General features: G+C 71.2%; 45 protein-coding genes (2 of these 45 only partly in view). 26 read left to right on the top strand and 19 right to left on the bottom strand.

Features of this window, described 5'->3' with window-relative positions:
- Window positions 1-404: the 5' portion of a VOC family protein gene (locus BLS95_RS11710; protein ID WP_090930923.1), read on the bottom strand. The gene continues 1 nt to the left of window position 1, outside the view; only the first 404 of its 405 coding nucleotides appear in the window; it begins with the start codon at window positions 402-404; the stop codon is cut by the window's left edge — 2 of its three bases fall inside, at window positions 1-2.
- Between the two features lie 270 nt (window positions 405-674).
- Between BLS95_RS11710 and BLS95_RS11705 the strand changes: the two genes are divergently transcribed.
- The 5 genes from BLS95_RS11705 (at window position 675) to BLS95_RS11685 (ending at window position 6,264) form a co-directional block, all read left to right on the top strand.
- Window positions 675-1,211 carry an NUDIX hydrolase gene (locus BLS95_RS11705; protein WP_090930922.1) on the top strand — a complete coding sequence of 179 codons (537 nt, stop codon included), beginning with the start codon at window positions 675-677 and terminating at the stop codon, window positions 1,209-1,211.
- Between the two features lie 216 nt (window positions 1,212-1,427).
- Window positions 1,428-2,822 (top strand): nucleotide sugar dehydrogenase, encoded by a 1,395-nt coding sequence (locus BLS95_RS11700; RefSeq protein ID WP_245764987.1) that lies wholly within the window; start codon window positions 1,428-1,430, stop codon window positions 2,820-2,822.
- On the top strand, window positions 2,819-3,799 hold the full coding sequence (locus BLS95_RS11695; protein ID WP_090930920.1) for an NAD-dependent epimerase/dehydratase family protein: 981 nt from the start codon (window positions 2,819-2,821) through the stop codon (window positions 3,797-3,799). The genes BLS95_RS11700 and BLS95_RS11695 overlap by 4 nt, the downstream gene beginning before the upstream one ends.
- Window positions 3,800-4,006: 207 nt before the next feature.
- Window positions 4,007-5,029 (top strand): alcohol dehydrogenase catalytic domain-containing protein, encoded by a 1,023-nt coding sequence (locus BLS95_RS11690; RefSeq protein WP_090930919.1) that lies wholly within the window; start codon window positions 4,007-4,009, stop codon window positions 5,027-5,029.
- 14 nt (window positions 5,030-5,043) lie between these two features.
- Window positions 5,044-6,264 carry a class I SAM-dependent methyltransferase gene (locus BLS95_RS11685; RefSeq protein WP_090930918.1) on the top strand — a complete coding sequence of 407 codons (1,221 nt, stop codon included), beginning with the start codon at window positions 5,044-5,046 and terminating at the stop codon, window positions 6,262-6,264.
- A gap of 66 nt (window positions 6,265-6,330) precedes the next feature.
- Here the strand turns inward: BLS95_RS11685 and BLS95_RS11680 are convergent, their stop codons facing one another.
- The 3 genes from BLS95_RS11680 to BLS95_RS11670 all read right to left on the bottom strand — a co-directional run bounded on the left by BLS95_RS11680 (window position 6,331) and on the right by BLS95_RS11670 (window position 10,146).
- Complete coding sequence (locus tag BLS95_RS11680) at window positions 6,331-7,506, bottom strand: DegT/DnrJ/EryC1/StrS aminotransferase family protein (protein ID WP_090930917.1); 1,176 nt, start codon at window positions 7,504-7,506, stop codon at window positions 6,331-6,333.
- Between the two features lie 70 nt (window positions 7,507-7,576).
- Window positions 7,577-9,175 (bottom strand): MFS transporter, encoded by a 1,599-nt coding sequence (locus BLS95_RS11675; RefSeq protein ID WP_090930916.1) that lies wholly within the window; start codon window positions 9,173-9,175, stop codon window positions 7,577-7,579.
- 260 nt (window positions 9,176-9,435) lie between these two features.
- Window positions 9,436-10,146, bottom strand: coding sequence for a DNA alkylation repair protein (locus tag BLS95_RS11670; protein WP_090931045.1), 711 nt, complete (start codon window positions 10,144-10,146; stop codon window positions 9,436-9,438).
- Window positions 10,147-10,384: 238 nt separating this feature from the next.
- Here BLS95_RS11670 and BLS95_RS11665 point away from each other — a divergent pair, with 238 nt between their 5' ends.
- From BLS95_RS11665 to BLS95_RS11655, 3 genes are read left to right on the top strand one after another with little or no spacing between them, the layout of a single operon-like run.
- Window positions 10,385-11,431: a methyltransferase gene (locus tag BLS95_RS11665; protein ID WP_090930915.1), complete on the top strand. Its 1,047-nt coding sequence runs from the start codon at window positions 10,385-10,387 to the stop codon at window positions 11,429-11,431.
- 10 nt (window positions 11,432-11,441) lie between these two features.
- A complete protein-coding gene (locus BLS95_RS11660) occupies window positions 11,442-16,745 on the top strand; it encodes a type I polyketide synthase (RefSeq protein ID WP_090930914.1) in 5,304 nt (1,767 codons plus the stop codon).
- Window positions 16,742-18,385: a (2,3-dihydroxybenzoyl)adenylate synthase gene (locus BLS95_RS11655; protein ID WP_090930913.1), complete on the top strand. Its 1,644-nt coding sequence runs from the start codon at window positions 16,742-16,744 to the stop codon at window positions 18,383-18,385. Before BLS95_RS11660 ends, BLS95_RS11655 begins: the two co-directional genes overlap by 4 nt.
- Here BLS95_RS11655 and BLS95_RS11650 read toward each other — a convergent pair.
- The 3 genes from BLS95_RS11650 to BLS95_RS11640 form a co-directional block, all read right to left on the bottom strand.
- A complete protein-coding gene (locus tag BLS95_RS11650) occupies window positions 18,372-19,238 on the bottom strand; it encodes an alpha/beta fold hydrolase (RefSeq protein WP_218135694.1) in 867 nt (288 codons plus the stop codon). The genes BLS95_RS11655 and BLS95_RS11650 overlap by 14 nt on opposite strands.
- A gap of 101 nt (window positions 19,239-19,339) precedes the next feature.
- A complete protein-coding gene (locus BLS95_RS11645) occupies window positions 19,340-20,746 on the bottom strand; it encodes a nucleotide disphospho-sugar-binding domain-containing protein (protein ID WP_090930912.1) in 1,407 nt (468 codons plus the stop codon).
- A 178-nt stretch (window positions 20,747-20,924) separates the two neighbouring features.
- Window positions 20,925-23,093, bottom strand: a complete 2,169-nt coding sequence (locus BLS95_RS11640) for a molybdopterin oxidoreductase family protein (RefSeq protein WP_090930911.1) — start codon at window positions 23,091-23,093, stop codon at window positions 20,925-20,927.
- Between the two features lie 233 nt (window positions 23,094-23,326).
- Between BLS95_RS11640 and BLS95_RS11635 the strand changes: the two genes are divergently transcribed.
- The 6 genes from BLS95_RS11635 to BLS95_RS11610 all read left to right on the top strand — a co-directional run bounded on the left by BLS95_RS11635 (window position 23,327) and on the right by BLS95_RS11610 (window position 31,758).
- Window positions 23,327-24,553 carry a cytochrome P450 gene (locus BLS95_RS11635; RefSeq protein ID WP_090930910.1) on the top strand — a complete coding sequence of 409 codons (1,227 nt, stop codon included), beginning with the start codon at window positions 23,327-23,329 and terminating at the stop codon, window positions 24,551-24,553.
- Between the two features lie 36 nt (window positions 24,554-24,589).
- Window positions 24,590-25,663, top strand: coding sequence for a glycoside hydrolase family 113 protein (locus tag BLS95_RS11630; RefSeq protein ID WP_090930909.1), 1,074 nt, complete (start codon window positions 24,590-24,592; stop codon window positions 25,661-25,663).
- 30 nt (window positions 25,664-25,693) lie between these two features.
- Window positions 25,694-26,941, top strand: coding sequence for a cytochrome P450 (locus tag BLS95_RS11625; protein WP_090930908.1), 1,248 nt, complete (start codon window positions 25,694-25,696; stop codon window positions 26,939-26,941).
- 47 nt (window positions 26,942-26,988) lie between these two features.
- A complete protein-coding gene (locus BLS95_RS11620; RefSeq protein WP_090930907.1) occupies window positions 26,989-28,347 on the top strand; it encodes an aminotransferase family protein in 1,359 nt (452 codons plus the stop codon).
- A 200-nt stretch (window positions 28,348-28,547) separates the two neighbouring features.
- A complete protein-coding gene (locus tag BLS95_RS11615; RefSeq protein WP_090930906.1) occupies window positions 28,548-30,296 on the top strand; it encodes a hypothetical protein in 1,749 nt (582 codons plus the stop codon).
- Complete coding sequence (locus BLS95_RS11610; RefSeq protein ID WP_218135693.1) at window positions 30,283-31,758, top strand: pyridoxal phosphate-dependent decarboxylase family protein; 1,476 nt, start codon at window positions 30,283-30,285, stop codon at window positions 31,756-31,758. The genes BLS95_RS11615 and BLS95_RS11610 overlap by 14 nt, the downstream gene beginning before the upstream one ends.
- Here the strand turns inward: BLS95_RS11610 and ovoA are convergent.
- Complete coding sequence (ovoA, locus tag BLS95_RS11605; RefSeq protein WP_090931042.1) at window positions 31,710-34,082, bottom strand: 5-histidylcysteine sulfoxide synthase; 2,373 nt, start codon at window positions 34,080-34,082, stop codon at window positions 31,710-31,712. The genes BLS95_RS11610 and ovoA overlap by 49 nt on opposite strands.
- 167 nt (window positions 34,083-34,249) lie before the next feature.
- Between ovoA and BLS95_RS11600 the strand changes: the two genes are divergently transcribed.
- The 4 genes from BLS95_RS11600 to BLS95_RS11585 all read left to right on the top strand — a co-directional run bounded on the left by BLS95_RS11600 (window position 34,250) and on the right by BLS95_RS11585 (window position 39,423).
- Window positions 34,250-35,428 carry an aminotransferase class V-fold PLP-dependent enzyme gene (locus BLS95_RS11600; protein WP_090930905.1) on the top strand — a complete coding sequence of 393 codons (1,179 nt, stop codon included), beginning with the start codon at window positions 34,250-34,252 and terminating at the stop codon, window positions 35,426-35,428.
- Window positions 35,429-35,567: 139 nt separating this feature from the next.
- A complete protein-coding gene (locus BLS95_RS11595) occupies window positions 35,568-36,842 on the top strand; it encodes an ATP-grasp domain-containing protein (protein ID WP_218135692.1) in 1,275 nt (424 codons plus the stop codon).
- Window positions 36,839-38,053 carry an ATP-grasp domain-containing protein gene (locus tag BLS95_RS11590; protein WP_090930904.1) on the top strand — a complete coding sequence of 405 codons (1,215 nt, stop codon included), beginning with the start codon at window positions 36,839-36,841 and terminating at the stop codon, window positions 38,051-38,053. The genes BLS95_RS11595 and BLS95_RS11590 overlap by 4 nt, the downstream gene beginning before the upstream one ends.
- Window positions 38,050-39,423: an MFS transporter gene (locus BLS95_RS11585; RefSeq protein WP_090930903.1), complete on the top strand. Its 1,374-nt coding sequence runs from the start codon at window positions 38,050-38,052 to the stop codon at window positions 39,421-39,423. The genes BLS95_RS11590 and BLS95_RS11585 overlap by 4 nt, the downstream gene beginning before the upstream one ends.
- Window positions 39,424-39,586: 163 nt before the next feature.
- On the opposite strand, the gene BLS95_RS11580 is transcribed toward BLS95_RS11585, so the two are convergent.
- Entirely contained in the window at window positions 39,587-40,168 is a 582-nt protein-coding gene (locus BLS95_RS11580) for a TIGR03086 family metal-binding protein (protein WP_176993135.1), read from the bottom strand.
- 261 nt (window positions 40,169-40,429) lie between these two features.
- On the opposite strand from BLS95_RS11580, the gene BLS95_RS11575 reads away from it, so the two are divergent.
- The gene (locus tag BLS95_RS11575; RefSeq protein WP_143043671.1) at window positions 40,430-40,687 is read left to right on the top strand and encodes a hypothetical protein; all 258 of its coding nucleotides are present in this window, start codon (window positions 40,430-40,432) and stop codon (window positions 40,685-40,687) included.
- Window positions 40,688-40,935: 248 nt separating this feature from the next.
- Entirely contained in the window at window positions 40,936-42,315 is a 1,380-nt protein-coding gene (locus BLS95_RS11570; RefSeq protein ID WP_090931040.1) for an FAD-dependent oxidoreductase, read from the top strand.
- 95 nt (window positions 42,316-42,410) lie between these two features.
- Here the strand turns inward: BLS95_RS11570 and BLS95_RS11565 are convergent, their stop codons facing one another.
- The gene (locus BLS95_RS11565) at window positions 42,411-43,232 is read right to left on the bottom strand and encodes a helix-turn-helix domain-containing protein (RefSeq protein WP_090930900.1); all 822 of its coding nucleotides are present in this window, start codon (window positions 43,230-43,232) and stop codon (window positions 42,411-42,413) included.
- A gap of 168 nt (window positions 43,233-43,400) precedes the next feature.
- Here BLS95_RS11565 and BLS95_RS11560 point away from each other — a divergent pair, with 168 nt between their 5' ends.
- Window positions 43,401-44,414, top strand: a complete 1,014-nt coding sequence (locus BLS95_RS11560) for a zinc-dependent alcohol dehydrogenase family protein (RefSeq protein ID WP_090930899.1) — start codon at window positions 43,401-43,403, stop codon at window positions 44,412-44,414.
- On the opposite strand, the gene BLS95_RS11555 is transcribed toward BLS95_RS11560, so the two are convergent.
- On the bottom strand, window positions 44,405-45,430 hold the full coding sequence (locus BLS95_RS11555; protein ID WP_090930898.1) for a glycosyltransferase family 2 protein: 1,026 nt from the start codon (window positions 45,428-45,430) through the stop codon (window positions 44,405-44,407). The genes BLS95_RS11560 and BLS95_RS11555 overlap by 10 nt on opposite strands.
- Window positions 45,427-46,419: an iron-containing redox enzyme family protein gene (locus BLS95_RS11550; protein ID WP_090930897.1), complete on the bottom strand. Its 993-nt coding sequence runs from the start codon at window positions 46,417-46,419 to the stop codon at window positions 45,427-45,429. The genes BLS95_RS11555 and BLS95_RS11550 overlap by 4 nt, the downstream gene beginning before the upstream one ends.
- A gap of 196 nt (window positions 46,420-46,615) precedes the next feature.
- Here BLS95_RS11550 and BLS95_RS11545 point away from each other — a divergent pair, with 196 nt between their 5' ends.
- From BLS95_RS11545 to BLS95_RS11525, 5 genes are all read left to right on the top strand, one after another.
- On the top strand, window positions 46,616-46,981 hold the full coding sequence (locus tag BLS95_RS11545) for a hypothetical protein (protein WP_090930896.1): 366 nt from the start codon (window positions 46,616-46,618) through the stop codon (window positions 46,979-46,981).
- Between the two features lie 123 nt (window positions 46,982-47,104).
- Entirely contained in the window at window positions 47,105-47,341 is a 237-nt protein-coding gene (locus BLS95_RS11540; RefSeq protein WP_090930895.1) for a hypothetical protein, read from the top strand.
- Between the two features lie 249 nt (window positions 47,342-47,590).
- Complete coding sequence (locus BLS95_RS11535) at window positions 47,591-49,030, top strand: amidase (protein WP_090930894.1); 1,440 nt, start codon at window positions 47,591-47,593, stop codon at window positions 49,028-49,030.
- 161 nt (window positions 49,031-49,191) lie between these two features.
- Window positions 49,192-50,862, top strand: coding sequence for a sodium:solute symporter family protein (locus tag BLS95_RS11530; protein ID WP_090930893.1), 1,671 nt, complete (start codon window positions 49,192-49,194; stop codon window positions 50,860-50,862).
- A 31-nt stretch (window positions 50,863-50,893) separates the two neighbouring features.
- A complete protein-coding gene (locus BLS95_RS11525; RefSeq protein ID WP_090930892.1) occupies window positions 50,894-51,193 on the top strand; it encodes a hypothetical protein in 300 nt (99 codons plus the stop codon).
- Window positions 51,194-51,277: 84 nt separating this feature from the next.
- Here BLS95_RS11525 and BLS95_RS11520 read toward each other — a convergent pair whose 3' ends face one another.
- From BLS95_RS11520 to mmsA, 7 genes are all read right to left on the bottom strand, one after another.
- Window positions 51,278-52,324: a ferritin-like domain-containing protein gene (locus BLS95_RS11520; RefSeq protein WP_090930891.1), complete on the bottom strand. Its 1,047-nt coding sequence runs from the start codon at window positions 52,322-52,324 to the stop codon at window positions 51,278-51,280.
- 126 nt (window positions 52,325-52,450) lie between these two features.
- A complete protein-coding gene (locus BLS95_RS11515) occupies window positions 52,451-52,753 on the bottom strand; it encodes a hypothetical protein (protein ID WP_090930890.1) in 303 nt (100 codons plus the stop codon).
- Between the two features lie 158 nt (window positions 52,754-52,911).
- Window positions 52,912-53,583, bottom strand: coding sequence for an HAD family hydrolase (locus tag BLS95_RS11510; protein ID WP_218135691.1), 672 nt, complete (start codon window positions 53,581-53,583; stop codon window positions 52,912-52,914).
- Entirely contained in the window at window positions 53,580-54,581 is a 1,002-nt protein-coding gene (locus BLS95_RS11505) for a pyridoxal-phosphate dependent enzyme (protein WP_090930888.1), read from the bottom strand. The genes BLS95_RS11510 and BLS95_RS11505 overlap by 4 nt, the downstream gene beginning before the upstream one ends.
- 97 nt (window positions 54,582-54,678) lie before the next feature.
- Window positions 54,679-55,806 carry a substrate-binding domain-containing protein gene (locus tag BLS95_RS11500; RefSeq protein WP_090930887.1) on the bottom strand — a complete coding sequence of 376 codons (1,128 nt, stop codon included), beginning with the start codon at window positions 55,804-55,806 and terminating at the stop codon, window positions 54,679-54,681.
- An 82-nt stretch (window positions 55,807-55,888) separates the two neighbouring features.
- Window positions 55,889-57,187: a multiple monosaccharide ABC transporter permease gene (mmsB, locus tag BLS95_RS11495; RefSeq protein ID WP_090930886.1), complete on the bottom strand. Its 1,299-nt coding sequence runs from the start codon at window positions 57,185-57,187 to the stop codon at window positions 55,889-55,891.
- Window positions 57,184-57,671, bottom strand: the 3' portion of a protein-coding gene (gene mmsA / locus BLS95_RS11490; protein WP_218135690.1) for a multiple monosaccharide ABC transporter ATP-binding protein. It continues 1,033 nt past the right edge of the window; 488 of the gene's 1,521 nt are visible here — the last part of the coding sequence; its start codon lies off the right edge, out of view — the gene reads right to left on this strand; the stop codon is at window positions 57,184-57,186. Before mmsA ends, mmsB begins: the two co-directional genes overlap by 4 nt.

Here is a 57,671-nt window from a genome sequence, read left to right as displayed (position 1 = left end):
CACTCCCCTTCGGCACGCTCCTGCAGAACCCAGCCGTTGCCGTCGGGGTCGTCGAAGAAGACGAAGGAGTTCCACCTGCCGCCCGGCCCGTCGACGAGATCGCTGCCCTCGTAGTGCCGGACCGGGCTGACCTCCACCTGCCGTTCCACCAGCTCGGCCCTGGCTGCCTCGATATCGGGTACGACGATCTGCAGGCCCCTCACCGTGCCCGGCGGCGGGCCGGCGATCCCCGTGTTCAGGTGGATCGAACAGGCCGAGCCCGGAGGCGTCAGCTGCACCAGGCGTACGTCCTCGCTCACCTGGGAGTCGAGGTCGACGCTGAAGCCGACCTGCTCGCTGTAGAACTTCTTCGCCCGCTCCACGTCCGTGACGGGAATAGGCACCACTTCCAGCTTCCATTCCATGGAAGGTCCTTTCGGGTCGGGTAACGGGTTGCGGGAACAACCTCCTCTCGGGTCGCGACCCACTCTGCCCGGCCCGGCCACGGCGGGCCACCGGAACGGGGGACAGTAAGCTGCCGCGGCTTTCCGATTCCTGCCGCCCGCACCGGTTCCTGGCAGCCACGTGACCGGCACATCCGTACAAACCGGTACACCGCACAATCCCCCGTAGCGCGCCGGCCCGGCGATCAACCACGATACGAGGCAACGCGTCCGACACATCGAGGGAGCACCATGCGGTGGACCGTCAACTCCGAGCGAACCCTGTACCACGACCGATGGGTGCACCTCCTCGCCGCCGACGTGAGCGCGGGCGAGGGCCGCCTGGACCACCGGGTGATCAGGAGCCGTGACGGCGCCTCCGCGCTGGCCCTCGACCGGGGCCGCGTCCTGATGATGTGGCGGCACCGCTTCATCACCGACAGCTGGGGATGGGAGCTGCCGGGCGGCGGGATCGAGACCGGTGAGGACCCGGCCGACGCCGCCGCCAGGGAGCTGGAGGAGGAGACCGGCTGGCGGGCCGCCGCGCCGCTGCTCCCGTTCATCCGCCTGCGTCCCTTGCCGGGGCTGTCCACCATCAGGCACCACGTGTTCCGGGTGGATTCGGCCACGTACGCCGGCCCGCCGGTGGACGGGTTCGAGGCCGAGCGCATCGCCTGGGTGCCGATCCGCGACCTGCACGACCTCATCGACCGGGGCGACGTCTCCGAGGGCACCACGCTGGCGGCCCTGCTCCGCCTCCTCACCGTCCCACCGCAGGAAGGCGCATGACAGCGCCGGCAGGCGCATGACAGGAAGCGGCCCTCCACCGGCAACTTTCTGAATCCGGCTCGTCTGGTTCGCGGCTCGCCGCGCCCCGCACAGTGGTCGTGAAAAGAGTCCAACGACCCGGGAAAGAGCCGATCAATGCAACCTTCAGCCGCCAGACTCCGCCCATTGCCGTCGTACTCGCCGCCGCGTTTCTTACCGGACCGGGAGAACCTCAAAGTGGCGGTCATCGGTTTCGGTTATGTCGGTTCGTGCATCGCGGCGACGCTGGCCGATCGCGGCTTCGACGTCGTCGGGGTGGACACCGACCCCAGGCTGATCGACGAGCTGCAAGCCGGGCACTGCCGGTTCCACGAGCACGGGCTGCCCGAGATGATCTTCCGCGGGATGGCGGCGGGACGGCTGCGCGTCACCACCGACGCGGCCGAGACCGCCGGCGCCGACGTCGTGCTGATCACGGTCGGCACCCCGATCCGCGACGACGGGTCCCTGGCCGACGACCAGCTGCGCGCCGCCTGCCAGGGGCTGAGCCGCCACATCCGCCGCGGCCAGCTGGTGGTGCTCAAGAGCACCGTGCCGCCGGGCACCACCCGTGACGTCGTGCTGCCGCTGCTGGAGTCCGGCGGCCTGACCGGTGGGGTCGATTTCGGGCTCGCCTTCACGCCTGAACGGCTCGCCGAGGGCACCGCCCTGCACGAGCTGCGTACGTTCCCGATCGTCGCGGGCGGCCTCGGCGAGGACAGCGCGCGGGACGCCGCGGCGTTCTGGCGGCGTGCCCTGGAGGTCCAGGTGATCCCGCTGGACTCGCTGGAGTCCGCCGAGATCGTCAAGCTCGCCGACAACTGGTGGATCGACCTCAACATCGCCCTGGCCAACGAGCTGGCCAAGTTCTGTGCCCTGTACGGCGTGGACGTCCTGGACGTCATCTCCGCCGCCAACACGATCCCGAAGGGCAAGGGCAAGGTCAACATCCTGCTGCCCAGCGTCGGCGTGGGCGGATCCTGCCTGACCAAGGACCCGTGGATGGTGTGGCGCTCCGCCCGCCGACGCGGCGTGGACATCCTGACCGCCTCGGCCGGCCGCGAGGTCAACGCGGGCATGCCCGAGTACACGGCGGAGCTGATCCTCAAGGAGCTGGCCCGCGCGGGCAAGGACCCGGCGTCCTCGAAGGTGGCCGTGCTCGGCCTGGCGTTCAAGAACAACACCGGTGACCTGCGGGCCACTCCGACGGTGGGCGTCGTGACGGCGCTGCGGCGGGCCGGCGTCGACGTACGCATCTTCGACCCGCTCGTGGACCCCGTACGCGCCGAGGACCTGTTCGGCACGAAGCCCGCCGAAACCCTGGCCGAAGCCACCCGCGGCGCCGACTGCGTCGCCCTCCTGGCCCTGCACCGGGAGTTCCAGGACATCGACTTCTCGATGCTGCCGGTCGCGGACACGTGCCTGGTGCTGGACGGCCGGGCCTACTACTCCAAGGAGAAGATCGACGAGTTGCGCCGGCTGGGCTACCGCTACCGGGGGATCGGCAGGGGGGACTCGCTGGCCGGTCTCGACCGCGACCTCGACCTCCGCGAGCTGCCGGTGGCCACGCGCCTCACGGAGGTGGCGGCATGAGCCGGGCGGTGGTCACGGGCGGGAGCGGCTTCGTCGGCAGCCACCTCGTGGAGCGGCTCATCGCCCGGGGCGACGAGGTCACCGTATTCGACGGCGCGCCGCCGTCGGAGCCGCTGGCCAGGGAGCACGCCAGGTTCGTCGAGGGCGACGTACGCGACCCGGCGAAGCTCGCCGAGGCCATCGGCGCGGGCGTGGACGTGGTCTACCACCTGGCCGCCGTGGTCGGCGTGGACCAGTATCTGGCCAGGCCGATGGACGTCATCGACATCAACTTCACGGGCACCAGGAACGTGCTGGAGCGAGCCCACCGTACCGGCTCCAAGGTCGTGCTGAGCAGCACCAGCGAGGTCTTCGGCAAGAACCCCGCCGTGCCGTGGCGCGAGGACAGCGACCGGGTGCTCGGCCCCACCTCGGCCGACCGCTGGTCCTACTCCTCCGGCAAGGCGCTGGCCGAGCACCTGACGTTCGCCTTCGCCCGCCAGCACGGGCTGGCGGCGACGATCGTGCGCTACTTCAACGTGTACGGCCCCCGCCAGCGCCCCGCCTACATCGTCAGCCGGTCGATCCACCGAGCGCTCAACCGGCGGCCCATGGTGGTGTACGACCGGGGCGTGCAGACACGCTGCTTCACCTTCGTCGACGACGCCATCGACGGCACCATCCTGGCCGGCACCCGTCCCGAGGCGGTCGGCGAGTCGTTCAACCTCGGCAGCATGGCGGAGACCACGGTGGGCGAGGTCGTCAGGCTGATCGCCGAGCTGACGGGGTCGGAGGTGGCCGACGTCCAGGTCGACACCGGGGAACGGCTCGGGTCCGCCTACGAGGACCTGTCCCGCCGCGTACCCGACAACGCCAAGGCCCGCCGGATGCTGGGCTGGGACTGCCCGACCGAGCTGCGCGACGGGCTGATCAAGACCGTCGAGTGGGCGCGCTCCAGCCCGTGGTGGCTCGACCTGCCCGACAGCGGCACCTCCTGACCGGGCCCGTGGCGGCGAGCAGCAGCGCATGCGTCCTGACCTGGCCTCCGACAGCGCAACCCAGGAGATGTGACGGCCACCGCGCCGATGTGAGGATGCAGATGCGGCAGGGTGGGGCGGCCTCGCCGTACACCGGTTCTCCGGCGTGCGGCAGGTGGGGGGCACCCGCGCCGCATCCGGATCCCCGCTTCGCGAAGGTGGTTGGGCATGCAGGCTGCTGTCATCCCGGAGGTCAACACCGCGTGGGAGCTGCGCGAAATCCCCACGCCCCGGCCCGGACCGGGGGAAGTGCTGATCAGGGTCCGCGCGTCCGGGATCTGCTACAACGACGTGCTGATCTCGCGGGGCATCATCCCGTTCCCCGCCTTCAGCCCCGCCGTCATCGGGCACGAACCGGCCGGCGAGGTCGTGGAGGTGGGCGCGGGCGTCACCGCGCGCCGGACCGGGGACCGGGTCGGCGTCACCTGGATCCAGGGGACCTGCGGCCGGTGCGACTACTGCGCGCTGGGACTGCCGGTCTCCGGCCAGGCGGCCTTCCGCTGCGCGGCACCCGCGATGACGGGTCTCACCGTGCCGGGCGGGCACGCCGAATACCTGGTGGCGCCCGCGGACGCCACGGTGCTGCTCCCCGACGGCCTGGACTTCGAGCTCGCCGCGCCGGTGCTGTGCGCCGGCTACACGGCCTGGTGCGCCTTCAGCAAGGGCGCCCCGCGACCTCACGAGCGGGTCGCCGTCCTCGGCGTCGGCGGGCTCGGGCATTTCGCGCTGCAGTTCTCGGCGGCCGCGGGATTCGAGACCGTGGCCATCACCCGCTCCCCCGACAAGCACGCGGTCGCGCGTGAACTCGGCGCCGACCTCGTCGTGGGCAGCGGGGAGGAGCTGCTCGCCGCCGGCGGCGCCGACGTGATCCTCGTGACGGGCCCCTCGTACGCCGCCGCCACCGACAGCCTGCGCGGGCTCCGCCTCGGCGGCCGGATCGTGCTGGCCGGGATCGACGGCCTGGAACCGTTCACGATCCCGCCGGACCTGGCCAGGCCGTTCTTCGCGCAGGGGCAGCAGGTGCTCGGCGCCACCCATGACGGTCCCGGCTTCCTGGAGCAGGCGCTGCGCGTCGTCGCCTCGGGGAAGGTGACGCCGAAGGTGGAGGTGTTCGCCAAGGAGCAGGTCGCCGACGCGCTGGACAAGGTGGCCAAGGGTGAGGTCCGGTTCAAGGCCGTCGTTACCTACTGATAGGCGGAAATGCCATGAGAACCGACTGCCGGGTTTGTGGCGGTGAGGTGCGGGAGTTCGTCGATCTGGGACGGCAGCCGACGGCCAACGGCTTCCTCACGCCGGAGGAGGCGGACCGGGAGTTCTTCTTCCGGCTCGCCGTCGGCGTGTGCGGGCGGTGCGCGATGGTGCAGCTGATCGAGGAGGTGCCGCAGGAGCTGCGCTACCACGGCGCCTACCGGTACCACGCCTCCGGGTCCGCCGGCCATCGGCAGCATTTCGAGCAGAACGCCCGGCGCTTCCTGGACACCGAGCTCACCGGCCCCGATCCGTTCGTCGTCGAGATCGGCTGCAACGACGGCGTGATGTTGTCGGCGATCGCCGAGGCGGGCGTGCGTCATCTGGGCGTCGAGCCGTCGACGAACGTGGCCGAGCTGGCCCGGGCCAAGGGCGTGAAGGTGCTGACCCGGTTCTTCGACGAGACCACCGCCGCCGCCGTCCGTGCCGAGCACGGCGCGGCCGACGTCGTCTTCGGCGCCAACACGATCTGCCACATCGCGCACATCGGCTCGGTGCTCCGCGGCGTGGACGAACTGCTGTCGCCCGGCGGCGTGTTCGTGTTCGAGGAGCCGTACCTGGGCACCATCGTCGAGCGGACCGCGTTCGACCAGATCTACGACGAGCACGTCTTCTACTTCAGCGTGGCCTCGGTGCGGGCGATGGCGGAGCGGTTCGGGTTCGAACTGGTCGACGCCGAGCACATCCCGCTGCACGGCGGCGAGATCCGCTACACGCTGGCCAGGGCGGGCGCCCGTGTCCCCGCGCCGGCCATCGCCTCGCTGCTCGCCGACGAGGCCGCGCGCGGGCTGTCGGAGCCGGAGACCCTCGACCGTTTCCGGCGGACGGTGGAGGGCGTCAAGGACGAGCTCCTCGCGCTGCTGCGCGGGCTCCGCGCGGACGGGCGGAGCGTGGTCGGGTACGGCGCGCCGGGCAAGGCCACGACGGTCACCAACTACTTCGGGATCGGGACGGACCTGGTGCCGTTCGTGGTCGACTCCACCCCGTCCAAGCAGGGGCTGCTCGTCCCAGGGTCGCACCTGCCGGTGCGGGCGCCACACGCGTTCAGCGACCCGTACCCGGACTACGCCCTGCTGTTCGCCTGGAACCACGCCGAGGAGATCATGGCCAAGGAGCAGGAGTTCCAGGCGGCCGGCGGCCGCTGGATCCTGTACGCGCCGGAGGTCCGCGTCATCTGACGCACCAGCACGCACACTTCAGGGTGCCCCTTCTGGGAGGGGCACCCTGAATCGTGCGTGCTGCGGTCACACCGCCTTCAGGGCCAGGATCCTCTCGCGCCTGCGCCCGCTCACGCGGTCGCGTACCGCCTCGATGACCCGATCGACGTCGGCGTCGGTCAGCGCCTGGTGCATCGGCAGCAGCAGCGTGGCGGCCGCCGCGGCCTCGGCGCCGGGCAGCACGGCCTCCGACCCGTACGCCGCCACCTGGTGCAGCAGCGGATAGCGGAAGGTGGAGTAGATGCCGCGCTCGTAGAGGTCACGGGCGACCTCGTCCCTGACGCCGCCCTCGAACTGCACCCAGTACATGTAGTACGACGACTCGTGCCCGGCCGGCAACGGCGGCGGGCACAGCAGGCCGTCGAGCCCGGCCAGGCCCTCGTCGTAGCGCCTGGCGATCTCGCGCCTGCGGGCGATGAACTCCGGCAGGCGGCTCAGCTGGACGTTGCCCACGGCCGCGAGCACGTCGTTGGTGACCGAGCGCCTGGAGAAGGAGGTGACCTCGAAGTCCCACCACCGGGTGCGGGCACGCAGCGCCTGGTCATATCCGCTCTTCTGCTCCATGCCCAGGTAGGCCAGCTTGGGCGCGCGGGCCGCCAGCTCCGGGTCGCGGACGTAGAGCATCCCGCCGTCCACGGTCACGACGATCTTGCCGTGGTCGAAACTCCACACCCCCATGTCCCCGAACGTCCCGCAGGGCCGGCCGTCCACGCGGGAGGCGATGGCGATGGCCGCGTCCTCGATCAGCAGGATCCCGCGCTCGGCGCACAGGTCGGCGATCGCCACGACGTCGCCCGGGTAGCCGCCGTAGTGCAGGATGAGCACCGCCTTCGTACGCGGCGTCAGCACGGCCTCGACGTGGGCGACGGTGGGGTTCAGCGTACGCGGGTCGACGTCGCAGAACACCGGCCGCGCGCCGCTCGCGGCGATGGCGTTGCCCGAGCCGACGAAGGCCACCGTCGGCAGGACCACCTCGTCGCCCAGGCCGACCCCGGCCAGCTCCATCGCGATGAACGTCGCCTCGGTGCAGGAGTTGGTGGACGTGACGTGCTGCCGGCCGACGCCGAGGTGGCGCGCGAACCCCGTCTCGAACTCGTCCGTCCGCGCGCCGCGGCCGATCCAGTTGCTCTCGAACACCTCCCGCACGGCCGCCAGTTCCCGCTCCCCGAGCGCGGGCTGGAAGACATTGATCATGTTGGCCATCGATCCTCCCTGGGACATGACACGGGTGGCCCGGCCGGACGGCCGGGCCACCACTCTCTGGGGGCAGGCGTCAGGAAGCCGGTGTCGGCTGCTCCTCCTGCACCGCCTGCGCCTTGGCCTGCGCCTGCGCGGCCTCCCTGGCAGCGCCCATCGGCGGAAGCTGCCGCAGCATGACGACGGCGAGCACCGCGAGCAGGGCGAAGGCGACCGTGCACACCGCGGCCGTGACGACCAGCCCGGAGGTGAAAGCCGCGCGGGCGGAGTCCACGAGCGCGCGCCCGACCGTGGCGGGCAGCGTCTGGGCGACGCTCAGCGCGCCGGCGACGGTCTCGCCGGCGACCTGCCCGGCCGGCGTGCCGGCGATCTCCGCGGGGACGGTGACGTCACCGCGGTAGGCGGCCATGCCGATGCTGCCCATGAGGGCGATGCCGAGCGCCACGCCGAGCTCGCCGCTGGTGGACTGCAGGGACGCGGCCGAGCCCGCCTTCTCGGGCGGCGCCGAAGGCACGACCAGCTGGCCGACCAGCGGGCCCACGGGGGCGACGCCGAAGTAGACGACGGCGAAGCCGAGCAGCAGGTACGACAGCCCGGAGGCGACGCTGAGCTGCGTCAGCAGGCCCATGCCGATCGCGGCGATGACCATGCCGCCCGCCAGCACGTACGCGGGACGGACCTTCTGCGCCACGCCCTGGCTCACACCGATACCGATGAGCAGGGCGAAGACCGGCACCAGGATCCACAGGCCGGTCTGCAGCGGGGTCAGGCCCTTGACCATCTGCAGGAACTGGGACATGTAGAACCCGCTGCCGCCTTGGACGCCGGCGATCAGCAGGCCCAGCAGCAGGGCGCCGCCCACCGCGCGAACCCGGAACAGGCTCAGGTCGAGCAGCGGATTGGCCAGCTTGCGCTGGCGCACCGCGAACACCACGCCGAAGAGCACGCCGGCCAGCGCGATGAGCACCGGCGTGACCTCCCAGCCGACCCTGGCGACCTCCTTGAACCCGTAGATGAACGGCAGGATCGCCGCCAGTGAGAGGACCACGCTGAACGGGTCCAGCCGGCCGGACTGCGGGTTCTTGGACTCCGGCAGCAGCGCCGGCCCCGTCACCAGCAGGAGCAGCATGATGGGCACGGCGATGAGGAACACCGAGCCCCACCAGAACCACTGCAGGAGCACGCCGCCGATGATCGGGCCGAGCGCGACGCCCAGGGTGAGGGCGGAGGACCACACCGCGATCGCGGCGCCCCGCTGCTTGGGGTCGTCGAACATGCCCGAGATGAGGGCCAGGGTGGACGGCATGATCGTCGCGCCCGCGATGCCGAGCACCGCCCGGTAGACGATCAGCATCTCGGCCGAGGGCGAGAAGGCCGCCAGGATCGACAGCACCCCGAACACGAACGCGCCGAGCAGCAGCACCCTGCGCCGGCCGATCCTGTCGCCCAGCGTGCCCATCGTGACCAGGAACCCGGCGATCAGGAATCCGTAGATGTCGCTGATCCACAGCTGTTGCGTCGCGCTCGCCCCGAGGTCGGTGGTCAGCTGCGGTAACGCCAGGAACAGTACGCTGATGTCCATCATCGTCAGGAGCGTGGGCAGCGTCAGCACCGCCACGCCGATCCACGCGCGCCGACCGGCTGGTGCGGTCGGGGTGGTACCTGTCACTTCCATGATCCTCCTCACGAGGGCCGCGGTTCAGCCGAGCGGCCCGAGGGACCTGACTAATCGGCCGCACCTCCCAGGGCTCCGGAAGATGCGGGTGCGACTCTTGGTGACGACGCCATACAGAGAGTCATCGTCTCAGTCAGGCGGGTGTCAGGGCATCTTCCAGAGTGCGATGTGAGCGGCTGCGGGGCCCTCGTCCCGCCCGGAGGCTGCCCGTTTCCGGGCAGGTGACAGGGACGGCCGATCGGCTACATCGGCTACTTCGGCTACTTCGCCTTGAGCGACCTGTAGTGCGCCCGCTGGTCCTTGTCGAGGTGCTCCATGGCGTCGCTCAGCAGGAGGCGGGGCGCCACGGCGGCGTAACGGTCGAGGTAGGCCAGCAGGCGCGCCCGGTCATGCTTGCCCGCCTCGCGCAGCATGCCGCCGACGACCTTCTGCACCAGGTCGTACTCGTCGTTCACGAGGAGCTCGGCCAGGCGGAAGAGGTCGTCGAGGTCGCCCTTGCGGATGAGGGTCAACGTGGCGAACACGGCGATGCGCCGCTCCCACCAGTGTTCGGAGCGGGCCAGCTCGTAGAGCACGTCGCGAGGCTTGTCGAGCAGGTAGCCGCCGATCACCTGATGGGCGCTGACGTCGACCAGGTCCCAGTCGTTGATCCGGTCGGTGCGCTTCAGGTACAGCTCGAAGAGCTCCTTCTTGCGGGCCTCGGTGGTCTGCCTCTTGAGGAACTGCTTGCCCATGATGCTGACCGCGCCCACGCGCACCTCGTGGACCTGGCTGTCCAGCAGCTTGTCTATCTCGCCGGGCGGCAGGTCGACGAATTCCTTGGCCAGGTCGAAGACGTCTCTCATGCGTACGTTGAAGAAGTCGTCCTCCGCGCCGGTCCTGAACTGCCGCTCGACGTTTTCCCGGGCGAACGGCGAGCCGAGGGCCCGCAGCCTTTCGATGAACCGCTCAGCGCTGAGATCCGCTGGCATGTCGGCACTCCTCACGGTGGCGTGATCCATCCGGGCCGGGACTGTCGTCAAGCTATCACCGTACTGAACGGGATCACCGATTCCTTGTCGCAAAATGCTCGCTCCGGCCGTGGCTTCGGCACTCGCTGTGTGCGGAGTTGCCCGCCAGCGCACTCCTGAAGGTGCGGGTGACCTCGCCCACCGCCAAATCTGAACAGGCGTCGTCAACCCCGCCTTCCAGCTGTGTGGAGGAGAATTCATGGCCACCAGTGGCAACGTCACCATCTCCGAGGGCGATTACCTGCGGATCATCATTCACGGCACGACCGCGTTCGAGCTGCTGCGCACTGGTCTGGAATTCGACCTCTTCGAACAACTGGAGACGGCGGGCGGAATGACCCTCGCCGAAGTGGCGGCGGCGATCGGCGTGAAGGAGCAGCCGGCCCGCGTCCTGCTCCTCGGCCTGACCTCCCTGCTGCTGCTGGAGAAGGAGGGCGACAAGTACGTCAACAGCCGCCTGGCGCGCCGCAAGCTGCTGCGCTCGGGGGAACGTTTCCTCGGCCCCCTCATCGACATCCAGGCCCGGGTCATCAACGCCAGCCTGGTGGACTTCGCCGAGTCCATGCGGCGCGACACCAACGTGGGCCTGCGGCACATCAGCGGCCCCGGCACGACCCTGTACCAGCGGCTCACCGCCCACCCCGAGCTGCAGAAGGTGTTCTACGACAACATGGGCGACGCCTCGAACCGCGCGTTCGCCCAGCTCCTCGACTTCTACGACTTCACGCACATCCGGCACGCCATCGACATCGGCGGCGGGGACGGCACCAACAGCATCGAACTGGCCCGGCGTTACCCGCGGCTGGAGGTGACGGTGTTCGACCAGGAGAGCGTGACCAGGCTGGCCGCCGACCGGATCAAGGACCCGGACCTGCGCAAGCGCGTGCACTTCCAGGCGGGCGATCTGCTCGCCGATCCGCTGCCCGAGGGGGCGGACGCGATCCTCTACTTCCACATCTTCGAGATCTGGTCGCAGGAGCGGAACACCGAGTTGCTGCGCAAGGCCTACGACGCGCTGCCGGAAGGGGGCGTGTGCCTGGTCTACAACTTCACCTCCAACGACGCCGGCACCGGCTCGATGAGCGCCGGGCTGGTCTCGCCGTACTTCCTCACCCTGGCCTCCGGGGAGGGCATGGCCTACTCGCCGGACGACATGGAGCGGGCCGTCCGCGACGCGGGCTTCGCCCGTGTGGAGCGTTACCAGGACCTGGGCTTCAGTCACGCGCTCGTCGTCGGTCACAAGTAGGGGGTCGCCGGTGAACTCCGCCGAACCGATTGCCATCGTCGGGGTGGCCTGCAGATTCGCCGGTGGCGTGGACTCGCCCGACAAGCTGTGGAGCCTCCTGCGCGCGGGCGGCGACACCATCGGCGAGCTTCCTGACGGCCGCTGGGACTGGTACGCCTCCCAGGGGCGGGGACACGCCGCCGTGGTGCGGGACGTGCCCAAGCGCGGCGCGTACCTCGACGACGTGCAGGGGTTCGACGCCGACTTCTTCGACGTCACCCCGCGCGAGGCCGCGCTCATGGACCCGCAGCAGCGGATCGTGCTCGAACTGGCCTGGGAGGCTCTGGAACACGCCGGTATCTCGCCACTGGGCCTCGGCGGCAGCGACGCCGGGGTGTTCATGGGGGTGGGCGCGGACGACTACGGCCGCAGGCAGCTGGAGAACCTCCCGGACATCGAGGCGTGGACGGGGATCGGCAGCGCCTACTGCGCGGTGGCCAACCGTGTCTCCTACCACCTGGACCTGCGCGGCCCGAGCATGGTGGTAGACACGGCCTGCTCGTCCTCGCTGGTCGCGACCCACCTGGCCGTGCAGGCGCTGCGGGCGGGAGAGTGCCCGCTGGCGCTGGTGGGCGGCGTGCACGTGATGGCCGCCCCCGGGCTTTCCGTCGTGCTCGACGCGGCGGGGGCCACGGCCCGCGACGGGCGCAGCAAGTCGTTCGACGCGGGCGCGGACGGCTACGGGCGCGGCGAGGGCGGCGGCGTGGTCGTGCTCAAACGGCTGTCGGACGCCCGGCGTGACGGCGACCGGGTGCTCGCGGTGATCCGGGGCAGCGGCGTGCACCAGGACGGCCGGACCAACGGCATCATGGCGCCCAACGGCGAGGCGCAGGCCCACCTGATGCGGCGGACGTACGAGGCCGCCGGGATCGACCCGGCCACGGTCTCCTACGTGGAGGCGCACGGCACCGGGACCCCGCTCGGCGACCTGCTCGAAGCCGGGGCGATGGCCTCGGTGTTCGGAGCCGGCCGCCCCACGGGACGGCCCTGCCTGATCGGATCGGTCAAGCCGAACATCGGTCACCTCGAAGCCGGCGCCGGCGTGGCCGGGGTGATCAAGGCGGTGCTGGCGCTGCACCACGGCGAGATCCCGCCGAACGTGGGCCTGCGCACCCCGAACCCCGCCATCGCGTGGGACACCTCCGGCCTGCGGGTCGTCACCGAGCCGACCCCCTGGCCGCGCGCCGGGGAGCCGCGGCGGGCGGGCGTGTCCGGGTACGGCTACGGCGGCACGATCGCGCACGTCATCCTGGAGGAGGCCGACCGGCCGGCCACGAGGACCGAAGGAGACCGCGGCCCCGCCCTGTACCCGCTGTCGGGCGCCTCCCTGGAGGCGGTCCAGCAGTACGCGGGCCGCCTGGCCGACCGCCTGGCCGACGACCCCGGGGTGAGCACGGCGGACGTCGGGCACACGCTGGCGCACCGGCGCGCCCACCTGCCGCACCGGGCCGCGGTGTTCGCGGCCGACCGCGAGCAGCTCGTCGCGCGGCTGCGCGAGCTCGCCGGGGCGGGCACGGAGTCGGCCACCGGACGGGTGCTGCCCGCCACCGGGCGCGGGCTGGTCTGGGTGTTCTCCGGGCACGGCTCGCAGTGGACCGGCATGGCCCGCGAACTGCTCGCGCGGGACGCGGTGTTCGCCGAGGTGATCGACCGGCTGGAGCCGATCTTCAACGCGGAGATGGGCCTGTCGCCCCGCGCGGCGATCCTCGACGACGAGCCGCAGCCGGTCGACGTCGTACAACCGATGATCTTCGCGCTCCAGGTCGGGCTCGGCGCGGTCTGGCGGGCCTGCGGCGTACGTCCCGACGCGGTCGTCGGCCACTCGGTCGGCGAGATCGCCGCCGCGGTCACCGCCGGCGCGCTCACCCTCGAACAGGGGGCGCGGCTGGTGTGCCGGCGCTCGGTGCTGTTACGCCAGGTGCTGGGCAAGGGCGCCATGTCCATGGTGAACCTGACCCCCGACGAGGCGGCCCGCCGGCTGGGCGACCGCCGCGACGTGGCCGTGGCGGTCGCCGCCGCGGCGCACTCGGCGGTGATCTCCGGCGACATCCCGGCCGTCGCCGAGGTCAGCAGGCAGTGGCAGGCCGAGGGGCTCACCGTCCGCCCGGTCGCCTCCGACGTGGCCTTCCACAGCCCGCACATGGACCCGCTGCTCGACGACCTGGCCACGGCCGCCGCCGACCTGCCGCCGCGCCCGCCCGCCATCCCGCTCTACTCCACGGCGCTGGCGGACCCCAGGTCCACCGCGCCGCGCGACGGCGCCTACTGGGCGGCCAACCTCGGCCGCCAGGTACGGTTCGCGCAGGCGGTGACGGCCGCCGCCGAGGACGGGTACCGGCTGTTTCTGGAGGTCTCCCCGCATCCCGTGGTGGAGCACTCGATCAACGAGACGCTGGACGCGCTCGGCATAGAGGACGCCTACGCCACGCACACCCTGCGCCGCAACCGGCCGGAGCGGGAGACGCTGCTCGCCAACCTGGGCTCCCTGTACTGCCACGGGCTCGACGTGGACTGGTCGGCGCTCTGGCCGGACGGCACGCTCGCCGACCTGCCGACGACGGCCTGGCGGCACCGGCCGTACTGGACCGAGGACCCGGCCAGCCGCTCGTTCCTCACCGGGCAGCACGACCCGGCCGGCCACACGGTGCTGGGCGGGCGGATCAACGTGTACGGCACGACCCCGGCGCACGCGTGGCTGACCTATCTCGACCACGACTCCCGCCCCTACCCCGGCCGCCACCCGGTGCGCGAGGTGGAGATCATCCCCGCCGCGGTCCTGCTCAACTCGTTCCTCGCCGCGGCCGCGGCCACCGGTCCCTGGCCGGACCTGACCGACGTGGCCCTGCGCGTGCCGGTCAGCCTCACCCAGCCCCGCTACCTGCAGGTCGTCGTGCAGGACGACACGGTCAGGCTCTCCTCCAGGATCGCCGACGACACGGCGAGCGACACCGTGGATCACACGGGCTGGCTCACGCACACCACGGCGGCGATCGAGGCGCACTCCGGCACCCGCGCGCCGCGCGCCTCCGGCCGCGCGGCGGCGGAGCGGGAGGCGGTCGAGGAGCTGCCCACCGGCTTCGTGATCGACCGGCTCGCCGAACTGGGGGTGGCCGCCATGGGCTTCCCGTGGGTGGTGGAGGACCTCAGACGCGGCCCTGGCAGCCTCGTCGCCACGGTCCGCGCCGACGGCGCCTCCGACAGCGCCCCCGGCAGCGCCCCCGACGGGGCTCCCGAAGGCGCGTCCGACAGCGCCTCCAACGAGGCTCCCGAAGGCGCGTCCGACGGCGCGTCTGACAGCGCGTCCGGCGATGCGCCCGCCACGTGGGCGGCCATCCTCGACGCGGCCCTGTCGACCGCTTCCGTGGTGTTCCCCGGGCCGCCGATCCTGCGCATGCCCGCGCACATCGACCGCGTCACCCTCTCCCCCGGCTCCCCGGCCCGCGCCCGCATCACGGCCCGGGTGACCGGCGAGAACGTCCTGGACGTGGAGATCACCGACCTGGACGGCGTGGTCCTGGGCCGGCTGGACGGCCTGCGGTACGGCGTGCTGGACGGCGATGCCGGAGCGGTCGCCAGCCCACGCCGCCTGGTGCACCAGATCGCCTGGCGCCCCCTGGAGCGCACCGGCACCGCCGAGGTGCCGAACCTGGTCGTCGTCGGCCCCGAGTCGGCGCTGCTCAGCAGGCTCACCGGAGGGTTCGGCCTGGCGGGCGTGCCCTACCGGACCGCCGCCCGGCCGGACGACCTGCCGGACGACGAGCTGACCGGTGACAGCACCGTCCTGGTCGTGCCCCCGCCCGGCCTGGCCGGCGACGTGGGCGAGAGCGCGGTCCGCGCTTCCTGGCTGCTGGCGCGGACCGCGCAGCGGCTGGCGGAGACCGGGCTGACCACCCCCGCCCGGCTGTGGTGCGTCACCGAGGGCGTACGCGAGGGCGCCGGCGAGACGGGGCTCGGGCAGGGGCCGCTGTGGGGCCTGGGGCGGATCATCGGCGGCGAGCACCCCGAGCTCTGGGGCGGCGTCGTCGATCTCGGGACGAGCCCGGCCGACGTGTTCGGGCTGCTCGACGTCCTGCGTTCCGTGCGCGGCGAGGACGTGGTCGCCGTCAGGAACGGCGAGGTGACGGTGCCCCGGCTGTGTCACGTGGACGGCGAGCCCGTCCGGCCGCCGGCGGCCTGCCGCCCGGAGGGAACCTACCTGATCACCGGCGGCCTCGGCGCCCTCGGCCTGGAGGTCGCGCACTGGCTGGCGGCCCGCGGCATGCGGCGGATCGTCCTGACCGGCCGTACGGCGCTGCCGTCCAGGGACCTCTGGGACGAGGTCACCGACCCGGAGACGCTGGCGCGGATCACCGCGATCAGGTCGCTGGAACGGCTCGGCGTCACCGTGGTCACCGTGGCGCTGGACATCGCCGACGCGGTGGCCGCGGCGAAGCTGCTCTCCCCCGCCGCGCTCGGCCTGCCCCCGATCCGGGGCGTCGTGCACGCCGCCGGCGTCCTGGACAACCGCATGCTGCGGAACCTGGACCAAGAGTCCCTGCGCACGGTGCTGCGGCCCAAGGTGGACGGCGCGCTGGTGCTGCACGAGCTGTTCCCGCCGGGCAGCGTGGACTTCTTCGTGCTGTTCTCCTCCTGCGGCCAGCTGCTCGGCCTGCCCGGTCAGGCCAGCTACGCCGCCGGCAACGCCTTCCTCGACGTGCTGGCCGCGCACCGGCGGGCCCTCGGCGACTCCGCCACGACCAGTTTCGGCTGGACCTCGTGGCGCGGGCTGGGCATGTCCACCTCCTCCGCGGCCATCGACATCGAACTGGCCGCGCGCGGCACGGCCGACGTCAGCCCCACCGAGGCGTTCGGCGCCTGGGAGCTGGCCGAGCGGTACGACCTGGACTACGCCGCCGTCCTGCGCACCATCCCGCTCGAACCGGGCGACAGCCGGCCGCCGCTGCTCAGCGAGCTGCCGGTGGCCGCGCCTGCCGAGGAGGCCGCGGGCGAGCCCTCGGCGACCCCGTGGGCCGGGCTGCGCGGGGACGAGCTGCACGCGGTCCTGGTCCAGGAGATCGGCCGCGAGGTCGCCGCCGTGACCAAGCTCTCCACCGGCGAGGTGAACCCGCGCAAACCCCTGGCCGAGATGGGACTCGACTCGGTCATGACCGGCCGGATCCGGCGTGTCCTGGAGCGCCGGTTCCGGCTGCAACTGCCCGCGACGCTGCTCTGGGACCGGCCCACCATCGACGCGGTCGCGTCCCTGCTGGTCGAACGGTTGGAGGAGGACACGTGACGAAGCTCGACGGCGTGGTGCCCTGGCCCTCCGATCTGGCTCACGCCTACCGGGCGGCCGGTTGCTGGCAGGGCCGGACCCTGGGGTCGTACCTGTGGGAGTGGGCCGAGGAGCGGGGAGACAGGATCGCGGTGATCGACGGCGATCACCGGCTGACCTATCTCGACCTGGCCGTGCGCGCCGACGTCCTGGCCGAGCGGCTCTCCGCGCTCGGCCTCGGCCGCGGCGACACCGTCCTGGTCCAGCTGCCCAACTGCTGGGAGTTCGTGGTGACCACCCTGGCCTGCTGGCGGCTCGGGGTGGTGCCGGTCATGATGTTGCCGCCGCACCGCGAGTACGAGCTGACCTCGATCGGGGCGCACGTACGAGCCGGCGCGCTGATCGTCCCCGGCCTCTGGCGGGGCTACGACCACCAGGAGCTCGCGCACCGCGTGCGCGAGACGTTGCCGCACCCCGCGCGGGTGCTGGTGGTGGGCGACGACGTACGGCCGGACAGCGTGGACGTGCGCGCCATGCTCCAGACGGACCGGGACGTGGAGGCCCGCCGCCACCGGCTGGACCGGCTCGCGCCCGCGCCCTCCGACGTGGCGGTGTTCCTGCTGTCCGGGGGGACCACCGGCGTGCCCAAGGTGATCGGCCGGACGCACGACGACTACCTCTACAACATCCGGCGGTGCGCCGCGGCCTGCGGTTTCGGCCACGACACCGTGTACCTCACGGTGCTGCCGGCCGGCCACAACTTCCCGCTGGCCAACCCCGGGATCCTCGGCGCGCTGTACTCCGGCGGCCGGGCGGTGCTGCTCCCCTCCCCCCGCCCCGACCTGGTGTTCGAGGCCATCGAGGAGGAAGGCGTCACCGCGACGTCGGCCGTGCCCGCCGTGGCGCTCAAGTGGATGGAGGCGGCCGCCACCAGCGGGCGCGACCTGTCCAGCCTGCGGCACGTCCACGTCGGCGGATCCATGCTGTCGCAGGAGGTCGCCGCCCGGATCGGGCCGGCGCTCGGCTGCCGGCTGCAGCAGGTCTACGGCATGGCCGAGGGCCTGATCTGCTACACCCCCGTGGACGCGCCGGACGAGGTGGCCCATGCGACGCAGGGCTCCCCCATCAGCCCGTTCGACGAGCTGCTGGTGGTCGGCCCGGACGACGTCCCGGTGCCGCCGGGGGAGGCCGGCGAGCTGCTCACCCGCGGCCCGTACACCCCGCGCGGCTACTACGGGGTGCCCGTCCAGAACAGCGTCTCGTTCACCCCCGACGGCTGGTACCGCACCGGTGACCTGGTGCGGATCACGCCCGAGGGCAACGTGGTGGTGTGCGGCCGGGTCAAGGACCAGATCAACAGGGGCGGCGAGAAGATCTCGGCCGGCGAGATCGAGATGCTGGTGCAGGAGCTGCCGCAGGTGGCCGAGGTCGCCGCGGTGGCGATGCCCGATCCGGAGCTCGGGGAGCGGGTGTGCGTGTTCGTCCGGCTGCGCCCGGGCCACGAGCTGACGCTGGCGGAGGCGGCGGCCGCTCTGACCGCGCGTGGCCTGGCCGCCTTCAAGATCCCCGAGCGGCTGGAGGTGCTGGACGACATCCCGCACACGCCGGTCGGCAAGCCGGACAAGAAGGCGCTGCAGAAGCTGCTGCTCAACCGTCTGTGACGCTCGCCCGGTCCTCGCGGGTGGCCAGCACCCCTTCGAGTTCGGCGGCGAACTCGAAGGGGTGCGTCACGTAGCCGACGTGCCCGCCGGGGAAGTGCACGATCTCCAGGCCGATCCGCTCCGACAGCACCGTGTTGGGGCGGTAGGGGAAGTGCTCGTGCCCGATGCTCCCGTTGCCCAGGACCAGCCGGTCCGACATCGTCCTCAGCAGCGGGATGTCTGGCAGGTACGCGGGGTAGGTCCGGATCTCGTGCTCGAACCAGAACACGTGGTTGCGCCGGATCCTGGCCAGCATCGCGGCGAGCTGGTCGGGAGGCAGCTCGACCTCCTTCGGCGGCCGGGTGGGGGCGTTCATGCCCATGGCCTCCAGGAAGACCGCCCGCGCCGCCTCCACTCCGGAGCCGCGGTAGGTCTCGTACAGGTCGGCGTAGAAGGCAAGCCACCGCCCGGAGTCGGGCAGCACGGAGGCCAGCGGCGGTTCGTGGCAGACGAGCGTACGGACCCGCTCCGGATAGCGCTCCAGCAGGGCGAGCGCGACGATGGCGCCCGAGCTGCTGCCGAACACGTGCGCCGGGGTCTCGGCGAGGTGGCCGAGCAGGCGGTGCGCGTCGTACGCGTCCAGCTCGATCCGCAGGTCGTCGTCCACCGGCCCGTTGACCGGGCTGCGGGAGAAGCCGCGCCGGTCGTAGGTGATGACCGTGTAGCGCTCGGCGAGCGCGTCAGCCATCGGGCCGAACGGCGTGGCGTCGCCGTTCCCGCTGGGGATGATCAGCAGGGCCGGGCCCGCCCCGCGCACCTCGTAGTAGAGCTTCGCGCCCGGCAGGGCGAGCCTGCCGCTCACCGGTGGATGCATCGGTCCTCCAGAATGCCTGCGGAATCGAGCGGAGCTCCTGGCAGCCGCGGGATCGCCAGGAGCTCGGGGTCCGATCGGCGCCGGTCACAGCGCCTGCGCGCTCAGCGGCGGCGGTGCTGCGCGGTCAGCCTCTCCAGGGAGGGCACGATGTCGGCGGGGCTGGGCAGGGACAACCATTCGTCGTAGACGGCCTGCGCGCCGAGCTGGTACGACGGGTCGCTCGTGACCTTCAGGATGAGCTCGCGGATCTCGTCGACCGACTGCGTCACGTGGTTCAGCCGGGCGCCGGCGCCCCGGCTGAGCACGTAGTCGGACGTCGGGGTCGCCTCCAGCTTCTTGTTCGGCAGCTCCCAGGTGGTGACCGTCTCGACGACGTCCTCGTTGACGCCGAACTCGAAGCCGACGCGGTAGGTGCCGTCCTCCATGGTGCGCGGGTCGACCTCGACCGGCTGCATCATCAGGGTCTCGCCGGTGTCGCAGACGATCTGCGGCACCTTGGCCGCGCAGGCCGCCGCGAAGGTGCCGATGCCGCCGTGGTGGATGATCGCCGAGCACGTGGGGAGCAGGTTGGTCAGGGTCACCCATTCGATGATCCGCACGTTGTCCGGGACGTCCTCGATGCCCTCCAACTGCAGGGTGTTCAGCGTGGCGATCACCTCGACGTCCAGGTCGGCCACCGCGTCGAGGATCTTCGGGGAGCGGCCCCAGTCACCCTTGATGAACCTGCGGGTGGACTCGCCGAGCGTGAGGGCCACCCGGGGGCGCTCCGGCTTCGCGTAGAGCCACTCGGGCAGCACGTCGACTCCGGTGAACGGCACGTACCGCATGGGCAGCTTGATGGTGCTGGTCGGCAGCCGCATGCCCGGCGGCATGGGGTCGAGCGACCACTGCCCGTGCAGCAGCTCGTAGTCGGCCTCCGTGCCGTACTGCTCGGCCAGCGGCCTGACCAGGTCGGCGTGCGGGTGCTCGGCCAGGCCCGCTGACACGAGGTCCTGCCTGCGCTCGGCCAGCCTGTCCATGCTCCAGGCCAGGTAGTCAGGGCCGAGCAGGAAGCGGGCGTGCGCTGCGCCGCTGGCCCGGGCCGCCACCGCTCCGCAGCCGAACGTGGGGTCCCAGATCACCAGGTCGGGCTGCCAGGCCCGGGCGAAGCCGACCAGCTCGGCGGCGTAGGGCAGGTCGACCCTGACGTAGTCCGAGATCGGGTTGAGCAGCCACTGGAAGTAGGCGATCCAGTGCTCGCGCTCCTCGTCGTCGAGCTTGAGCACGTCGGCGTAGCGCAGCACCTCCTCCGGCCGCGCCGGAGCCTTGGCGTCCGGCCGCATCCGCGCCTCGTCGATCGACGGGTCGCCCAGCGCCACCGGGGTCAGGCCGGCGACCTTGATCGAGTCGGTGAACCTGGCGTGGGACGCGACACGGACCTCGTGCCCCGCGCTCTGCAAGGCCCAGGCGGTCGGCACGATGGGCCAGAAGTGGGCGTGCGACGGGTAGACGGTGAACAGCACTCGCATAGGTCACCCCTTGGAAAGGATCATCCCTGTGTGGTCCGGTGATGCGATACCGGGGCCTCGAGAATTGTCAGCGAGCGGTCGACCGGGCACGTGTGACACTTCTCCGCTCCAGGCTCCCCCACGGAGGCCGGTGGCACATCTCGTGAAATGCCGTGCATGGCGGCGGGTGGCCGGCCGGTCAGGCGGGGGCGACCGTGATCGGGACGCCGTTGAAGACGGCGTTGCCCGACAGGGCGTCCACGAGCGACTCGTCGGTCAGGGCGTTGGCGTTGACCCCGGGGTGAGCGGCGGCCACCCGCTGGCTGCTGCCCTGGTGTCCCCAGCCGTGCGGCAGGCTGACCACGCCGGGCATGACCTGGTCCGTCGCCTCCACGGGCACCGTGAGCTCGCCCGCGGCCGAGCGGACGACCGCGGTCTCGCCCAGGCCCAGCCGGGCGACGTCGGCGGGGTTGACGTGCAGCACGCACCGGTTGCTGCCGCCGACCAGGCTCGGGGTGTTGTGCAGCCAGCTGTTGTTGGAGCGCAGCTGGCGGCGGCCGATCAGCAGGAACTCCGGCTGCGGCCCGGCGAAGCGCGCACGCAGCCGCTCCAGGTCCGCCACGATCTTGGGCGGGGTCAGCTCGACCCGGCCGGAGGGGGTGATGAGCAGTTCCTTCAGCCGCGGCTCCAGCGGCCCCAGGTCGATGCCGTGCGGGTTGGCGCGCAGCGTGGCCAGGGACAGGTCGTAGGGCCCGAGTTTGAGCATCGCGTCGAGCAGCAGCTCGGGACCGCTGTCGCCGTCCAGCCCGGCCCGCAGCTCGGCCACGTCCTGGCCGGCGTACGGGGAGTCCTGCGCCTCGGTGGCGCCCCGCAGGATCTGTTCGAGGATCATGTCGTCGAGCCCCGCCGGGTCGGCGTCCGGGCCCTGGCCCGCCAGGATGAGCGTGAGCCTGGCCAGGATCTCCGCCTCGGAGAGCTGCCCCGGCTCCAGCGGCAGGATCTGCGGCGAGAACCTGGTGTAGTTGCGCACGGTGACGATGAGCAGCAGGAAGTCGTAGTGCGGCATCTGCGTGATGCGCGGCGGCGGCAGGATGACGTCCGCGTGCTTCGTCGTCTCGTTCAGGTACGGGTCCACGCACACCATGAAGTCCAGCCCCGGCAGCGCCCGGTCCAGCCGCGGCCCGTTCGGCGCTGACAGCACCAGGTTGCCCGCGATCGACACCAGCGCCCTGACCTGGCCCGTCCCGGGGGTCTCGATCTCGTCGGCCAGTGTCGCGACGGGCACCTCGCCGAGGACCTCGGGCAGGCCGCGGACGCGGCTGTGCCAGCGCCCGGTGTCGAACGGCTGCCCGGTACGGAAGATCTCCAGTGCCGCAGTCCTGGTGAACATCACGCCGCCGGGCCGGTCGAAGTTGCCGGTCAGGATGTTGACCACGTCGACCAGCCACTGCGTCAGCGTGCCGAACTCGGCCGTCGAGGTGCCGATGCGCGTGTAGACGGCCGCCGTGGGCGCCGCCGCCAGCTCGCGGGCCAGGCGCGCGACCCGCTCCGCCGGGACCCCGCACACGCGCTCCACCTCGTCCGGGGTGAACTCGGCGGCCAGTTCGCGCAGCTCGTCCAGGCCGTTCACGTCCAGGTCGATCGCGGTGAGCTCCTCGGCGAGCAGCGTGTTGACGATGCCGAACAGCAGGTAGGCGTCGGTGCCCGGCCTGACGAACAGGTGCTCGTCGGCGAAGGCGGCCGTACGGGTGCGGCGCGGATCGACGACCACGACCTTGCCCCCGCGCTCGCGCAGCGCCTTGAGCCTGGCGGGGAAGTCGGGGGCGGCGCAGAGCGAGCCGTGCGACTCCAGCGGGTTGGCGCCGATGACCAGCAGGTAGTCGGTGCGGTCCACGTCGGGCACGGCGATGGCGAACGGGTCGCCGAACATGAAGCCCGTCGAGACATGCTTGGGCATCTGGTCGATCGTGCTGGCCGAGTAGGTGTTCTTGCTGCTCAGCGTCTGCGTGATCGCCTCGCGGTACATGAACCCGGCCATCGTGTGGTAGGTCGGGTTGCCGAAGTACACGGCGACCGCGTCCCTGCCGTAGGTCTCGGCCACCCTCGTGAGTCCCCGGTCCACCGCCTGGAAGGCCTCCTCCCAGGTGACCTCGCGCCAGCGCTCGCCCTCGCGGACCAGCGGGCGGCGCAGCCGGTCGGGGTCCTCGTCCAGCCGGCCCAGGCTCGCGCCCTTGGGGCAGATGTACCCCTTGGAGAAGGGGTCCTCCGCGTCCCCCTTCACCGAGGTCACGCGTCCCGCGTCGGACAGGGTGAGTCGCAGGCCGCAGACGGCGTCGCAGATCGGGCAGGTCCGGTACGCGGTTCTCATGATGCTCCCTGACGGTCGGCCTCAGAGCTCATCATGGCTTCGGGGCGTGACCGGCGGACCTTTGAGAGTGCGCTTGTGGGTCCGGCGTCGCGGGCGGGCGGAGCGCCCCCGCAATCGAGAAGATGCGCCGGGCGGCGGGCCGCAAGAGGATACCCGCAGGAGCACCCCGGACATCGGACGAACGGTGCCGTACTCCCATTCCCGAGCTCTCTTTCCGCAGTTAGGGGCCGTCCATGACCATCACACCGCCGCGCTCGGGTGAACTGCCGGAATTCCCCATCCCGCGTCCGTCGGAGTGCCCGTACCGGCCGTCGTCGGATCACGTCGACCTGCGCGACGAGGGGCCGATGACGAAGGTCAGGCTCTACAACGGTCGTACGCCGTGGCTGGTGACCGGTGCGGCGCAGGCGCGTGCCGTGCTCTCCGACTACCGCAGGGTGTCCATCCGCCCGTACCACGGGAACTACCCGCTGCTCAACGAGGAGTTCGAGAAGGTCGTCGACAGCGGGTACGCCGACGTGCTGTTCGGCGTGGACCCGCCGGAGCACACCAAGCAACGCCAGATGATCATGCCGCGGTTCTCCCTGCGTCAGACCGCCAAGCTGCGCGACGACATCCAGCGCATCGTGGACGAGAAGCTGGACGACATGATGCGCCAGGGGCCGCCGGCCGACCTGGTCACGCTGTTCGCCCAGCCGGTGCCGTCGATGGTGATGAGCCTGCTGCTCGGCGTGCCGTACGAGGAGAACGAGGAGTTCGAGACGCCGGCCCGCAAGCTGTTCGTGCCGGAGCTGGCCGAGGAGGCCACGGCGGAGCTGGGCGTCTACCTCGACGGGCTGATCCAGCGGAAAGAGGAGAACCCGGGCGCGGGCCTGACCGGGCTGATCGACGACCTGATCGTGGGCCAGCTGCACAAGGGCACGATCACCCGGGACGAGCTGGTCCACATCGCGATGGCGATGCTGGTCGCGGGCACCGACACCACCACGAACGTGATCTCGCTGGGCACGCTGGCGCTGCTGGACACCCCGGGCCAGTGGGAGGCACTGCGCGACGACCCCGATCTGGTCGGCGGCGCGGTGGAGGAGATCCTGCGCTACGTGTCCCTGGTGGAGGCGTTCGCCCGGGTCGCGACCGACGACATCGACCTCGACGGAGGCGAGATCAAGGCGGGCGAGGGCATTCTCATCAGCTGCGCCGGGGTCAACTTCGACCCGGCGCTGGTGTCCGACCCCGACGTCTTCGACATCCGCCGGCCGCCGCGCCCCAGCTTCTCCTTCAGCCACGGCATCCACCGGTGCCCGGGTGACAACCTGGCCCGGCTGGAGCTGGAGGTGTCGTTCCGGACGATGGCCGAGCGCATGCCCGGCCTGCGGCCCGCCGTACCCACGGAGCAGTTGCGGAGCAACAACAACGACGGAACCCTGCAGCGGCTCTTCGAGTTCCCGGTGGTCTGGTAGCGGGCCGCCCGCTCGTTTACGGAGAAAGGGAGCAGCATGCCACAGCTCTACGGTGTCGCCTACGACACCGGTACGAACTTCGCGACCGGTCAGGGTTCGCTGTCGCGCACGGCGTGGAGCACCGACGCCATGCTCTCGGAGATCAGCCTGATCAGCGACCAGCTCAACGCCAACTCGGTCACCGTCTACGGCAGTGACCTGGACCGGCTGGCCGCGACGGCCACCGCGGCGGTCGAGCGTGACCTGCACGTCTGGCTCCAGCCGCGGCTGGTGGACCGGCCGCAGCAGGAGATCCTGGACCACCTCGCCGAGGCCGCGCGCCTGGCCGAGTCGCTGCGCCGGCAGGGCGCCGACATCAACCTGACCGTCGGCGCGGCGCACCTGATCTTCACCCCGGACATCGCCCCGGGCGACGTGTACCACGAGCGCATGGCCAACGTGTACGCCGACGCCGAGCACCGCCTGCTCACCCCCACCGCGCGCGTGGACATGGCGGAGGCGACGCCCCGGCTCAACGAGTTCCTGGGCAAGGCCGCCTCGGTCGTCCGCGGCCTCTTCAACGACAAGATCAGCTACTCCGCCGCGCTGTTCGAGGACGTCGACTGGGAGCCGTTCGACTACGTCGGCCTGATGTACCAGTACCTGCGCGCCCCTCTCAGCAGGCAGGGGCACCTGGACCTGGTGGGCGGCTACCGCCGGTGGAACAAGCCGATCCTGATCGCCGAGTTCGGGACCGCGACCTACCAGGGCGCCGAGGACAAGGCGTTCTTCTTCTGGGACATCGTGGACCGCGGCCAGGACGTGCCCGTGATCGTCGACGGCTACGCACGCGACGAGAGCGCCCAGGCCGCCTACCACCTGAAGATGTTCGACACCTTCGAGGAGGCCGGTGTCCACGGCGTGGCCGTGTCCGAGCTCATCCACCCCACCCACCCGCACTCGGACGACCCCCGCCTCGACCTGGACACGGCGAGCATGTGCATCGTCAAGACCATCCGCGACGACTTCTCCGACCCGGCCTCCGACTACCGGTGGGAGCCGAAGGAGTCCTTCCACGCGATCGCCGACTACTACGCCCACGTCGGGTTCCAAGCGGTCGTGCGCAGATAGCTGCCATTCCGAGCTGGATCAGAGGTTGCCATGACCATCACAGCAGGGACGTCTCCGGCGAAGGACTCCTCGGATCTGCCCGGGTATCCCCTTGCCCGGGAGTGCCCGTACCGGCCTTCCTCCGGCATGGCCGGACTCCGCGCGGGCGGCCCGATCACCAAGGTCCGCCTGTACGACGGCCGTACGGCATGGCTGGTGACCGGGCCCGAGGAGGCGCGGCTGCTGCTGGCCGACAAGAGGATGTCCAGCCTCGCCCACTATCCGAACTATCCGGTGCTGGACGAGCGGCACCTGCACATGCGGGCCACCCGCGAGATGGCCAGGGAGGAAGAGGGCGGCTTCGCCGGCGCGCTGTTCGGCGTGGACCCGCCCGAGCACACGCGGCAGCGCCGCATGCTGCTGCCGCACTTCACCACCCGCCGCGTGGCCGCCCACCGGGCGGAGATCCAGCGCATCGTGGACGGCCGCCTGGACGTGCTGCTGCAGCAGGGGCCGCCCGCGGACCTGCTGTTCGACTTCGCCGTGCCGGTGCCGATGATGGTGATCTGCGCCTTCCTCGGCGTCCCGTACGAGGACCGCGGGCGGTTCGAGGGGCCCGCCAGGGACCTGTTCGACACCGAGCGCGCCGGCCAGGCCATGGAGGAGCTCAACGGCTACCTGGAGCGCCTGATCGAGAGCAAGAGCGGCGAGCCCGGCGACGGCCTGCTCGACGACCTGATCGCGGGCCCGGTGCGGGCGGGCGAGCTCAGCCTGGAGGAGCTGGTCCAGTTCGCCTCCGCCATCCTGATCGCCGGCACCGTCACCTCGACCAGCACCATCGCGCTCGGCACGCTGGCGCTGCTGAGCACGCCCGGCCAGTACGCCGCCCTGAGCCAGGACCCCGAGCTGGTCCCCGGCGCGGTGGAGGAGATCCTGCGGCACGTGTCCCTGGTGGAGTCGCTCTCCCGGGTCGCGACCGACGACGTGGAGGTCGGCGGCACCCTGATCAAGGCGGGCGACGGCATCCTCGTCAGCTTCTCCGGCGCCAACCTCGACCCCAGCGTGACCTCGCACCCCGGCGAGCTGGACATCACCCGGCCGCCGGCGAACCATCTCGCCTTCAGCTACGGAATCCATCACTGCATGGGGCACAATCTGGCCCGCCTGGAGCTGGGGATCGCATTCCGCACCCTGGTCGAGCGCATTCCCACGCTGGCGCCGGTGGTGCCGCCCAGCCAGATTCCCTGGTACTTCGATTTCACCGTACCGCGCCTATTGTCGTTCCCGGTCACCTGGTAACGCGAGCGGGCAGCAATTCACGTATTTTCCTGGAGAGGAAAGGCTTCGTGACCATCACCTCGGTTCGCCCGTCGACGTCCACCGAACTGGAAGACCTGGACCGGCGGCACATCATTCACCCCCTGCAGTCGGCGGCCATCTCCGACCGCGTCGTGATCGTCCGCGGCAAGGGCAGCACGGTCTGGGACGCCGACGGCAACGAACTGCTCGACGCGACCGGCGGCGGGCTGTGGCACTCCCATGTCGGGCACGGCCGGCGCGAGCTCGCCGAGGCCGCGGCCCAGCAGATGGAGCGGCTGGAGTACTTCACCAGCTACCAGGAGTTCGGCAACGACAGGACCGTCGAGCTGGCGGTCCGCCTGGCCGGGCTCTCACCCGGCGACCTCAACAAGGTCTTCTTCACCAGCGGCGGCTCGGAGAGCGTCGAGACCGCCATCAAGGCGGCGCGGCTCTATCACGCCAGGCGGGACGAGCCCGACCGCACCTGGATCATCTCCCGCTACTACGGCTACCACGGCGCCAACTACGGCTCGGGCACCCTGACCGGCTTCCCGCCCATGCAGCTCGGCGTCGGCCCGAACCTGCCGCACGTGGAGAAGGTCTCCCCGCCCTACCTCTACCGCGCGGCGGAGATGTACGGCGACAAGGACCCCACCGACTTCCTGATCGACGAGCTGGAGCAGACCATCCAGCGGCTCGGCCCCGGCAACGTGGCCGCCATGATCGGCGAGCCGGTCATGGGCGGCGGCGGCGTGCTCACGCCGCCGGCGGACTACTGGCCGCGGGTGCGCCAGGTGCTCGACCGGCACGGCATCCTGCTGATCGCCGACGAGGTCATCACCGCGTTCGGCCGCACCGGCGCCTGGTTCGACTCGGCGCGGCGCCTGATGGAGCCGGACATCATCACCACGGCCAAGGGCATCACCAGCGGCTACTTCTCCTTCGGCGCGGTGCTGCTGCGTGACGGCATCGGCGACACGATCATCCAGGACATGGGGTTCTTCCACGGCTACACCTTCTCCGGCCATCCGGTCGGCGCCGCGGTGGCCCTGGCCAACCTCGACATCATGGAGCGGGAGGACCTGCCGGGCAACGCGCTGGCCATCGGCGAGTGGTTCAAGGCCGGGCTCGCGCCGCTGGCCGACGTCCCCACCGTGGGCGACGTGCGCGTCGAGGGCGCGGCGGCCGCCATCGAGATGGTGACCGACCGCGGCACGCGCGAGCCGATGGCGTTCCCCGACGTGTTCGGGCTGACCGCCCGGATCCGTGCCGAGTACGGCGTGATCTCCCGCCCGTACGCGCACAACATCATCCTGTCTCCCCCGCTGGTCATGAACGAGGAGGAAGTGCGTCGGACGAGCACCGCGATCGTCGAGGTGCTGTCCCGCGCCGCCCGCGGCGCGTAACCCACCACTTACCCGAAAAGGGCACCTCAGGGCGTCGTCGAACGCCCGGGGTGCCCTTTTCGCGTGCCGAATCGATATTGCGCACGCGACAGGAAGCGGGTGAGCGCGTGCAGCTTCCTGACGCCGACATTTCTGTTTCCCGGGCGCCGGAATACGCACCATCGAATTGACGGAAGCGAATTCCCACCCGAGGAACGGCGATGAATCAGACCGACACGTACGACCTGCGCGACCCCGACTTCCTGGCGCTCGGCATGGGCGCCACGAACATGGTGGCCATGCTCTGGACCGTGGCGATGGGCCGCCGTGCCGTGGGCGTGGACATGCGCGGCGATCCCTCGCTCGGCGTGCACTGGAACGTACGCGAGGAGCTCTACCACCACCTCGGCCTCATCGACCGGCTGATGCTGGAGCGTTATGGCGAGGAAGGGCTGCCACGCCGCGGCAACGGGACCCTCTTCCGCCTCTCCGACAGCCTCTACCGGCCCGACTGGCCCGCGGGACCGGTCGCGACGGACGAGCTGGTCTGCGGCTTCACCGACACCCGTATCGGCGGTCTCATCCACCACACGGAGTTCATCGACGACCGGTGGCGCGACGGCGCTCCCCACCGGCAGATCACCCTGCTGGACGCGCCCAGGCCGCCGGACGGGCCGGATCCCGGCCGGGTGGAGCGGGACATGGTCGAGGTGCTCGACAGCCCCTCCACGTTCCAGACCGGCGCGTTCCAGCTGCTGATGCTACTGCGCCGGTACCTGGAGCTGATCGAGGAGCAGGACCTGGCCAGGGGTGTGGAGCCGCGGGTCCGTCTGTTCACCAACCACCGGGTCGTCGAGGACGGGTTCGTCGAGCTTCCCGACGGCCGCAGGCAGGTGCTCATCGAGGAACTGCGCGAACTGGACTTCAGGGGGAAGTTCCACCGCGTCCGCGCGCCGGGCACGGGGCTCATCGACCTCGGCGTGCCCAAGCTGTTCATGATCGCCCAAGGATTCACCAGCGCCGACGCCGACCGGCTCGGATTCAGACAGGAGGACGTATGCGTCGACCACAACGACGGAAAGGGGCCGGTGGTGGCCCAGGCAGACTACCTGGCCGGGCTGCTGGGGGTGCTCGTCGACGGCCGCCTGCGCCGGCGGATCGCCTCGGAGTTCGACGAGGAGGGCAACGAGTACTGGGTACGGCAGATCGCGGTCGGTCACGAAGGCGACCCGGCCGTGGGCTGGGTGCTGGTCCAGGTGCCTGACTTCAAGGTCTTCGACCCGATCGAGACCGGCCTGGTGCCGCCCGGCACCGACCGGGACTCGGTGGAGTACTACGCCGCCTACCGGCACATGCTGCGCGACTACTACCTGGAGCAGACCGCCGCGATCCTGGAGATGCCCAAGGAGCAGCTGGCGCGGGTCGCGATGACGTACGGGCCGAAGCTGTTCAGCCTGGTCGAACGGGTCGGCAAGGACGCGCTGGTGGCCCCCAACGGGGTGGTGGGCGGTGACTCGTTCGGCAACGGGCACTTCATGACCAGCGGTGGCGCCATGACGGGCATGATCGGGCACGCCCACCGCGTGCTGCGCTACTGGGAGGCCACGGACGCGGGTGTCGGCCACGACGCCGCCATCAGGAGTCTCGCGGACGGCATCCGGGCGGACACGCACAGCTGGCTGCAGGTCAGCGCCACCGAGTTCAGCCAGGCGCTGCCGATCAACTTCGGCGCCGAACGGATCGAGGAGATCGTCGCCACGAGCGGCGCCGACACCACGGCGCGGGCCACCACCATCGAGTCCAGCCGCAGGCTGCGGCACTCCCTCATCCCGCTGGACCCCTCCGACTGGCTGCGGCCGGTGCTCACCGCCGGCCGGATGCACGCCATGGACCTGCCGCCGCTGGCGCGGACCCACCCGGCCGCGCGGACCGAGGCTCAGGGCGGAGGTGACGGCGTTGCCGTTCGCTGAGCGCGTGCATCCGCTGGAGCCTGACCGGGCCGAGCTGGCGGCGATGATGTCCTCAGCCACCACGTTCGTGTCCGACTTCATCGGCTCGCTCGACACGGCCCCGGCCTCCGACGCGACGGTCCCCGAGGGCATGCTGGCGGACCTGCTCGCACCGCCGGGCGAGCAGCCCGGCGACTTCGACCGGCTGCTCGCCACGTTCGGCGAGGCCGCCGCGCGGGCGGTGGAGACCGCGGGTCCCGGCTGCTACGCGTACTTCCCCGGCGGCGGGCTGTTCGCCTCGGCGGTGGCCGAGCTGCTCTCGGCCACCGTCAACCGGTACACCGGGTCGGGCGCCATGGCGCCCGCGCTCGTGGCCATGGAGCACGGGGTGATCCGGTGGCTGGCCGGCGTGTTCGGGCTGCCGGCCACGGCCGGCGGCCTGCTCACGACCGGCGCGTCCACCGGCACCCTGTCCGCGCTCCTGGCCGCGCGCCAGGAGGTGCTCGGCGGGCCGCCGAACACCGGGACCATCTACGTCACCGAGCACACCCACCACAGCGTGGCCAAGGCCGCGCGAATCGCCGGCTTCTCGCCCGGCCAGGTGCGCGTCGTGCCCGCCGACGCCGGGCTGCGGATGGATCCCGGCGCGGCGGAGGAGCTGCTCGTCGCCGACCGCGCCCGGGGCCGCCGGCCGTTCCTCCTGGTCGGTACGGCGGGCACGACCAGCACGGGCACCATCGACCCGCTGCCCGACCTGGCCGGCATCGCCCGGCGGCACGGCGTGTGGTTCCACGTGGACGCCGCGTACGGCGGGGCCTTCCAGCTGACGGAGCGGGGCAGGGCCAAGCTGACCGGTGTCGAACAGGCCGACTCGATCGCCCTCGACCCGCACAAGTCGCTGTTCCTGCCCTACAGCACGGGCGTCCTGCTGGTGCGCGACGTGCGGAAGCTGGCGGCGGCGCAGGAGGCCGACGCCGACTATCTGCAGGACCTGCACCTGGACTCCCGGCTGCCCAACTTCGCCGATCTGGGCACGGAGATGAGCCGTCCCTTCCGGGGCCTGCGGTTGTGGCTCCCCCTGCACCTGTACGGCGTCGAGGCCTTCCGCGCGACGCTGGACGAGAAGCTGGACCTCGCGGAAGTGGCACACCGGTCACTCCAGGACATCCCGTCGTTCGAGCAGCTGACCCCGGACCTGACGGTGCTCAACTTCCGCACCGCCGGCGGCGACGCGGTGAACCAGCGGCTGCTGGACACCATCAACGCCAGCGGCCGCGTGGCCCTGACCAGCGTGCGCGTCCGCGACCGGTTCATGCTGCGGATGTGCGTGCTCAACCACCGCACGCACCGGGCGCATCTCGACGAGGCGCTGCGGATCGTGCGCCAGGCGAGCTGGTCGGTCACGCGCGGGGCAGGGCATCGACGACCCGTGGCTCAGCGCTTGCGCCACAGGGACACGTCGGCGCTGAAGTACTCGAAGTGACGCCGATGGTCACGCAGCACGCCGGGCTCGTCGGACTCGGCCACCAGGTCGAAGGCCGCTCCCAGGATGCGCCTGATCTCGTACTCGCTGGTCGGGACCAGGGAGCGGGCCCCCAGCCACATCTCCGGCGCGGTGTAGGCCGGCTGCCACGACCACGGGCTGGCCACCAGCAGCAGGCCGCCCGGGGCCAGCAGCCGGTCGGAGTCGGTGAACTGCCGCAGGCAGGCCCGCGGGTCGGCGACCCGGTCGAGCAGGTTGGCCAGGATGACGGCGTCGAAGCCGCCCAGGTCCTCGGGCAGGGCCGTGGCGTCCGCGACGACGAACTCGACGCGGGCGCCGTCGGCCAGCTTCGGGGCGCGGGCGTGCAGCCGGGTGCGGACCTCGCCCTGGTCGACCCGCTCGTACGGGACCGCCTGGCCGAGCGCCAGCTTGCGGGCGGTCTCGATGAACAGCGAGCTGAGATCGGCGCCCACGACGCTGCGCACCCCGGCGGAGGCCCCTTCGGCGGCCAGCGTGAAGCTGGAGCCGCCGACGGCGCATCCGGCGTCCAGGACCCGTTCCAGGGAGCCGCCGAGCCGCTCGGCCGTCCGCATGAGCAGCTGCGCCAGCCGGCGCGGGTAGGCGTGCGCGATGGCCAGCAGCCGGTCCTCGCTCCCGAAGGTCTCCTGGACGGTCGCGAAGTGCAGCATCAGGTAGCGGTCGAGCATCTCCTTGGTGCTGTACTGGTTGACCGGCTCGTCGTCGGCGGCGGCCGGCTCGGGCGCGCTGATCAGCCGGATCCCGGACTGCTGCAGGAAGTGCGGCCGGAAGTGGAACCGGGCCCAGATGCTGGCCTCGTCACCGGTGCTGATGAACGACCCGCCGAGGATCATCTGGTGCAGCCCGTCGAAGCACGGCGTGCTGAAGTCCTCGTAGTACGGGTGGACGACGAAGCCCTCCAGCGGGTTGAAGGTGTCCTCGCACCACTGCCACAGGTTGCCGGCGCTGTCGTGCACCCCGTGGCCGGTCGCGGGCGAGAGGTCCACCGGGGTCTCCGAGCCGAACGCGAGGTTGAGGTTGACGCCCTGCGCCCGCAGCGCCGCCCCGCTCTGCCGCATGACCGGGTCGTCCTCGACCGCCGGGCTGTCGGGCAGCGCGCGCATGACCATGAACTCGCCCTCACTGGGCAGCCGGTAGTCACGTCCGTCCAGCTCCGAGCGCCAGGAGCAGTAGGCCTTGGCCTCGTGGTAGTTGACGCAGACGGGCCAGTCCCACGGCATGTCGATCTCGTCGAACGTCGTACGGAGGCGATAACGGTGCAACCCGCTCGGCCCGTCGGGCACCCAGAACTGCGGCCACTTGGCGTTGCGGAAGGAGCGCCAGCCCCAGCCCTCCTCCGTCCACAGCTCGGGACGGCGGTAGCCGCCATCGACGACGAACCGGTGGTACTCGCCGTTGCTCACCAGATAGCGGGAGGCGTCGAAGCCCGCGACGTCCAGCTCGCGCGTGCCGTACTCGTTGTCCCAGCCGAAGGAGGGCCACGACCAGGGCTTGCCGAGCCGTACCTGTCGGCCGGGGACGGCGACCATGTGGTTGGCGGGGACCGAGTCGGGGGTCGGCTTGCCGCCGGCGCCGGTGCGCCGCATCGGCGCGGGGGCCGGCCAGGCGGCGGGCTGCCGCACGAGCCGGACCGGCAGCTCCCGGATCAGCATGGAGCTGGTCTCCAGGTGGATGCGGTCATGCTCGAAGGCGAGGACCAGGGCCCAGGCGGGGTCGTTCATGGTGACCGGCCGACCCAGGTCGGGCGCGAACGGCGTGGCCTCGATGATGCCGCGCACCAGCCGGTAGACCTCGGCCCGGTAGGCGTGGACCTCGCTGACCGACGGCCAGATCATGTCGTTCTTGGACAGGTCATCCCAGGACATCTCGTCGACGCCGGTTTCCAGGATCTGCTCCAGGTAGGCGTTGACCGGGTCGTCGAGCAGCCCGCTCACCCGGAGCTTGTTGACGTAGAGCGCGGCCGGGTGGCCGTAGTAGAAGATCATGGGGTGGCGCAGGTTGTGCGCCGGCGGGCGGTAGAACGCCTCCGCCGTCTGCAGGCCCGCGAACAGCACCTCGGTGAGGGTCCAGCTGTTGTCGAAGTAGTCGAGCACCGCGGCTCGGTCGCACACGTCCAGGTCGGGCAGCGGCAGCGAAGTGATCTGGCCGTCTTCTCCGACGCCCGGGCACACACCGGGCTCAGGGCTCTTGCCAGTGAACCACCACGGGTCCCGGGGGCCGACCAGCCCCTTGTCCGAGTGGGCAGTGAGGTTACGTTTCCACTCCTCTGCCACGGTTATGGTCATCGTTGTCACCTCTTCGCACGAGGGGAGAAGCACGAGCTTCTCGTAGGATTCCAAGGCTCACGATCGACCGGCATCTCGCATGTTGCTGATCGTCACAGCGCAGCCTGGAAGGTGGCCGCGGCCGGTGCGGGTCTCATGCTTGGAGAGATCGTCGATAGGGGCATGCGATGACGACACTCGCCTTGGACATGATCGATGACGCGGTGGAGCGCCTGCGGGACTGGCAGGGCGCGTTGCGCGAGCAGTTCCCGATCATCGCCAGCAATCCGCACCTGGCCTACCTGGACAGCGCGGCCACCACACAGAAGCCCCAGGCGGTGCTCGACACCGTCACGCACTACCTGACGACCTCGAACGCCAACACCGGCCGAGGCGGTTACCCCTGGGCGAACAGCACCACGGTCCGGCTGGAGCAGGCGGCGGAGCTGGTCAAGGGGTTCCTCGGCGACCCGCGTCCGGAGAGCTCCACCGTGGAGTTCGTCAGCGGCGCCAGTCAGGGTCTGCGTGCGGTGGCGATGGACTGGCTGGCGGACCGGCTCGCGGACGGCGATGAGATCATCGTGCCGTTCGCCGACCACAAGGCGAACCTGGAGCCCTGGCTGGAGGTCCGCGGCCGGTTGCTGCGGCGGGGCACCAGGATCACCGTCCATCCGCTGCCGGTCGAGGAGGAGTCGGGGGACTACGACTACGACGCCCTGGCGGCGCTGGTCAACGACAGGACCAGGTTCGCCGCCGTGACCCACGTGCACCACGTGTACGGCGGGGACATGGGCGTCGCCCGCATCCGCTCGATCCTCGGCCCGGACATCCCGATCTGCCTGGACGCCGCGCAGAGCGCGGGGCGCATGCCGCTGTCGATGGCGGAGCTCGACGTGGACTTCGCGGTCTTCTCCGGCCACAAGACGATGGCGCTGCCCGGCGTCGGCGCGGTGTGGGCACGCAACCGGCGCGGCCCCGAGTTCGTGGCGGGCGGCTGGCGCGGCACGCCGAACACCACCGGCATCGTCAGCCTGGAGGCGGCTCTGAACTGGCTGAGCGCAGCCGGCCTGCCGGACGTCCACAGGTGGACCGTGATGCTGGCGGCCCGCCTGGCGGGCCGGCTGGCCGAGCTGGGCGACGTCGAGCTGCTGGGCTGCCGGCAGTGCCCGCGCGAGAACATCGTCACCTTCCGGCACCGCCGGCTGCACGCGGGCGAGCTGGGCTCCATCCTGGCCGCCAACGGCATCATGGTGCGCGCTGACGAGCAGCTCCACCCCTCCCCCGGCGGGGCCGTACGGGTGAGTCTGCACATCTACAACACCCCGGAAGAGGTCGAACGCCTGGTGGCGGTCCTCGGCCGGACGTAGCCGAAAAAAAGGGGGCCCTGGCAGTAAGCGGCCGGACGAGGTCAGTTTGCTGCCGCCGGATCCCCTGGTCCGCGGGTGGCGCGGGATCCAGAGTCGATCGCGTAAGAGTCAATCGAGCGCGCTCGAGGGGATGCCAGAGATGACGGAGTCCGCCCACCCGAAGAGGAACCCGCGCGGGACGCTGATGATGGTCGACGTCTACGCGCCGACGATGCGGCTGGCCCGGCGCTTCACCGACGCCGGATACGACGTGGTCAGGGTGCAGAGCACCCCGCAGGTCCCGCCCACCTACCGGGCGGGCATCAGCCGGGACCCGATCGCCGAGACCATCGTCCACTACGGCGACTTCGAGCGGACCCGGGAGGCGGTCGCCAAGCACGAGCCCGTCGCGGTCATCACGGGCGGGGAGCTCGGCGTCGAGCTGGCCGACCGGCTCAGCGAGTCGCTCGGCCTGGTCACCAACGGCACCGTGCACAGCCGGGCCCGCCGGGACAAGTTCGCCCAGGCGGAGACGGTCCGGGCCGCCGGCCTGCGCGCCCCCCGGCAGCTGCTCGTCACCGACGAGAACGAGCTGGCCGTCTGGCACCACCAGACCGGCGGCCGGGTGGTGATCAAGCCGATCCGCAGCCTGGCCAACGACGGCGTGACGTTCTGCGACACCCCTCAGCAGTCGGTCGCCGCCTACCGCAGGCTCGCCCGCGCCCTCAACGCCTTCGGCATCCGCAACGAGGGCGTGGTGGCCCAGGAATACCTGACCGGCACCGAGTACGCGGTGGACACCGTCAGCTGCTCGGGCCGCCACCGGATCACCGACGTCTGGAGGTACGACAAGCTGTCGGTGAACGGGGTCGTCGACCGGATGAGCGGCTGCACGATCATTCCGGCCGAGGGCCTGATCTACAGCTGGCTCGTCGGTTACGCGGGCGCGGTGCTCGACGCGCTCGGCGTCAGGTACGGGCCCGCCCACCTGGAGATCATGCTGACGCCCGACGGGCCGTGCCTGGTCGAGGCCGGGATCCGGCTCGCCGGTGCCGACATGCCGTACTACACGTGCCTGGCGACGGGCGAGTCGCAGATCGGCTGGACCCTGGACGCCTACACCGCCCCCGAGCGGTTCCTGGCCGAGTACCGCCGGCCGTACCGGATCAAGCAGCACGTCGCGATGGCGTTCCCCACCTCTCCCGTGGAGGGGGTGCTGCGGTCCTATCCCGGGCTGGAGCACGTGCGCCGGCTGGAGAGCTTCCACGACGTGCGCATGCACGTCCAGCCGGGCGAGTTCCTGGCCAAGACGATCGACAACGACACCGAGCCGCTGATCATCGGGCTGCGGCACCCGGTGGCCGAGGTGGTCGCCCGCGACCTGGCCTCGGTCAACTACCTCGACGGACCCGCGTTCTACGAGGTGGCCCGGTGAACGGCCGCCCGCACGTCGTGGTGATCAACCGCTGGCAGGCCCGGTACGCCGAGTACGAGCGCTACCTCGACCACGACCGCAACGCGGTCACCTACGTCACCACCAGGGTCGGCGCCGGCCCGGTGCCGGACGGCGCGGCCGAGGTCGTCGTCGTGGAGGCCACCGACGACCTGGCGACGGTGGCGGCCGAGGTCGGGCGGCTGGCCCGCAGGCACGGCGCGCCGGCCGGGGTGGTGGCACTCAAGGAGGACGACCTGCTGGTCGCCGCCGCGCTGCGGGAGGAATGGGGCTGTCCGGGGCCCACCAGGGCGGAGCTGATCCCCTTCCGCGACAAGCTGGTCATGGCCCGGGCGGTGGCCGCCGCGGGCGTCGCGGTGCCCGCGTTCGCCCCTGCCCCCGACGTGGGAGCCGTGGTGGCGTTCGCCGAGCGGCACGGCTGGCCGGTGGTCGTCAAGCCGCGGGCGGGGGCCGCCAGCGAAGGCGTGGCGGTGGCGTCCGGGCCGGAAGACGTCGAGCTGCCCGCCGACGCGATGGTGCAGGTCTTCGACCCGGGGCGGATCTACCACGTCGACGGGGTGTTCGACGGGACCGGGCTCGCCGTGTGGCGCGCGGCCCGCTATCTCAACACGTGCCTGGCCTTCCGGTCCGGCACCACCCTCGGGGCGGTGCAGGAGGACGACCCCGAGGTGCTGTCCCGCGTCGGCCGGTTCGCCGAGCGGGCGCTGCGGGCGCTGTCCGCCAAGCCGGTCGTGTTCCACCTGGAGCTGTTCGTGGACGCGGAACGCTGCGCGTTCCTGGAGGTCGGCGCCCGGGTGGGCGGCGGGGAGATCCCCTTCCTCTGGCGCGAGGTCCACGGGTACGACCTCATGGAGGCGGCCTTCCGCCTCTCGCTGGGTCAGGATCCGCCGGTCCCGCCCCTGAATCGCGCCGGAGGGCCGGTCGCCGGCGAACTGCTCACGCCCGCTCCCGCCCAGCGGCCCTGCCGCATCGTGGAGGCCACCCCGATGCTCGGCCGGGTGCCCGGGCTCTACGCCGAGGTGCTGCTCCGCCCGGGGGAGGTGCTGCCCGCCGCGGACTCCTACTACGAGCACGTCGGCGGCAGGTTCCGCTTCCGCGGCCCGACCAGCGCCGCCGTCGAGGAGGCGATCATGACCGTGGCACGCGGATTCCGGGTCGGCGCGACCGCCCTGTCCGAGGCGGTGGCCCGATGACCGGCCCGCGGGGACTGATGCGCAACGGGAACTTCACCCGGTTCTGGTTCGGCGAGACGGTCTCGCTCTTCGGCGTGCGGATCACCGCCCTGGCGCTGCCGCTGACCGCGATGCTGGTGCTCGCGGCTGGGCCCGAGGAGCTGGGACTGCTGGGATTCGCCGCCTACCTCCCCTACCTGCTGGTGGCGCTGCCCTTCGGCGTGCTGGTCGACCGGCGGCGCAAGCGCCCCCTGATGATCGGCGCGAACGCGGTCCGCGCGGTGCTCATCGGCCTGGTGCCGGTGCTCGCGGCGCTCGGGCTGCTCACCCTGCCCGCCCTCGTGGCGATCACGCTCGGCATCGGAGCCTGTACGGTGCTGTTCGAGGTCTGCTGGCAGTCCTACATCCCGGTCATCGTCGGCAAGGAGCACCTGGTCGCCGCGAACGGCCGCGTCACCGCCAGCTGGTCCGCCGCCGAGTCCGCGGGTCCCGGCCTCGGAGGGCTGCTGGTCCAGCTGCTCACCGCGCCCTTCGCCCTGATCGCGAACGCGGTGTCGTACGCGGTGTCGGTGGTCTCGCTCTGGTCCATCCGCGCGCCGGAGCCGGTGCCCGAGCCGTCGGGGCGGCACATGGGCAAGGAGATCCTCGACGGGCTCGCCCTCATCGTGCGCCAGCCGTACCTGCGGGTGATCATGGTGAGCGGCGCGGCGTACAACTTCTTCTACGTCTTCCTGGAAGCGCTGTTCGTCCTCTACGCGGTGCGGGTGCTGGGCTTCGGCCCGGGGCTCATCGGCCTCGTGGTGTCCCTGGCCGCGATCGGCGGCGTGCTGGGCGCGGCCGTGGCCGCCACGCTGGTCGGCCGCCTGCCCTTCGGCCTGGTGTTCCTCGCGGCGGAGCTGGTCAGCGCCGGCGGGCCGCTACTGATCCCCGCCGCGTCCGGCCCCACCGTGGTCGCCGCCGTCACCGTGACCGCGGGATTCTTCGTCATGCGGGTGGGGCTGGCCGTCTCGAACACGACCAGCATCAGCCTGCGGCAGACGGTCACCCCGCCGGAGCTGCTCGGGCGGATGAACGCGAGCATGCGGGCGCTCATGTGGGGGCCGCAGACCGTCGGCGCGCTGGTGGGCGGGTTCATCGGCGGGTTCGCGGGGCTGCGGGAGAGCATGTGGATCGCGTCGGCCGGCCTGGTCCTGTCCGTGCTGCCCCTGGCGCTGTCCGGCATCCCCCGGATCCGCCGACTCACCGACGTGGCCCCCGCCCCCGCCCCCGCCCCCGCCGGCAGCCGCACGACAGCTCCGACCGGGCAGCCCACCAGCGCGGCTCCGCCCGAGCAGTTCGCCACGCCGGCGTCGGCGGGGCGGCTCGCGGGCGTGGGTGCGGGCGGGCAGTGAAGCGGCCCGCCGCCCATGGACGCGCCGGTCTCCGGCACGTCCAGGAGCCACGGGCCGTTCCCCCGCCCGATCAACGCGGTCAGTTCGGGCAGGCGTTCGGTGCGGACGGGGCATTTCAGGCGAGGCGATCAGCCGTGGTCATGCCCGCCCTTGGCCGGGGCGATCAGCCGGGGTCGCGTCCGCCGATGGCCGCGAGCCGCTCGTACAGCGGGGCGTCGGGGTCGACCGGCTTCTCGTGGCCGATCTGGTATCCCTCCGACTCGTCCCCCCGGAACTCCGGCCTGAGGTTGTCCCCCGCCCAGGTCAGCGCCAGCTTTCCGAGCTCGGGGTCCAGGTCGGTGGACTGGCCCGTCGCCTTGGCGATGTCCCAGGCGTGCACCGTCAGCTCGGTGATCTGCTGGCCGAGCGCCCAGCTCGGCGGAAAGTCGCCGATCGACAGGTGCTGCGGCCGGTCCAGGGCGCCGGGCTGCCGCCAGACCTCCAGGAGCTCGTCCGCCACGGCGCGGAAGGCGCCTGCCCAGTCGTCGCCGATGACGTCGAGGCCCAGATGCTCACGCTTGCCACCGGCGGTCACCACGGCGAACTGGTGCACCTCGTCGGTCACGTGGTTGACCAGCGCCCGCACATCCCAGGACCGGCACGGGGTGGGCAGTTCCGCCTGATCGGGCCGGACGGCGGCGATGACGGCGCCGACCTGGGCCAGCGCACGTTCGAGCAGGTCAAGGGTGTCGTCCGATGAGGACATGAGTGGTGCCTCCTTAGAAACACTCCGCAGAACAGCGTTGTGCCGGCCGCATTTCCGCGCATCTCCCTGCGTGCGGGACGTGCTTGCACCCGGCCGCCGCATTATCTATCCTCCGGTGCCGACCGCACCGGCGTTTTCGTATTTCCGATGAATTCCCGGTCCCGCCCCGGCGAACTCGCACCCTGAAAGATGCCCGGCCACCCGGGCGATGTGATCCTGCGTATCGAACCGCCCCGCCGTCTTTCAGGGAGGGTGCCCGCGATGCGCAGTCATGCCGGAGACCGTGATGGGATGCCCGGCGGCCCGGCCGGTCACGACGTCCGTGCCCTGCCGCTGACCGGGGTCCGCGGCGGCCACCCACCGGCCGAGCGGGAGACGCTGCTGGAGTTCGCCGGATATCGCCCCCGGCCAGGGGCGTACCGGGGGGTGCGGGGTGACGGCCGGGTGACGTCCGGCTGCCCTGAGAGCGTGCGACGCCGCCGCGAGCGGCTGGCCCGGTCCTCCTCCGCCTGCTGGTGATGGACAGCCGTGTGGGGGGTGCGCGTGCCGGTTCCGCCCGATTCGCGGCACCGATTCAGCCGCAATACGGGAGATGCCGTACCACGGAATTCGATGCGACGATGCGAAAGTCACCCAACTGTATTCACCGGCGTTTATCCGAAGAGTCAGCGCGGAATTCGCGCTAACCGCGGATGCGGCGCAACGCCAGCAGGTCATGCGCCGGCAATACCTGATCCAGAATGCGACTCAAGGAGATGATCGCCACGATGGGTACTCAAGTTGGAGAGCGCGCGGTGGTGCTCGGCGGAAGCATCACGGCGCTTTTCGCCGCCAGCATTCTCTCCAAGAGCTATCGCGAAGTGGTGCTGGTCGACCGCGACAAGCTGATCGGGGTCACCGAGTGGCGCAAGGGCGCTCCGCAGACTCGTCACATCAACGGATTGCTCGCGCGCGGCCACCTGGCGCTGGAGGAGATGTTCCCCGGCATCACCGAGGAAATGATCATCGGCGGGGTCCCGCTGTCGGACCTCTCCGGCACCGTGCGCTGGTACTTCAACGGCAAGCGGCTCAAGCAGGTGCGCTCCGGGCTGACCTGCGTCGCCGCCACCCGGCCGATCATGGAGTACCACGTACGCCGGCGCGTGGAAGCCCTGCCCAATGTGACCTTCAAGGAGCACTACGACATCGTCGGCCTGGTCGCGACCCCCGACCACTCCCGCGTGATCGGCGCCCGGATCCAGAGCAACACCGACGGCACCGGCGAGGAGATCCTCCACGCCGACCTGGTGATCGACGCCACCGGCCGGGGCTCGCGGACCCCGGTCTGGCTGAACTCGCTCGGCTACGGCCCCATCGAGGAGCTGGGCACGAAGGTCGGCCTCGGGTACGCCAGCCGCCACTACAAGCTCGACCCCGCCTCCGACCCGTTCGGCACCGACCACTCGATCAACCCGGTGGCCTCCCCCACCCTCCCCCGGGGAGCGATCTTCACCAAGACCGACAACGGCAAGGTCGAGCTGACCATCTACGGCATCCTGGGCGACCACCCGCCGACGGACCCCGCCGGGTTCAACGCCTTCGCCAAGACCCTGGCCGCGCCGGAGATCTATGAGGCGATCGTCAACTCGGAGCCGCTCGACGACCCGGCGCTCTACCGCTTCCCCACCACCATGTGGCGGCGCTACGACAAGCTCACCCGCTGGCCCGAGGGCTACCTGGTGATGGGCGACGCCGTGTGCACCCCCAACCCGGTCTACGCCCAGGCGCAGACGCTCGCCTCACTGGAGGCGCTGGCCCTGGGCAGGCACCTGGAGGACGGGACCCCGCCCGACCCGCTGGCCTTCCAGCGCGATGTCGCCACCATCATCAAGCCGGCCTGGGAGATGACGACCGCCATCGACCTGAGCTTCCCCGGCGTCAAGGGCCGCCGTACCTGGCTGCTGCGGCTCCAGCACGCCTACATGCGGCGGCTGCAGGATGCGGCGACCCGGGACAGCAGCATCACCGGCGCCTTCATGCGGACGGCCGGACTGGTCGATCCGCCCGAGGCGCTCATGCGGCCCGGCCTGATCTGGCGCGTGCTGCGCAGCTCCAAGGCCAAGCCGGCTCCGGTCAAGCCGGTGCGGCAGAAGTCGCTCGTCCGGTGACGTCCAGCTTGTCGTGACCTGACGGCTTCGGCCGGGGGCGCCGCACGGCACCCCCGGCCGAAGCCGTTTTCCGTGGCACCTTCGGCCGAGCGGGGTCAGCCCGGCCATGCGACGGTCGCCGTCCCGCCGGTCCGGTGCCGCTCGGCCCGGATCCGCAGCAGTTCGGCGGTGGCCTGGTCGGCGGGCAGGAACGCCTCCAGGTGGAGCTCGGCGAGCGTGATGTCGGTCGCGGTGGCGAACGAGGTCAGCATGGTGATCAGGCGCAGCTCACCGTCCGCCGACGCCAGCCGCACCGGTACGGAGAAGCCCAGGTGTTCCGGTCCGACGGGAGCCTGGGGCACATATCCGGCCAGCTCGGCGACGAAGTCGTCAAGGCGGGGGTCCGGGCTCCGCCGGGCTCTGGCACGCAGGTTCTCGATGACGTGCCGGCCCCACTCGCTCAGGTTCCGGACCCTGGGCGCCATGCCCTCCGGGTGGAGCATGAGCCGCAGCATGTTGACCGGCGGTCGGAGCAGCTCGGGTGAGGCGTCCTCGGTGAACACCTCGACGGCGTCGTTGGCCGCCACCACCCGTCCGTACGGCGCGACGATCAGGGCCGGGTAGGGCAGATGACCGTGCAGGATCTGGCCGAGGGCGGCGCGGACCGGGCGCAGCGCCACCTCGTCCAGGCCCGACTCGGTGAACACCGGCGCGTAGCCGGCCGTGGTGAGCAGGTCGTTGCGCTCGCGCAGCGACAGGCCGAGCGACTCGGCCAGCCGGATGACGACCGCTCGGCCCGGCCGCGAGCGGCCGCTTTCGATGAAGCTCAGATGGCGCTGGGTCGTGCCGGCCAGATTGGCCAGTTCGAGCTGGCTGATCCGCCGGACCGCCCGCCAGTGCCGCAGTTCGGCGCCGACGCCGTTGCGCTCGGTTGTCATGCTCACCGGTTGGTTCTACCTGCCCTCCTCGCCGCTGGGCGATTCCCTCGAAGGAATTGCCGGGCGCCGCCGTCCCTCAGCACGATCGTGCCCTGGCGTCCGGCCGACGCCGAAGCGGCCCGCGTTGTCGCGCGGCTTCGCTGTCAAATCATGAATGTGAGGCTTTTGATGAAGAGCTATCGCCTGGACCCGGGCTCGGGCCTTGCCGGGCTGACGCTCCAGGACCGGGACGAGCCCGAACCGGGGCGCGGGCAGGTCGTGGTCAGGATCCGGGCCAACTCGATCGGTTTCCGTGACCTGATGGTACTGGGCGGCGCGTACGTGCTGCCGGTCAGGCCCGGCGTGGTGCCCGGTTGCGAGGGGGCAGGGGAGGTCGTGGCCGTCGGTGAGGACGTCACCCGGGTCGCGCCGGGCGATCGGGTGGCGGCCACCGTCTTTCCACGCTGGCTCGACGGCCCGTTCACCCGCGAGAACGCCGCCCAGCTCGGCACCACGATCGACGGCGTGCTGACCGAGTACGCGCTGCTGGACGAGGACGGCGTCGTACCGATCCCGGAGCACCTGTCGTTCGAGGAGGCCGCGGCGCTGCCGCTGGCGGCGGTGACCGCATGGAACGCGCTGACCGCCGGCGGCGCGCCACGACCCGGCTCGACCGTGCTGACCCTGGGTTCGGGCGCCGTGTCGCTGTTCGTCCTGCGGTTCGCCAAGCTGGGCGGCGCCCGCGTGATCGTCACCACGTCCGGTGCGGCCAAGGCCGAGCGGTTGCGGGCGCTCGGGGCGGATGAGGTGATCAACTACCGGGAGAGCCCTGCGTGGGCGGAGGACGTACGCGCACTGACCGGCGGCCGCGGCGTCGATCGGGTGATCGATGCGACGGGACCGCTGACGCAGTCGCTGAAGTCGGTCGCGCCCGACGGCGAGGTGGTCTTCGTCGGCTACTCGCTGTCCGGCGCCGAAGGGGCCAAGCCCGTCGATCCCGCGACCCTGTTCATGGCGGGCGCGGTGCTACGCCGGGTCGCCACCGGCAGCCGGGCCCATTTCCTGGAGATGAACCGCGCTGTCGCGACGCACCGGCTGCGTCCCGTGATCGACCGGGTGTTCCCGTTCGAGCAGGTGCCCGACGCCGTCGCCTACTGCGAGTCGGGCGGCGGGTTCGGCAAGGTGATCATCAGTCACGCCTGACGCGCGAGCTGGTCTGGGAGGTCATCGTGGCGCCCCGCGAGCCCGGCCCTGCGGCGCAGCCAGCGGGTGGAATGGGCGGCCCGCCGGATCCGGCCACCGGCGTAGGGAATGCCACCGGCCAGCGCGGCTCCGAGCGCGAGCCAGCTGCACACCGCCCGCTCCAGGATCCAGACGGGGGCGAGCAGCGAACCGGTCACGGGGAAGACCCGCCGTCCACCCGCCCGCCGCCGGCCCGCCTCGGCCAGCGCCACGGCCACCGCGGCCCCCGCCAGCGGCCCGTGGGGCCGGCGGACGAGGGCGAGCGCGGGCAGCACCGCGAGGAACGCCGCCATCCTGGCCGGTTGCGCGAGATCGTCGTAGGCCTGCCGGACGCGCTGCGACCAGAACCGGCGCGCGTCGCAGGGCAGCCGCCGGACGTACAGGCCGAGCGGGCGCGCCTCGCGCCCGCCGTACGCGCGCACGGTACGGATCAGCTCCAGGTTCTCGAACAGCACGTCACCGTCGTAACCGCTCATGCGCTGGAAGAACGCCCGCCGGATCCCGAACGTGCCCGGGTAGTCGGCGCCCAGGCTGCGGTTGAGCAGCGTCCTGGCCGTGTCCCAGCGGGCGTGCCAGGACAGGGGCGCGAAGTAGTTCTGCGGCCTGACCAGCTCGGCGTCCGCCAGCAGGGCATGGACCGCCGCCAGGCCGGCCGCGTTGTAGCGGACGTCGTCATCGGCGATGACCACCCGGTCCCCGGCCGCCAGCCGCAACCCGGTGATGACCCCCGCGACCTTGCCGTTGGCGCAACGCGACCCGCTCGCCGGACTGACGTGCCGGACGAGGCCGTCCCAGCGGCGGGCGTGCCGGCCGAACAGCTCGGCCGGGCTCCCGTCCACCACGATCACCCGCGCGTGGCCGGCCAGCCAGGACAGGTAGGCGGTCAACTCCTCCAGCCCGGCATCGTCCTCCCAGCGCAACGGCAGCACGTAGTCGAGATCCAACCGGACCCGCCTCCGCTCAGCGGTACCGCTCACGCGGGGACGGGCCGGGCCCGCAGCGAGGGGGCTCCACGCTGCCAGCGGCCCATCACGTGTTCGGCCCACCGCCGTTCCAGCTCCAGCGCGCAGGCGGCGCCGTACACGATGTCACCCGTGTACGGCGGGAAGGCGGTGGCGAAGGCGCCGCACAGGTCGTTGACGGCGATCTGCTCGTGCACGGCATCGGCCTGGACGTGCTCGTCGTAGAAGCGCACGGTCCGCGGCCCGGCGCCGAGCCGGCGCAACCCCGCGGCGTAACGGCGGTTCGGCAGTGACGAGGTCATCTCCAGCGCCGCCAGATGACCCAGCAACGCCCCACGCCACCGGCGGTGCAGCCCGAACAGCGACATGACGTTCGAGATCGCCAGCGTCACCCCGGGGACCCGGTGCAGGTAGGCGCCGTAGGAGTCGTCCAGCCCCAGACCACGCAGGGTGGCACGGAACAGCTCGGAATGCATGCGCTCCGGCCTGCCTCCGCCGTACTCGTCGGACTGGATCTCCACCAGCGCGGCCTTGGGCACCCCAGTGAGCCGCGGCACGGCCCAGGTATGCGGATCGGCCTCCTTCAGATGGTAGATCGACCGGTGTATGACGAACTCCCGGAAATGCTCCAGACTGGCCTCCCGCTGAAGGAACAGCGGGAGCAGCGGCTCCTCCTCCGGGCAGGCCAGCGCGGTCAGCGCCGCCCGCAGCCCAGCGGGTTCGAGACCGCCGGGACGCGGGACCGCCGCCGCGAGGGACCACTCGAAGCACCGTTCCAACTCGGCCCGCAGGCCCAGCAGCGCCGGATCCCACTCCCACCGCTCGTCCACGCCCTCGAAACCCTGGTAATGCAGCTCGTAACAGGCGAACAGCGCCAGCTGCACGTCATCGTCGTCCAGCCCGCCGGTCGTGACGGCGGCATCGAGCCGGTCGGCCCCCGGCGAGCCCGCCAGCCGGTCGAAGAGAGCCTCGGTGAGGGGTCCCCGGGGCGGTGGCAGCCGCATCACGCCTCCCGGTTCCACCTGGGATCACAGTCGTCCGTACGCCCGAGCACTCTGATACCGCGAGCCATGCGCACCCCCTCCTGTGCCGCTCTTTGCTGGCGGCTGCCCCACCGACTGCTCGCCAAACGGGCCCCGAGTGTGGTTGGCCGGAAGATGTCCGGCCGTTTACCGCGGTCGGCCGGGGTAGCCGAAGGGTATGACGGTTACCAGATTTCAGGACCTGCCCCTGGCCGACCGTGACCGCGAGTGGGACGGCGACGCCGCCGACAAGCGGGTGCGTGCCTGGGCCGACGCCGAGGACGAGCCGGACGCCGCCTACCGCGACGCCCACATCTGGTACGACGGCGACAAGCCCGACAACTTCACCAGTTACAAGCTGCTGATCGCCGACGTGGTCAACGGCCGACTCAAGGCCGTGCCCCGTGGCATCATGGCGGCCGGCAACGTCATGCAGGGCGCTCGGGGCGGCATCGACCTGCCCAAGGACGAGATCGGCAGGGTCAAGGCCCACCTCGCCCGCTACTACGAGAAGATGGGCGACACCCCTCCCTGGGACCGCTGACGTAGGGGGCCGCCCGCCCGGCCTCCTGGCCGGTTCCGCCCGCCTTTACCTGGTCACGGGTTACCGGATCGGCTGTAGGGCAGGCGCATGAGGGTGGGAGTCGTCGAGCGAAGGAGCCGCATCATGGCCACCAAGCGCACCACCCGTGAGCGGCGGCCGCAGGTGACGTTGCCCCGGATCGGCACAGTCATCCTGCCGCCACCCGAGCACCTCGCCTTCTACGCGGTCCTCGTGGCGCTGGGCGTCCTGGAGATCGTGGAGTGGCCGATCGCGTGCATCGTCGGCATCGGCCACCTGCTGGCCAGCCAGCACCACTTCCCCAGCCTGCGCGGCGCGGGCGAGGCCGCCGAAGCCGCCTGACGCTGACCTGAAGGCCCTGACCGCTCGAACCCGGCCCCGGCGGAAATCCGGTCGACGGCCGGGGTTCGCCGCTGTCAGCATGGGCGTGATGTCCCGAGCGTAGAAGCACCTCGATCACTCACGGGGGATGGTCTCCGGAGCCCCAGGCCCGGCGTCGCGACCGTCGCCCCGTTCGCTGTGCTGTCCGAATGACACGGATCTTCCTGGTGATCGAGGTGCGGGCGTCGCGGACGCCCCGAGAGGGACTTCATGAAGCTTCACGAATACGCGCGGTACGACGCCGTAGGTCTGCGGAACCTGATCAGAACGGGCGAGGTGCGCGCCGGCGAGGTCGAGGCCGCCGCCCGGCAGGCCCTCGCACTGGTGAACCCCGAGGTGAACGGCCTGGCGCTGCCGCTGTTCCGGCCGGCGCTGGACCACGCCGCCGACGGGCCCTTCACCGGCGTCCCGTTCCTGATCAAGGACCACGGGCCGATGGCCGAGGGGGTGCCGTTCACCCTGGGCAGCCGGAGCATACCGGGCATCGCCGCCCGGCACGACACCGACCTGATGGCCCGTTTCCGGGCCGCCGGCCTGGTCACCCTGGGCCTGACCACCGTCCCGGAGATGTGCCTGAGCTTCGCCACCGAGCCGCTCAGGTACGGCCCGGCCCGCAACCCGTGGGATCCGGCCAGGGGCGCGGGCGGATCGAGCGGTGGCGCCGCCGCGCTGGTGGCGGCCGGAGCCGTGCCTATCGCGCATGCCAGCGACGGCGCCGGCTCCATCCGGGTCCCGGCCTCCTGCTGCGGGCTGGTCGGGCTCAAACCGAGCCGGGGCCGCGTCCCGTGCGGGCCCGACGCGGGAGAGCCGATGCTCGGCATGGCCTACGAGTTCGCGCTGACACGCACCGTCCGTGACGCCGCCCACCTCCTGGACGCCGTCCACGGCCCGGGAATCGGTGACAAGTACACCGCGCCGCCGCCGCGCCGCCCGTACGCCGCCGAGCTGGGCGCCCGTCCCGGCCGGCTCAGGGTGGCCGTGACCACCGCGGCCTGGTCGGGCGCCGCCGTGGACGCGCCGGTCGCCGCGGCGGCGGTCCAGGCCGGCCGGGTGCTGGAGCAGGCCGGGCACCAGGTCGAGGCGGCCGGCCCGTACGTCGACTGGGACGCCGTCACGCGGTCCTGCGTCGCGGAGGGGGTCGCGATCGCCTCGACTCTGCTCCTGGCTCCCCGCCGACCCGACCGGGCGCTGATGGAGGCGGTCTCCCGGCAGTTCCTGCGCACCGCCGAGCAGTACAGCGCGCTGGACCTGCTGGCCGCCTTCGACGCCCAGAACCGGGTGACCCGATCGGTGAGCGCGTTCTTCACGGACTACGACGTGCTCGTCACCCCGACCCTGGGCCGCCTCCCCGCACCGCACGGCACCCTGGACTACGACGACCCGGAGCACACCGTGTTCACCTGGCTGGCGGCGATGGCCGAGTACGGGTCGTTCACGCAGGTGTTCAACGTCACCGGCCACCCCGCGATCAGCCTGCCGCTGGGCGAGGCCGGCGGCGGGCTGCCGATCGGCGTGCAGCTCGCCGCCCCGTACGGCCGCGAGGACCTGCTGTTCCAGGTCGCCGCGTACCTGGAACAGGCCATGCCGTGGCAGGACCGGCTCCCGCCGGTATGGAGCCTGTACGAGGAGCGCGGGGCCACCTCGCTGTAGGCGGACGTCCATGGGGACCCCATCGGAGCCCGATGTCCTCGCCCGGTGCGCCAGCGGTGCGACACGAGCAGGTCACACGGTATCTCCCCAGTTCCCTGGGCAGTGGGCGGGGACATGACCTAATCACTTGCCCCGCCCCTACCGAAAGGGGACGAACCCCCATGGACGAACCGCTGCGGATCAGTGCGAGCATCGTCGACTACGCGCTGGTCGTGGCCTATTTCGCGGTGGTGCTGCTGGTCGGGCTCGCCGCGCGCCGGAGGGTGTCCGGCAGCCTCGACTTCTTCCTGTCGGGCCGGTCCCTGCCTGCCTGGATCACCGGCCTGGCCTTCATCTCGGCCAACCTCGGCGCCGTCGAGATCATCGGGATGTCGGCCAACGGCGCCCAGTACGGCATGCCGACGATGCACTATTACTGGATCGGCGCCATCCCCGCGATGCTCTTCCTCGGTGTCGTGATGATGCCCTTCTATTACGGGTCGAAGGTGCGCAGCGTCCCGGAGTTCATGCTCCGCCGCTTCGGCCCGGGCGCGCACCTGGTGAACGCGATCAGCTTCGCCCTCGCCCAGATCCTCATCGCGGGGATCAACCTCTTCCTGCTGGCCACCGTGGTCAACAGCCTGCTCGGCTGGCCGTTGTGGGTCGCCCTGCTGCTCGCCGCCGCGATCGTGCTGAGCTACATCACCCTCGGCGGGCTGTCGGCGGCCATCTACAACGAGGTCCTGCAGTTCTTCGTCATCGTCGCCGCGCTGCTGCCGCTCACCCTGATCGGGCTGCACCGCGTCGGCGGGGTCGGCGGGCTGATCGACCGGGTGGAGCAGTCCGTGGGCGGCGGCGCCGAGCAGTTGCGCGCGTGGCCGGGCAGCGAGCTGGCCGGATTCGACAACCCGATCCTGTCCGTGGTCGGCATCGTCCTGGGCCTGGGCTTCGTGCTCTCCTTCGGCTACTGGACGACGAACTTCGTCGAGGTCCAGCGCGCGCTGGCCACCCCCTCAATGTCCGCCGCGCGGAACACGCCGATCGTCGCCTCGTTCCCGAAGATGTTCATCCCGTTCGTCGTCGTGATCCCCGGGATGATCGCCGGGGTGCTCGTGCCCGAGGTGATGCGCCTCAAGGCCGAACAGGCCGCGGGGGTCACCTACAACGACGCGATCCTGCTGCTCATCCGCGACGTGCTGCCCAACGGGCTGCTCGGCGTCGCCCTGGCGGGACTGCTGGCCGCGTTCATGGCGGGCATGGCGGCCAACATCTCCGCCTTCAACACGGTCTTCAGCTACGACCTGTGGCAGCGGTACGTGAGGCAGGACCGGCCTGACGGTTACTACGTGAAGGTCGGCCGGTGGGCCACGGTCGGCGCGACGCTGCTGGCCATCGGCACCGCGTTCATCGCGGCCGGCTACAGCAACCTGATGAACTACCTGCAGACGCTGTTCGGCTTCTTCAACGCGCCGCTGTTCGCCACCTTCATCCTCGGCATCCTCTGGAAGCGGATGACCGCGACCGCGGGCTGGGCCGGGCTGGTGGCCGGGACGCTGGGCGCGGTCGCGGTATGGGTGATGAACGAGGCCGGCGTGATCAGCCTGCCCGGGCAGGGGGCGGCGTTCGTCTCGGCGGGTGTGGCGTTCGTGGTCGACATCGTGGTCAGCGTCCTGGTCACCCTGGTGACCGCGCCCAAGCCGGCGAGCGAGCTCTCCGGGCTCGTCCTGTCGGAGACGCCCAAGCGGCTGCGTACGGATCCGGCCGCCAACCGGCTGCCCTGGTATCGCGCGCCGGCGAAGCTGGCGGGGATCTCCCTGGTGCTCGTCATCGTCCTCAACCTGATCTTCCGATGACCATCCCCCACGACCTCACGAGGAGTCGGACATGAGCAAGGCACAGCCCACCTCGGACCGTGACGGCGACGCCCGGGAGGGCGCCGAGCCGCGCAGGGCCGGCGCCTTCGACGTACGCGTCGTCATCGCCGCGCTGATCGGCTTCTACGGCATCGTGCTGATCATCATGGGGCTCGTCGCGGATACGGCCCAGGCCCGGGCCAAGACCGGCGACGTGAACGCCAACCTGTGGGCCGGCCTCGGCATGGCGGTGGTGGCCCTCGCCTTCGTGGTGTGGGCGCGCCTGCGCCCCGTGATCATCGAGCCGCCTTCGGACTCCACGGATTCCTAGAGAGCCGGGTCGGGTGATGGCCGGCGGCAAGGGCCCGGCCGGAGCACGGCCGGGCCCCCGCGCGCGTGGTCTCGCAGGCGCTCGTCAACGGGACTCGGGTGCCACGTATTCGAAGGTCGGCCCGGCCACCGTGCCGTCCCCGTCGGGCATCAGCATCAGGGCCTGGGCCTGGCCCTTGAGCGCGTACATGGTGCCGGTGGCGGCGGCGATCAGCTTCGGTTCGCCGTTGAACGCCTCTTCGAGCTGCCCCAGGAGGCCGCAGTAGGCGCTGTTGAACTTCTCCTGCGCCGTGCGGATCTCGCTGCCCGGAGCGTGGTCGGCCACGAGCGGGTTGCGCCGCATCGGCTGTACGGCGGCGAAGTCCACCGAGAGCGCCTCGCCGGTGGGCCCGGACTGCGAGGTGTCACCCCGCCGGTAGCGCCGGCCGAGCTTGAGTTCCTGGAACCGGTAGTAGTGCGCGACCTCGTCCCGATCCGGGTGGAAGACGTCCTGGTCGCCGTCCCAGATCTGGCCGCGCGAGGTGCCTTCGCCCTCCGCGACGATCTCCTCCAGCGCCCCCAGCGCGGACTCCAGGTCCTCGACCGCGAACAACGATCCTCCCGTGTGCCGGAAGTGGCCGACGTTCACCTGGCGGGCCGGGTCGCCGCTGAAGACCGCCCGCTCCCCCAGCCGGTCGCACAGGTGACGCAGCCCCTCCTCGATCGCGGCGTAGAACTGCCCGATGGTCTCGTACCTGTCGCCCTCCGCGGGGGCACCGGGCGGCGCGGGCTGTTCCAGCCGCAGGAACATCTCCAGCGCCTCCGGGCCGAACGGAAGCAGCGACAGCTCCAGCGAACGATCACCGTGCGGCAACCCCCGGGGATACGGCGGCAGCAGGTGCGGCGTGTCCAGCCGTGGCCGGCCGCCGACGGCGTTGAGCAGGTTCGCGGCGAGGGCCAGGTGCAGCATCTCCTCGATGAAGACGCTGCCCACCACGTCGGCGGCCTCGGGGTTGCGCTCCGCGTCGAGGGAGTAGAGTGCGCACAGGTACGGCGGCAACGTCGCGTGCTCCAGCTCGACCGCCCACTGGAGGTGCTCACGCAGGCTGTCGAGGGTGTCGATCCGTGCCGTGACGGGTTCCGGGTGTTTCATGGGGTTGACGTCCTGCCTTGTGGTGAGGGGGCGTTCACGTAACGTGATCGCCATCCTTGGGTCGCCAACTAGGACAGGACGGCCCCGGGGTTTGTGACAGCCGCCGATCGGCGGGCGTCGTCAGGTTCAGTGATCGTCCCAGTGTCCCTCGTGCGAGGCGTGGCGATGCCCGTCATGGACGTAGTCCACGTGATCGCCGTGCGGGACGGCCACGTGCCCGCACTCCGGCCCGTGCTGATGCTCGTGGCCCTGGTGCGTGACGTGCGACTTCGGACCGCACTCGTCCACGTGGTCCTCGTGGATGCGATGCATGCAGCCGTCGTGAACGTAGTCCACGTGATCACCATGCGGGATCGACACATGCCCGCAGCCGGGCCCGTGCCCGTGGGTGTGGCCGCCATGCTGGCGATGCTCGGTACTCACCGACATGTCAAGACTCCTCATGAAATACGTGCCTTCAGTACTCATGAGAGAACTGCCCGATGTCGTGGCGTTAAGTGCGACATTTGCCTGACCGATACCACTCTTGGGTATCTGCGGACCTTCGATCGGGGATCCGCAGGGGGTCCGCGGCACCGGTCAGGAGCTCATGGTGCCGGGGGTTCGTCCCGATCGGTGGACGGCGTGTCGAGCAGCGGCGTGAGCCGGTCGTACTCGGCGATCGGCGCAGGAAGGTCGCCGAGCGGCAGGTGGATGCGGTTGTGCCACCACACGTCCATGCCGACGCCGCCGGCGCCGGGGATGTCGTACCGGGAGCCGGCCACGAACAGCACCCGTTCCGCGGGCAGCCCCAGCCGGTCCAGCGCCATCCGGTAGGGCTCGGGGCGGGGCTTGTACGCGCCGGCCTCCTCCGCCGTCACGACGACGTCGAAGGGCACGCCCGCGCGCTCCGCCGCGCGCCGCCCCAGCTCACGGGAGCAGTTGGTCACCACCCCGGTCCGCACGTGGCGGGCCAGCTCACCGATGACCCGCGGCGCCTCGGGCCACGGCGCCAGCTCGTCCCAGCGGGCGGCGAGCGCCGGCGCGAGCTCGGGACCCAGCCCGCGGGCCCGGGCCGCCGCGGCCACGAGCTCCTCGTACGGCGTGTACGAGCCCGCCCCGTAGGCCAGCCGCAGATACTCCCCGCGCCACTCCCGCCCCGCGGCGGGACCACCGGCCACCGAGTCCCACAGCGACCACGAGTCGAGCACCGCGGTCAGCAGGTCGAACAGCACGGCCTCGTAACGCCCGGCCACCCCGGGACGCGCGACCCCGGTCACCAGGCCGCCCCGGACACCAGCGCGGCGAACCGGGCGGCTCCGGCGTTCCCCCCTGACAGGATCACGCCGACCCGGCGGCCGGCGAAGCGCCCCGGGTTGCCCAGCACGGCGGCGAGCGCGCTCGCCCCGGACGGCTCGACGACGGTCTTCACCCGCTCGAACAGCAGGACCATCGTCTCGACCAGGGCCGCGTCCTCGACGAGGAGCACCTCGTCCACCTCCCGGCGGTTGATCTCGAAGGTCAGCGCTCCGGGGATCTCGACCTGCTGCCCGTCGGCGATGGTGTGCGGGACCGGAATGCGCACCCGCTCCCCCGCGGCCAGCGACAGCGCGGTGTCGTTGCCGGCGGCGGGCTCGACCCCGATGAGCTCGACGTCCGGCAGCAGGGCACGCGCCGCGGTGGCGCAGCCGGCCATCAGCCCGCCGCCGCTCATGGGGACGACGAGGGTGTCCAGGGGCCCGGCATCCTCGATGAGCTCCAGCGCGGCCGTGCCCTGGCCCGCCATGACCATCGGGTCGTCGAACGCGGGGACCGGCACGAGACCCCGTTCCTCGGCGAGCAGGCGGGCCTTGACCTCGCGGTCCTCGCGGTAGCGGTCATAGGTGACGATCGTCGCGCCGTACTGCTCGGTCGCGATGCGCTTGGCCACCGGGGCGTCCTCGGGCATGAGCACGGTGGCCCGGGTGCCGACCAGCGCCGCCGACAGCGCCACGGCCTGCGCGTGGTTGCCGGACGACCAGGTGCACACCCCACGGGCAAGCTCGTCCGCGGTCAGGGAGGAGATCCTGTTGTACGCGCCGCGGAACTTGAACGCGCCCGCCCGCTGCAGGTTCTCGGCCTTCAGCAGGAGCGTCGCGCCGGTCATCGTGTCCAGGGTGCGCGAGGTCAGCACCGGCGTGCGGTGCGCGACCCCCGCGATCCGGCCCGCGGCCGCGCGGACGTCCTCGAAGGTGATGGGCACGCCCCCTGGAGCGTGTCCCGCCTCGGCCTGGCTCATGACGTGTCCCTTCCTGAGGTGCCCGCGCGGACCGTGGCCACGACAAATCGCAGCCGGGCCCGGTCCGCTCCGCCACCGCCGTCGGTGCCCAGTCCGGTTACTTCGTGAGAGGAGCCAGCTTCGGGTCGTTGGCGTAGGACTCGGCGGCGTTCTCCTTGGTCACGATGACCGGCGGCAGGAGGTAGGCCGGGACCACCTTGGAGCCGTTGTTGTAGGTCTTCGTGTCGTTGATCTGCGGCGTGCCGCCGGACTGCAGGGTCTTGACCATGTTCACGGTCTCGGCGACCAGCTTGCGGGTGTCCTTGTTGATCGTGGAGTACTGCTCGCCCGCCATGATCGACTTGACCGACTCGACCTCGGAGTCCTGCCCGGTCACGACGGGAATCGGCTTGCCCGCGCCCTTGACCGAGGTGATGATCGCGCGGGCGAGGGTGTCGTTCGGGGACAGCACGCCGTCGAGCGTCTTGTCGCCGGCGTTGTAGGTCGAGGTCATGAGCGCGTCCATCCGCTGCTGCGCGTTCTCGGCCTTCCAGCCCTGGATCGCGGTCTGCTTGATGTCGGTCTGACCCGAGCCGACGACCACGTCACCCTTGTCGATGAGCGGCTTGAGCACGTCCATCGCGCCGTTGAAGAAGACGCTCGAGTTGTTGTCGTCCGGCGAGCCGGAGAACAGCTCGATCGTCCACGGGCCCTTCTCCTTCTTCGCCTTCATGCCGTCCAGCAGGGCCTGGCCCTGCAGCTGGCCGACCTTGAAGTTGTCGAAGGCGATGTAGTAGTCCACGTCCGGGGTGTTGGTGATGAGCCGGTCGTAGGCGATGACGGTGGCGCCGGCCTGCTTGGCCTGGCTGACCTGGGTGGACAGCTGCGCGGCGTCGGTCGCGCCGATGACGATGACCTTCGCGCCCTTGGTGACCATGCTGGAGATCTGCGCCTGCTGGTCGGCGACGGTGGTCGACGCGCCCGCGTACTGCACGTCGGACTTGAACCCGGCCTCCTGGAGGCCGGTGGTGAACAGGTCACCGGCCAGCACCCAGTTCTCCGAGGTCTTCGCCGGCAGCGCGACGCCGATGAGCGAGTCGGCCGGGAAGCCCTTGGCGGCGGCGGTGCTGCTGCCACTGGTCCCGGCGCTGGTGGTGCCCTCACGCTCGCTGGCGCAGCCGGCGCCCAGCGTGAGCAGCGCCACGGCGCCGACGGCCGCGATGCTTCTGGCAAAGTATGTCCGCATGGGGAAAAAGACCCTTCTTTACTGTGTGGCGGGGGGTGATGGGAGCGCTCTGATGTCTGGCGCCGTCTGGGTGGTCGAGCGGTCAGCCGGCAACGGGAGCCTTGTCGGGATCGGAGCTCGTACTTGATGGACCTGCCGGTCCTGCCGGAGCGTCCCGCTGGAAGGGGCGCATCAGCGTCCCGATGATGGAGAAGCGTCCCTGGCTCTTGTTGTAGACGTCGAGCGCGACGGCGAGCAGCAGGACCAGACCCTTGATGATCTGGACCATGTCCGAGCCGACACCCTCAAGCTGCAGGCCGTTGTTGAGCAGGGCCATGACCAGGCCGCCGACGATCGACCCGCTGATGGTACCAAGCCCCCCGGACACCGCCGCGCCGCCCACGAACACGGCCGCGATGGCGTCGAGCTCCCAGTTGAGGCCGTCCTGCGGGCCGGAGGCCGCGGACCGCGCCACGAAGATCATGCCGGCCAGGGCTGCCAGGACGGACATGTTCATCATGACGAAGAAGTTGACCCGCTTGAGCTTCACGCCGGACAGCTCCGCCGCCCGCGCGTTCCCGCCGACCGCGTAGATGTGCCTGCCCCCGATGGTGTTGCGCGTGTAGAACGAGTACGCGAGCACCAGCACGATCAGGATGATCCCGGAGATCGGCAGGCTGGTGCCGATGCGGCCACCGGCGAAGCGCAGCGTGGCGAAGATGATCACCCCGAGCATCACGGCCAGCCGCAGCAGCGAGATCCACATCGGCGCGACCTCGGCGTTCATCTCGCGCCGCTTCTGCCGTGCCCGCAGCTCCCGCCAGATGACGCCCACGCAGGCGAGCACGCCGAGCAGCAGCGTCAGGTTGTTGTAGCCGGTGTCCGGCCCCACCTCGGGCAGGTAGCCGGCGCCGATCTCGCGGAAGCCGTGCGGGACCGGCACCGTGTCCGCGTTGCCGATGTACTGGTTGCCCCCGCGGAACAGCAGCATGCCGGCCAGGGTCACGATGAACGCCGGCACCCCGACGTAGGCCACCCAGAAACCCTGCCAGGCCCCGATCAGCGCCCCGACGACCAGGCCGAGCACGATGCCCAGCGGCCACGGGATCGCGTATTCCTGCATCGCCTTGGCGACCACGATGCCGGTGAAGGCGGCGATCGAGCCGACCGACAGGTCGATGTGCCCGGCGACGATCACCATCAGCATGCCGATGGCCAGGATCAGGATGTAGGAGTACTGGCTGACCACCGCGATGAGGTTGCCGGAGGTCAGCGTCAGTCCGTTGGTCCAGATCTGGAACAACAGCACGATCGCCACGAGCGTGAAGATCATGCCGAACTGGCGGGCGTTGGAGGTCGTGCCCCCGAACAGGTTCTTCTGCAGGTCTTTGATACGGCTCATGGCGTGGGGATCTTCTTCATTGAGGTCATCTGCTTCATGAGGAGCTCGGGATCGGCCTGGCTACGCGGCACGTCGCCGGTGATGGAGCCCTCGAACACGGTGTAGATGCGGTCGCACAGGCCGATGAGCTCGGGCAGCTCGGAGGAGATGACGATGACGCCCTTGCCCTGGTCGGCGAGCCGCTGGATGATCCCGTAGATCTCGTACTTGGCGCCCACGTCGATGCCGCGCGTGGGCTCGTCGAGGATCAGCAGGTCGGGGTCGGTGAACATCCACTTCGCCAGGACGACCTTCTGCTGGTTGCCGCCGGAGAGCTTCGTCACGCCCTCGTCGACGCTCGGCGTCTTGACCCGCAGGTTCTTGCGGTACTCCTCCGCGACCAGATGCTCGCGGACCTGGTCGATCACCCCGTGCCGGGAGATCTTCGACAGCTTGGCGGCCACCATCGAGGTCTTGATGTCGTCGAGCAGGTTGAGGCCGACCG

Source organism: Nonomuraea jiangxiensis (genome assembly GCF_900099965.1).
GTDB lineage: Bacteria > Actinomycetota > Actinomycetes > Streptosporangiales > Streptosporangiaceae > Nonomuraea > Nonomuraea jiangxiensis.
This window is presented reverse-complemented; position numbering and strand designations above follow the sequence as displayed.

Coding starts and splice junctions, on each gene's coding strand:
- BLS95_RS11670 (WP_090931045.1), bottom strand. CDS start 10,146: ATGCCAGCGGATCTCAGCGCTGAGCGGTTCATCGAAAGGCTGCGGGCC.
- BLS95_RS11680 (WP_090930917.1), bottom strand. CDS start 7,506: ATGGCCAACATGATCAATGTCTTCCAGCCCGCGCTCGGGGAGCGGGAA.
- BLS95_RS11675 (WP_090930916.1), bottom strand. CDS start 9,175: ATGGAAGTGACAGGTACCACCCCGACCGCACCAGCCGGTCGGCGCGCG.
- BLS95_RS11585 (WP_090930903.1), top strand. CDS start 38,050: ATGACCGGCCCGCGGGGACTGATGCGCAACGGGAACTTCACCCGGTTC.
- BLS95_RS11690 (WP_090930919.1), top strand. CDS start 4,007: ATGCAGGCTGCTGTCATCCCGGAGGTCAACACCGCGTGGGAGCTGCGC.
- BLS95_RS11645 (WP_090930912.1), bottom strand. CDS start 20,746: ATGCGAGTGCTGTTCACCGTCTACCCGTCGCACGCCCACTTCTGGCCC.
- BLS95_RS11530 (WP_090930893.1), top strand. CDS start 49,192: ATGGACGAACCGCTGCGGATCAGTGCGAGCATCGTCGACTACGCGCTG.
- BLS95_RS11665 (WP_090930915.1), top strand. CDS start 10,385: ATGGCCACCAGTGGCAACGTCACCATCTCCGAGGGCGATTACCTGCGG.
- BLS95_RS11625 (WP_090930908.1), top strand. CDS start 25,694: ATGACCATCACAGCAGGGACGTCTCCGGCGAAGGACTCCTCGGATCTG.
- BLS95_RS11595 (WP_218135692.1), top strand. CDS start 35,568: ATGACGGAGTCCGCCCACCCGAAGAGGAACCCGCGCGGGACGCTGATG.
- BLS95_RS11640 (WP_090930911.1), bottom strand. CDS start 23,093: ATGAGAACCGCGTACCGGACCTGCCCGATCTGCGACGCCGTCTGCGGC.
- BLS95_RS11565 (WP_090930900.1), bottom strand. CDS start 43,232: ATGACAACCGAGCGCAACGGCGTCGGCGCCGAACTGCGGCACTGGCGG.
- BLS95_RS11580 (WP_176993135.1), bottom strand. CDS start 40,168: ATGTCCTCATCGGACGACACCCTTGACCTGCTCGAACGTGCGCTGGCC.
- BLS95_RS11520 (WP_090930891.1), bottom strand. CDS start 52,324: ATGAAACACCCGGAACCCGTCACGGCACGGATCGACACCCTCGACAGC.
- BLS95_RS11500 (WP_090930887.1), bottom strand. CDS start 55,806: ATGCGGACATACTTTGCCAGAAGCATCGCGGCCGTCGGCGCCGTGGCG.
- BLS95_RS11600 (WP_090930905.1), top strand. CDS start 34,250: ATGACGACACTCGCCTTGGACATGATCGATGACGCGGTGGAGCGCCTG.
- BLS95_RS11705 (WP_090930922.1), top strand. CDS start 675: ATGCGGTGGACCGTCAACTCCGAGCGAACCCTGTACCACGACCGATGG.
- BLS95_RS11545 (WP_090930896.1), top strand. CDS start 46,616: ATGACGGTTACCAGATTTCAGGACCTGCCCCTGGCCGACCGTGACCGC.
- mmsB (WP_090930886.1), bottom strand. CDS start 57,187: ATGAGCCGTATCAAAGACCTGCAGAAGAACCTGTTCGGGGGCACGACC.
- BLS95_RS11635 (WP_090930910.1), top strand. CDS start 23,327: ATGACCATCACACCGCCGCGCTCGGGTGAACTGCCGGAATTCCCCATC.
- BLS95_RS11695 (WP_090930920.1), top strand. CDS start 2,819: ATGAGCCGGGCGGTGGTCACGGGCGGGAGCGGCTTCGTCGGCAGCCAC.
- BLS95_RS11525 (WP_090930892.1), top strand. CDS start 50,894: ATGAGCAAGGCACAGCCCACCTCGGACCGTGACGGCGACGCCCGGGAG.
- BLS95_RS11650 (WP_218135694.1), bottom strand. CDS start 19,238: ATGCATCCACCGGTGAGCGGCAGGCTCGCCCTGCCGGGCGCGAAGCTC.
- BLS95_RS11515 (WP_090930890.1), bottom strand. CDS start 52,753: ATGTCGGTGAGTACCGAGCATCGCCAGCATGGCGGCCACACCCACGGG.
- BLS95_RS11540 (WP_090930895.1), top strand. CDS start 47,105: ATGGCCACCAAGCGCACCACCCGTGAGCGGCGGCCGCAGGTGACGTTG.
- BLS95_RS11560 (WP_090930899.1), top strand. CDS start 43,401: ATGAAGAGCTATCGCCTGGACCCGGGCTCGGGCCTTGCCGGGCTGACG.
- BLS95_RS11535 (WP_090930894.1), top strand. CDS start 47,591: ATGAAGCTTCACGAATACGCGCGGTACGACGCCGTAGGTCTGCGGAAC.
- ovoA (WP_090931042.1), bottom strand. CDS start 34,082: ATGACCATAACCGTGGCAGAGGAGTGGAAACGTAACCTCACTGCCCAC.
- BLS95_RS11685 (WP_090930918.1), top strand. CDS start 5,044: ATGAGAACCGACTGCCGGGTTTGTGGCGGTGAGGTGCGGGAGTTCGTC.
- BLS95_RS11575 (WP_143043671.1), top strand. CDS start 40,430: ATGCGCAGTCATGCCGGAGACCGTGATGGGATGCCCGGCGGCCCGGCC.
- BLS95_RS11550 (WP_090930897.1), bottom strand. CDS start 46,419: ATGCGGCTGCCACCGCCCCGGGGACCCCTCACCGAGGCTCTCTTCGAC.
- BLS95_RS11630 (WP_090930909.1), top strand. CDS start 24,590: ATGCCACAGCTCTACGGTGTCGCCTACGACACCGGTACGAACTTCGCG.
- BLS95_RS11505 (WP_090930888.1), bottom strand. CDS start 54,581: ATGAGCCAGGCCGAGGCGGGACACGCTCCAGGGGGCGTGCCCATCACC.
- BLS95_RS11615 (WP_090930906.1), top strand. CDS start 28,548: ATGAATCAGACCGACACGTACGACCTGCGCGACCCCGACTTCCTGGCG.
- BLS95_RS11570 (WP_090931040.1), top strand. CDS start 40,936: ATGGGTACTCAAGTTGGAGAGCGCGCGGTGGTGCTCGGCGGAAGCATC.